Annotated in this window: 50 protein-coding genes (1 of these 50 running past the window's edge); 25 read left to right on the top strand and 25 right to left on the bottom strand. The window is 69.3% G+C overall.

Annotated elements, in window-relative coordinates:
- Positions 1 to 212, top strand: the 3' portion of a protein-coding gene (locus tag E2L08_RS11345) for a LysR substrate-binding domain-containing protein (RefSeq protein ID WP_133397203.1). The gene continues 688 nt to the left of window position 1, outside the view; only the last 212 of its 900 coding nucleotides appear in the window; the start codon falls outside the window, past its left edge; it ends in the stop codon at positions 210 to 212.
- 69 nt (positions 213 to 281) lie between these two features.
- A complete protein-coding gene (locus E2L08_RS11340; protein ID WP_133397202.1) occupies positions 282 to 530 on the top strand; it encodes a peptidase in 249 nt (82 codons plus the stop codon).
- A gap of 12 nt (positions 531 to 542) precedes the next feature.
- Here E2L08_RS11340 and E2L08_RS11335 read toward each other — a convergent pair whose 3' ends face one another.
- Positions 543 to 1097 carry an ActR/PrrA/RegA family redox response regulator transcription factor gene (locus E2L08_RS11335; protein ID WP_133397201.1) on the bottom strand — a complete coding sequence of 185 codons (555 nt, stop codon included), beginning with the start codon at positions 1095 to 1097 and terminating at the stop codon, positions 543 to 545.
- 156 nt (positions 1098 to 1253) lie between these two features.
- On the opposite strand from E2L08_RS11335, the gene regB reads away from it, so the two are divergent.
- The 9 genes from regB (at position 1254) to hslV (ending at position 13809) form a co-directional block, all read left to right on the top strand.
- A complete protein-coding gene (gene regB / locus E2L08_RS11330) occupies positions 1254 to 2651 on the top strand; it encodes a sensor histidine kinase RegB (RefSeq protein ID WP_133397200.1) in 1398 nt (465 codons plus the stop codon).
- Positions 2652 to 2714: 63 nt separating this feature from the next.
- Positions 2715 to 4259 (top strand): PAS domain-containing protein, encoded by a 1545-nt coding sequence (locus E2L08_RS11325; RefSeq protein WP_133397199.1) that lies wholly within the window; start codon positions 2715 to 2717, stop codon positions 4257 to 4259.
- An 85-nt stretch (positions 4260 to 4344) separates the two neighbouring features.
- Entirely contained in the window at positions 4345 to 4827 is a 483-nt protein-coding gene (gene tsaE / locus E2L08_RS11320; protein WP_133397198.1) for a tRNA (adenosine(37)-N6)-threonylcarbamoyltransferase complex ATPase subunit type 1 TsaE, read from the top strand.
- The gene (locus E2L08_RS11315; protein ID WP_133397197.1) at positions 4820 to 5791 is read left to right on the top strand and encodes an aminoglycoside phosphotransferase family protein; all 972 of its coding nucleotides are present in this window, start codon (positions 4820 to 4822) and stop codon (positions 5789 to 5791) included. Before tsaE ends, E2L08_RS11315 begins: the two co-directional genes overlap by 8 nt.
- Positions 5788 to 6489 carry a nucleotidyltransferase family protein gene (locus E2L08_RS11310; RefSeq protein ID WP_133397196.1) on the top strand — a complete coding sequence of 234 codons (702 nt, stop codon included), beginning with the start codon at positions 5788 to 5790 and terminating at the stop codon, positions 6487 to 6489. The genes E2L08_RS11315 and E2L08_RS11310 overlap by 4 nt, the downstream gene beginning before the upstream one ends.
- Positions 6482 to 9421 (top strand): PD-(D/E)XK nuclease family protein, encoded by a 2940-nt coding sequence (locus E2L08_RS11305; protein WP_133397195.1) that lies wholly within the window; start codon positions 6482 to 6484, stop codon positions 9419 to 9421. Before E2L08_RS11310 ends, E2L08_RS11305 begins: the two co-directional genes overlap by 8 nt.
- The gene (gene addA / locus E2L08_RS11300; RefSeq protein ID WP_133397194.1) at positions 9418 to 12741 is read left to right on the top strand and encodes a double-strand break repair helicase AddA; all 3324 of its coding nucleotides are present in this window, start codon (positions 9418 to 9420) and stop codon (positions 12739 to 12741) included. The genes E2L08_RS11305 and addA overlap by 4 nt, the downstream gene beginning before the upstream one ends.
- Before the next feature lie 53 nt (positions 12742 to 12794).
- Positions 12795 to 13115: a thioredoxin gene (trxA, locus tag E2L08_RS11295; RefSeq protein WP_133397193.1), complete on the top strand. Its 321-nt coding sequence runs from the start codon at positions 12795 to 12797 to the stop codon at positions 13113 to 13115.
- Positions 13116 to 13251: 136 nt separating this feature from the next.
- The gene (gene hslV, locus E2L08_RS11290) at positions 13252 to 13809 is read left to right on the top strand and encodes an ATP-dependent protease subunit HslV (protein ID WP_133397192.1); all 558 of its coding nucleotides are present in this window, start codon (positions 13252 to 13254) and stop codon (positions 13807 to 13809) included.
- 77 nt (positions 13810 to 13886) lie between these two features.
- Here hslV and E2L08_RS11285 read toward each other — a convergent pair whose 3' ends face one another.
- The 8 genes from E2L08_RS11285 to E2L08_RS11250 all read right to left on the bottom strand — a co-directional run bounded on the left by E2L08_RS11285 (position 13887) and on the right by E2L08_RS11250 (position 22186).
- Positions 13887 to 15698 carry a hypothetical protein gene (locus E2L08_RS11285; RefSeq protein ID WP_133397191.1) on the bottom strand — a complete coding sequence of 604 codons (1812 nt, stop codon included), beginning with the start codon at positions 15696 to 15698 and terminating at the stop codon, positions 13887 to 13889.
- 150 nt (positions 15699 to 15848) lie between these two features.
- Positions 15849 to 16904 (bottom strand): phosphotriesterase family protein, encoded by a 1056-nt coding sequence (locus E2L08_RS11280; protein WP_206077003.1) that lies wholly within the window; start codon positions 16902 to 16904, stop codon positions 15849 to 15851.
- Positions 16901 to 17545: a TenA family protein gene (locus E2L08_RS11275; protein WP_133397190.1), complete on the bottom strand. Its 645-nt coding sequence runs from the start codon at positions 17543 to 17545 to the stop codon at positions 16901 to 16903. The genes E2L08_RS11280 and E2L08_RS11275 overlap by 4 nt, the downstream gene beginning before the upstream one ends.
- A gap of 3 nt (positions 17546 to 17548) precedes the next feature.
- Positions 17549 to 18391, bottom strand: a complete 843-nt coding sequence (locus E2L08_RS11270; protein ID WP_133397189.1) for a BtpA/SgcQ family protein — start codon at positions 18389 to 18391, stop codon at positions 17549 to 17551.
- A 23-nt stretch (positions 18392 to 18414) separates the two neighbouring features.
- On the bottom strand, positions 18415 to 19416 hold the full coding sequence (locus tag E2L08_RS11265; protein ID WP_133397188.1) for an ABC transporter permease: 1002 nt from the start codon (positions 19414 to 19416) through the stop codon (positions 18415 to 18417).
- On the bottom strand, positions 19413 to 20210 hold the full coding sequence (locus tag E2L08_RS11260; RefSeq protein ID WP_133397187.1) for an ATP-binding cassette domain-containing protein: 798 nt from the start codon (positions 20208 to 20210) through the stop codon (positions 19413 to 19415). Before E2L08_RS11260 ends, E2L08_RS11265 begins: the two co-directional genes overlap by 4 nt.
- Entirely contained in the window at positions 20210 to 21142 is a 933-nt protein-coding gene (locus tag E2L08_RS11255; RefSeq protein ID WP_240758210.1) for an ABC transporter substrate-binding protein, read from the bottom strand. The genes E2L08_RS11260 and E2L08_RS11255 overlap by 1 nt, the downstream gene beginning before the upstream one ends.
- 36 nt (positions 21143 to 21178) lie before the next feature.
- The gene (locus tag E2L08_RS11250) at positions 21179 to 22186 is read right to left on the bottom strand and encodes a LacI family DNA-binding transcriptional regulator (RefSeq protein WP_133397185.1); all 1008 of its coding nucleotides are present in this window, start codon (positions 22184 to 22186) and stop codon (positions 21179 to 21181) included.
- Between the two features lie 166 nt (positions 22187 to 22352).
- Here E2L08_RS11250 and E2L08_RS11245 point away from each other — a divergent pair, with 166 nt between their 5' ends.
- On the top strand, positions 22353 to 23231 hold the full coding sequence (locus E2L08_RS11245) for a PfkB family carbohydrate kinase (RefSeq protein ID WP_240758209.1): 879 nt from the start codon (positions 22353 to 22355) through the stop codon (positions 23229 to 23231).
- A 4-nt stretch (positions 23232 to 23235) separates the two neighbouring features.
- Here the strand turns inward: E2L08_RS11245 and E2L08_RS11240 are convergent, their stop codons facing one another.
- The 4 genes from E2L08_RS11240 to E2L08_RS11225 all read right to left on the bottom strand — a co-directional run bounded on the left by E2L08_RS11240 (position 23236) and on the right by E2L08_RS11225 (position 28439).
- Positions 23236 to 24054: an inositol monophosphatase family protein gene (locus E2L08_RS11240; RefSeq protein WP_133397183.1), complete on the bottom strand. Its 819-nt coding sequence runs from the start codon at positions 24052 to 24054 to the stop codon at positions 23236 to 23238.
- Positions 24051 to 25106: an ABC transporter ATP-binding protein gene (locus E2L08_RS11235; protein ID WP_133397182.1), complete on the bottom strand. Its 1056-nt coding sequence runs from the start codon at positions 25104 to 25106 to the stop codon at positions 24051 to 24053. Before E2L08_RS11235 ends, E2L08_RS11240 begins: the two co-directional genes overlap by 4 nt.
- Positions 25103 to 27331 carry an ABC transporter permease gene (locus tag E2L08_RS11230; protein WP_133397181.1) on the bottom strand — a complete coding sequence of 743 codons (2229 nt, stop codon included), beginning with the start codon at positions 27329 to 27331 and terminating at the stop codon, positions 25103 to 25105. Before E2L08_RS11230 ends, E2L08_RS11235 begins: the two co-directional genes overlap by 4 nt.
- Before the next feature lie 85 nt (positions 27332 to 27416).
- Positions 27417 to 28439: an ABC transporter substrate-binding protein gene (locus E2L08_RS11225; protein WP_133397180.1), complete on the bottom strand. Its 1023-nt coding sequence runs from the start codon at positions 28437 to 28439 to the stop codon at positions 27417 to 27419.
- Positions 28440 to 28561: 122 nt separating this feature from the next.
- Here E2L08_RS11225 and E2L08_RS11220 point away from each other — a divergent pair, with 122 nt between their 5' ends.
- Positions 28562 to 29602 (top strand): LacI family DNA-binding transcriptional regulator, encoded by a 1041-nt coding sequence (locus E2L08_RS11220; RefSeq protein ID WP_133397179.1) that lies wholly within the window; start codon positions 28562 to 28564, stop codon positions 29600 to 29602.
- Here the strand turns inward: E2L08_RS11220 and E2L08_RS11215 are convergent.
- From E2L08_RS11215 to E2L08_RS11200, 4 genes are all read right to left on the bottom strand, one after another.
- Positions 29586 to 29903: a carboxymuconolactone decarboxylase family protein gene (locus tag E2L08_RS11215; protein WP_133397178.1), complete on the bottom strand. Its 318-nt coding sequence runs from the start codon at positions 29901 to 29903 to the stop codon at positions 29586 to 29588. The genes E2L08_RS11220 and E2L08_RS11215 overlap by 17 nt on opposite strands.
- An 88-nt stretch (positions 29904 to 29991) precedes the next feature.
- Positions 29992 to 30522: a DUF2478 domain-containing protein gene (locus E2L08_RS11210; RefSeq protein WP_133397177.1), complete on the bottom strand. Its 531-nt coding sequence runs from the start codon at positions 30520 to 30522 to the stop codon at positions 29992 to 29994.
- Entirely contained in the window at positions 30519 to 31790 is a 1272-nt protein-coding gene (locus E2L08_RS11205) for a molybdopterin molybdotransferase MoeA (RefSeq protein ID WP_133397176.1), read from the bottom strand. The genes E2L08_RS11210 and E2L08_RS11205 overlap by 4 nt, the downstream gene beginning before the upstream one ends.
- Before the next feature lie 75 nt (positions 31791 to 31865).
- Positions 31866 to 34541 carry a molybdopterin-dependent oxidoreductase gene (locus tag E2L08_RS11200; RefSeq protein ID WP_133397175.1) on the bottom strand — a complete coding sequence of 892 codons (2676 nt, stop codon included), beginning with the start codon at positions 34539 to 34541 and terminating at the stop codon, positions 31866 to 31868.
- Positions 34542 to 34654: 113 nt separating this feature from the next.
- Between E2L08_RS11200 and E2L08_RS11195 the strand changes: the two genes are divergently transcribed.
- Positions 34655 to 35362, top strand: coding sequence for a response regulator (locus E2L08_RS11195; protein ID WP_133397174.1), 708 nt, complete (start codon positions 34655 to 34657; stop codon positions 35360 to 35362).
- On the opposite strand, the gene E2L08_RS11190 is transcribed toward E2L08_RS11195, so the two are convergent.
- Entirely contained in the window at positions 35332 to 38067 is a 2736-nt protein-coding gene (locus E2L08_RS11190; RefSeq protein ID WP_240758208.1) for an ATP-binding protein, read from the bottom strand. The two genes, E2L08_RS11195 and E2L08_RS11190, sit on opposite strands and share 31 nt — an antisense overlap.
- 46 nt (positions 38068 to 38113) lie before the next feature.
- Here E2L08_RS11190 and torT point away from each other — a divergent pair, with 46 nt between their 5' ends.
- The 9 genes from torT to E2L08_RS11145 all read left to right on the top strand — a co-directional run bounded on the left by torT (position 38114) and on the right by E2L08_RS11145 (position 48356).
- Positions 38114 to 39079: a TMAO reductase system periplasmic protein TorT gene (gene torT, locus E2L08_RS11185; protein WP_168771124.1), complete on the top strand. Its 966-nt coding sequence runs from the start codon at positions 38114 to 38116 to the stop codon at positions 39077 to 39079.
- A 108-nt stretch (positions 39080 to 39187) separates the two neighbouring features.
- Entirely contained in the window at positions 39188 to 39640 is a 453-nt protein-coding gene (locus E2L08_RS11180) for a c-type cytochrome (protein WP_133397171.1), read from the top strand.
- Between the two features lie 12 nt (positions 39641 to 39652).
- On the top strand, positions 39653 to 41023 hold the full coding sequence (locus tag E2L08_RS11175) for a cbb3-type cytochrome c oxidase subunit I (RefSeq protein ID WP_133397170.1): 1371 nt from the start codon (positions 39653 to 39655) through the stop codon (positions 41021 to 41023).
- A complete protein-coding gene (locus tag E2L08_RS11170; protein WP_168771123.1) occupies positions 41020 to 41823 on the top strand; it encodes a CbbQ/NirQ/NorQ/GpvN family protein in 804 nt (267 codons plus the stop codon). The genes E2L08_RS11175 and E2L08_RS11170 overlap by 4 nt, the downstream gene beginning before the upstream one ends.
- A 3-nt stretch (positions 41824 to 41826) precedes the next feature.
- Complete coding sequence (locus E2L08_RS11165) at positions 41827 to 43701, top strand: nitric oxide reductase activation protein NorD (RefSeq protein WP_133397168.1); 1875 nt, start codon at positions 41827 to 41829, stop codon at positions 43699 to 43701.
- Positions 43702 to 43706: 5 nt separating this feature from the next.
- A complete protein-coding gene (locus tag E2L08_RS11160) occupies positions 43707 to 43898 on the top strand; it encodes a hypothetical protein (protein WP_133397167.1) in 192 nt (63 codons plus the stop codon).
- A complete protein-coding gene (locus E2L08_RS11155) occupies positions 43895 to 44128 on the top strand; it encodes an NnrT protein (RefSeq protein WP_133397166.1) in 234 nt (77 codons plus the stop codon). The genes E2L08_RS11160 and E2L08_RS11155 overlap by 4 nt, the downstream gene beginning before the upstream one ends.
- Before the next feature lie 108 nt (positions 44129 to 44236).
- Entirely contained in the window at positions 44237 to 45298 is a 1062-nt protein-coding gene (locus tag E2L08_RS11150; protein ID WP_133397165.1) for an efflux RND transporter periplasmic adaptor subunit, read from the top strand.
- Between the two features lie 4 nt (positions 45299 to 45302).
- Entirely contained in the window at positions 45303 to 48356 is a 3054-nt protein-coding gene (locus E2L08_RS11145; protein WP_133397164.1) for an efflux RND transporter permease subunit, read from the top strand.
- Positions 48357 to 48383: 27 nt separating this feature from the next.
- Here the strand turns inward: E2L08_RS11145 and E2L08_RS11140 are convergent, their stop codons facing one another.
- From E2L08_RS11140 to E2L08_RS17280, 7 genes are all read right to left on the bottom strand, one after another.
- On the bottom strand, positions 48384 to 49592 hold the full coding sequence (locus E2L08_RS11140) for a M20/M25/M40 family metallo-hydrolase (RefSeq protein WP_133397163.1): 1209 nt from the start codon (positions 49590 to 49592) through the stop codon (positions 48384 to 48386).
- Complete coding sequence (locus E2L08_RS11135; protein ID WP_133397162.1) at positions 49589 to 50485, bottom strand: Gfo/Idh/MocA family protein; 897 nt, start codon at positions 50483 to 50485, stop codon at positions 49589 to 49591. The genes E2L08_RS11140 and E2L08_RS11135 overlap by 4 nt, the downstream gene beginning before the upstream one ends.
- Complete coding sequence (locus tag E2L08_RS11130; RefSeq protein WP_133397161.1) at positions 50482 to 51432, bottom strand: ROK family protein; 951 nt, start codon at positions 51430 to 51432, stop codon at positions 50482 to 50484. The genes E2L08_RS11135 and E2L08_RS11130 overlap by 4 nt, the downstream gene beginning before the upstream one ends.
- Positions 51429 to 52286, bottom strand: a complete 858-nt coding sequence (locus E2L08_RS11125) for an ABC transporter permease (protein WP_133397160.1) — start codon at positions 52284 to 52286, stop codon at positions 51429 to 51431. The genes E2L08_RS11130 and E2L08_RS11125 overlap by 4 nt, the downstream gene beginning before the upstream one ends.
- A complete protein-coding gene (locus E2L08_RS11120) occupies positions 52283 to 53203 on the bottom strand; it encodes an ABC transporter permease (RefSeq protein WP_133397159.1) in 921 nt (306 codons plus the stop codon). The genes E2L08_RS11125 and E2L08_RS11120 overlap by 4 nt, the downstream gene beginning before the upstream one ends.
- A gap of 67 nt (positions 53204 to 53270) precedes the next feature.
- Positions 53271 to 54524, bottom strand: a complete 1254-nt coding sequence (locus tag E2L08_RS11115) for an ABC transporter substrate-binding protein (protein ID WP_240758215.1) — start codon at positions 54522 to 54524, stop codon at positions 53271 to 53273.
- Positions 54446 to 54877 carry a hypothetical protein gene (locus E2L08_RS17280; protein ID WP_240758207.1) on the bottom strand — a complete coding sequence of 144 codons (432 nt, stop codon included), beginning with the start codon at positions 54875 to 54877 and terminating at the stop codon, positions 54446 to 54448. Before E2L08_RS17280 ends, E2L08_RS11115 begins: the two co-directional genes overlap by 79 nt.
- A gap of 66 nt (positions 54878 to 54943) precedes the next feature.
- Here E2L08_RS17280 and E2L08_RS11110 point away from each other — a divergent pair, with 66 nt between their 5' ends.
- Both E2L08_RS11110 and E2L08_RS11105 read left to right on the top strand, forming a co-directional pair.
- A complete protein-coding gene (locus E2L08_RS11110; protein WP_133397158.1) occupies positions 54944 to 56095 on the top strand; it encodes an ROK family transcriptional regulator in 1152 nt (383 codons plus the stop codon).
- Entirely contained in the window at positions 56092 to 57528 is a 1437-nt protein-coding gene (locus E2L08_RS11105) for a M81 family metallopeptidase (protein WP_133397157.1), read from the top strand. The genes E2L08_RS11110 and E2L08_RS11105 overlap by 4 nt, the downstream gene beginning before the upstream one ends.
- Positions 57529 to 57671: the final 143 nt, after the last annotated feature.

The following is a 57671-nucleotide window of genomic DNA, read 5'->3' as shown; positions in this document are numbered from 1 at the left end:
CGCGCCACGGGATCGGCATGGTGCCGCGGATCATCGCCGAGGGCGAGATCGCGCGCGGCACGCTCGAGGTTCTGTTCGAGGAATCGAGTCCCTCGGTCGCCTATCACATGGTCCGCCGCGAGGGCAGCGAGTCGCCCGCGCTCCGCACCTTTCGCGGCTGGCTGCGCCAGCAGGCGCGGCCAAGCTTGCTCGGACGGCCCCCGATGGGGTAGGGTCGCGCCAGATGGCCGGTCGGGCCGTCCTGCAACCCGCACACACGATCAGTAAAGGAACGACGCGCCATGCGCGGATTTCGGCTGTCGGCCTATGAACAGGAACTGAAATGGCTCGCCCTGGTCCTGGGGATCATGTCGACCGTCGCCATCGTGCAGGATTGGGACCCATGGCCCATGATCCTCGGCCTGCCCTTCTGCCTCATCTGGATCTATTGCGGCTGGCTGCATACCGAACGCCAGCTCAAATGGCTGAACGTCCTGTTCGCGGGGCTCTATGTCTACGGCATCGCGCGCTGGCTGACCGTCGGCGCCTGAACGGCGGCCCCCTCAGCGCGGGGACCGCTTTGCCAGGATGCGTTGCAGCGTGCGGCGGTGCATGTTCAGCCGGCGCGCGGTTTCCGAAACATTGCGGTCGCATTGCTCGAAAATCCGCTGGATATGTTCCCATCGGACGCGGTCGGCCGACATCGGGTTCTCGGGCGGCGGCGGCAGGTCCTCGCCGCTCGACAGGAGGGCCGCGGTGATCTGGTTCGCATCGGCCGGCTTGGCGAGATAGTCGACCGCGCCGATCTTGACCGCGGCCACCGCCGTCGCGATGGCGCCGTAGCCGGTCAGCACGACCACCTTGCTGTCCTCGCGCCGCTCGCGAATCGTCTCGACCACGTCGAGGCCGTTCCCGTCGCCCAGCCGCAGGTCGACCACGGCATAGGCCGGCGGGGCGCGACGGACGCTGGCCTGCCCTTCGGCGACGGTTTCGGCTGTGGTCACGGCAAAACCGCGCTTTTCCATGGCGCGGGCAAGCCGCTTGAGAAACGGCTCGTCGTCATCCACCAGCAAAAGCGAGGGATCGGGGCCGAGTTGTCTGCTATCTTGGTCTGGCACAGGAAATTACGCGTCCACGGCTGTTGTCGGTCATGAAATGACTTAGCCATGCCCCGGCCGGATTCAATTGCACCTGCGACACCTGAGCGCAAATAGGTCGCATGGACCGGCCGCCACCGCTGCCCCAAACCCGGTCTCGCCCATGAGGAGCCGTCGATGCCCAACCCCGATCTGCCCCTGCCCGGCCACCACACCGACCCGATCTGGCCCTTTGACCGGCGGACCGACTGGGTGCGGCTGCGCACGCTGATGCTGCTGCGCTGGATCGCCATCACCGGCCAGATCGCCGGGGTCGAGATCGCGCGGCGGGCCTTTTCGCTCGATCTGGCGATGGGGGCGATCTATGCCGTGATCGGGGCGGCCGTGCTGACCAACGTGATGGCCGCGCTGGTCTATCCCGAGACCAAGCGCCTGCGCGAGTTCGAGCTTGTCGCCGCGCTGGTCTTCGACATGGTGCAGCTTTCGTTCCTGCTCAGCCTGACGGGCGGTCTGCACAATCCCTTTGCGCTGCTGATCCTCGCGCAGGTCGCCATCGCGGCCACGGCGCTGCGGCGCTGGGCGACGATCTTCGTCTGCGGCTGCGCGCTGATCCTCGTGACGGGGCTATTGTTCGTCTTTACCCCGCTCGTCACGACGACCGGGGCCGTCATGGCCTTGCCGTCGGTCTTCGTACTGGGGTTCTGGTGTGCGATCTCGGTCGGCATCGTGTTCCAGGCGGCCTATGCGCAAAAGGTCGCCGCCGAGGCGACGACCATGGCCGATGCGCTGGCCGCGACGCAGATGGCGCTAGCCCGCGAGCAATCGCTGACCGATCTGGGCGGTGTCGTCGCCGCCGCCGCGCACGAGCTGGGCACGCCCCTGGCCACCATCGCCGTCGTCGCGAGCGAGCTTGCGCAGGACGCGGCCGAGCCCGAGGTGCGCGAGGATGCGCGCCTGATCCGCGAGCAGGCCGAACGTTGCCGCATGATCCTGCGGTCGATGGGGCGCGCCGGCAAGGAGGACCGCCATATCCGCCACGTACCGATCTCGTCGGTGATCGAGGACGCGGCCGAGCCGCATGCCGACCGGGGGGTCGAGATCCTCTATGACCTCGGCCATGCCGACGGGTCGGGGGCCGGGCAACCCATCGTCGCCCGCCGCCCCGAACTGATTCACGGCATCCGCAACCTCGTGCAGAACGCAGTCGATTTCGCCCGGTCGCAGGTCTGGATCGACGTGCGCTGGGGCGAAGAGGACCTTGTCCTGCGCATCACCGATGACGGTCCGGGCTTTCCGCCCGACCTGCTGCCGGTGATCGGCGATCCGTTCCTGCGGGTGCGCACGTCCGAAACCGCGACGCGGCGGGTGCCGCAATATGACGGGATGGGGCTGGGGCTCTTCATCGCCAAGACATTGCTCGAGCGCAGCGGTGCCGAAGTCACCTTTGCCAATGGCGGCACCCGGCCCGACAGCGGCGCGACCGTCACGCTGGTCTGGCCGATGGCGCGGCTTGCCCCGTCCGGGGGGGATCGCAGCCCGCTGGGCGATAACCAGCCCTTTCCCGCCCGCGCTTAAACGCTCCTTAACCCTGTAACGGCCATGATCGGCGCGGGGCTACGGGACAAAGGACGCAAGCGCATGAGTCTGACCACGTTCATCGCGACGCCCGAGGCATGGCTTGCCCCGGTCGTCCTCAATGCCGCGCTGTCGGCCATGGCCGGCATCGGCGCGGCCGCTTGGCTCGCACGGCGCGCGGGTCCGGGCGCCCCGCCCGCTCACGAGACCCGCGCGGCATTCCTGCTGGACGGGCGGGGGCTGCTGGACGCGACGCCCGCGGGGCGCGCGATGCTCGACGAACAGGGGGCGGGCTGGTCGCGCGACGGGCTGCTCGGCGCGCTCGAACGGATGGTGCCGGGGGTCGGCGCCGCACTCGACGACCTGCCCGAACGCCGCTCGGCCCGGCTGGCGGGGCCCGATGTTGCGCTGGCGCTCGACCTCCGGGCCGAGGGAGAGCGGGTGCGGCTCGTCCTCGACGATAGCGAGGCCGCGGCCGTCGCGCTCGATGGCGGGGCCCATGCCGCGATGACCTGCGAACTTGCGCAGCTTCGCGATCTGGCTCAGGCGATTCCCCACCCGGTCTGGCGCACTGGCGCCGACGGACGGATCGCCTGGGTCAACCGTGCCTATCTCGACCAGGCGGGGCGCGAGGACCGGGTGCAGTCCTGGCCGCCCCGGCCGATCTTCGACGAATTGCCCGACCGCGACGGACCGGCCGAGGCGCGTGACGGCAGCGCATGGACCGTGGCCCGCCGCGCCGCCGCCGACGGCCATGTCTTTACCGCGATTCCCGCCGCCGCGCAGGCCGAGCTGCGCAGTTTTCGCCGCACCGTGTCGCAGGTCTTTGCCACCCTGTCGGTCGGGCTCGCCATCTTTGACCGGCACGGCACGCTCGCGACCTTCAATCCCGCGCTTGCCGAGATGACGGGCGTCCCCTTTACCGACCTCTCGGCGCGGCCGACGCTCGCCACGGTGCTCGACGCGATGCGGATGCGCGGCGCGGCGCCCGATGCCGCGGCCTTCGAGACGTTCCGCAACGGGCTGGACGAGATGATGAAGACGGGGACCGATCGCGGGGTGTCGGACCTGTGGCACCTGCCCGGCGGGCGCACGTGGCGCGTGGGCGGGCGGCTTCAGCCCGACGGGGCGCTGGCGCTGATGCTCGAGAACGTCTCGACCGAGATCGACACGACGCGACGGTTCCGCGCCCAGATCGACACGACCCGCGCCGTGCTCGACCGGATATCGGACGCCATCGCCGTGTTCGACCGCGCCGGCGTGCTGATCCTCGCGAACGAGGCATATGACGCGCAATGGCGGCTGTCGGGCACCGACGGCCCGACCCACCTGACGATCCGCGATGCCAGCCGCGCCTGGTCCGACGCCTGCCTGCCCGCGCCTGTCTGGCCCGATATCGAATCCTTCGTGGCCCAGACCGGCCCGCGCGACGGGTGGAGCGACAGCATTCACCTGCGCGACGGCCGCGTGATGACGGTTTCGGTCGCCACCTTGCCCAACCGCGCCAGCCTCGTGCGTTTCGCCCAGGCCCCGGCCCTGCGCCGAAGCGTCGGGCCGGCCCTGCCGATGGGCGCCGCCGAGCGGATCGAGGATCGGCTCAAGGCGTAGCGGCGCAACACTCGCGCCCCGGTCGACGGGTGTGCGGTGGCCAATCGGCTTGCGGCGGATCGCCTCGGGCTTCATTCTGGCGCGCATGTCCGAACTCGCCGTCCTCAACCTGCCCTCGCCCGACGCGACAGACCGCCTTGCCGGCGCCTTGGCGCGCGTGCTGGGGGCGGGCGACACGCTCTTGCTCGAGGGGGATCTGGGCGCCGGGAAAAGCCATATCGCTCGGGTGATCGTGCAACAGCTACAGGCCCCGCACGGCCCCCCCGAGGACGTGCCCTCGCCGACCTATACGCTGGTGCAGACCTACCGGGCGGGCGATCTGGCGATCCTGCATGCCGATCTCTACCGGCTGGGCGATCCGGGCGAGCTGATCGAGCTGGGCCTGGACGAGGCGCTGGGCCGCGACCTCTGCCTGATCGAGTGGCCCGACCGGCTGGGCGATCTCACCCCCCCGGACGCCCTGCGCCTGACGCTGCGGATGCTGGGCGAGGGGCGCATGGCCACCCTCTCCGGCCCCGCGGCGATGGGCGCGAAACTGGGCGCGCTCTGTGACCGGACCCATGCCTGAACGCGACCCGCAACCGTTCCTCGCCCGCCTCGGGTGGGAGGGCGCGCGGCACCGGACGATGGCCGGCGACGCCTCGTCGCGCCGTTACGAACGCCTGTCGAAAGGCGGGGATACGGCCGTGCTGATGGACGCTCCGCCCGAGGCAGGTGAACGGATCGCGCCGTTCTTGCGCGTGGCCCACCACCTGCGCGCGCAGGGGTTCAGCGCGCCCGCGATCCTCGGCCATGACGCCGCCGAGGGCTGGTGCCTGATGGAGGATCTGGGCGACGCGGTATTCGCCCGGACCATCGCCGACCCCGCGACCGAGGGCGATCTCTACGCCGCCGCGACCGAGGCGCTGGTTCATTTGCAAGCGGCACCCCCGCCCGCATGGACCGAGCCCTACGGACCCGCGCGCATGACGGCCTTTGTCCGGCCCGCATGGACCGACTACCTCGGCCGGACCGCGCCGCCCTCGCCCGCGTGGAACGCCCTCGAAGAGCGGCTTCACGACCTGCTGGAACGGCACGCGGCCGAGCGGACGGTTCTGATCCATCGCGACTATCACGCGGAAAACCTGATCTGGCTGCCCGAACGCACCGGCATCGCCCGCGTCGGCATGCTGGATTTCCAGGACGCGCTGGCGGGCCACCCGGCCTATGACCTCGCCTCCCTCGTCGACGATGTGCGCCGCGACGTGTCGCCCCGCGCTGAGGCGCGGGTGATCCGCACCTATTGCGACCTTACCGGATCGGGCGAGGCCGCGCTGCGCACCGCGTTGGCGGTGCAATCGGTGCAACGCAACCTGCGCATCCTCGGGGTGTTCGCGGGGCTCGCCGCCAGCCGTGGCAAGCCGCGCTACCTGTCGCTGCTGCCGCGGGTGTGGGGCAACCTGCTGCGCCGCCTCGACGAGCCGGGGCTGCACCTGCTGCGCACCGACATCCTGTCGGTGCTGCCCGCGCCGCCGGTCCGGGCCGCGGCATGAGCCGGCCCGCCATGATTTTCGCGGCGGGTTTCGGCACCCGGATGGGCGCGCTCACCGCCGAGACGCCCAAGCCCATGCTGCATGTGGGCGGCAAGGCGCTGGTCGATCACGCCATCGACCTTGCGGCCGAGGCCGGGGCCGCGCCCATCGTCGCCAATGTCCATTACCGCGCCGACCGGATCGCCCCCCATCTGCGGGCGCGGGGCGTGAGCGTTTCACATGAAACCGACAGGCTGCTCGATACCGGCGGGGGGCTGCGCCGGGCCCGGCCGCTGCTGGGCGACGGTGCGGCGGTGTTCACGCTGAATGCCGACACGGTCTTTGTCGGGGCCAACCCGCTGATCGCGCTGGACCGGGCGTGGCGCGACGGCATGGGGGTGCTGCTGTCGGTCGTGCCGCTGTCGCGCGCGCGCGAAAGGCGGGGCGGCGGCGATTTCTCGCTCGGCGCCGACGGGCGGCTGACGCAGGGCGGCGACGGGCGGCTGACGCAGGGCGGCGACTGGGTCTATTCCGGCGCCGAGATCATCGACCCCGCCGTTCTGGACGCCGAGCCGGGCGACGCGTTTTCGCTGGCGCCGGTCTGGTTCCGCCTCGCCCGAGAGGGCCGGCTTTTCGGCGCACCCTATCCCGGCGACTGGGTCGATGTGGGCCACCCCGAGGGCCTCGCCGTGGCGAATGCCATGGTGGCGCATGTTTGAGGGCGACGGCCCCCATATCTACGGCATTCCCCCCGGCGCCGAGTTTCCCCGCGCGCTCGTCGACGGCCTGACCGCGCGGCTGCGCGATGCGCCGCCGGAGGACTGGGCGCGGATCGAGATCCTCGTGAACTCGCGCCTGATGGAGCGCCGGGTGGTCGAGATCCTCGCCGCCGGTCCCGCGCGGCTGCTGCCGCGTCTGCGGCTCGTGACCGAGATCGGCGCCGAGGACGCGCCGGTGCCGCCCATGGCACCCTTGCGCCGGCGGCTCGAGCTCATGCAACTCATCCGCCGCATGGTCGAGGCCGATCCGACTCTCGCCCCGCGCTCGGCTGCCTTCGACTTGGCCGACAGCCTCGCGGCTCTGCTGGACGAGATGCATGGCGAAGGGGTGCCGCTCGAGCGGTTGCGCGATCTCGACGTGAGCGACCTGTCGGGCCACTGGGCGCGGGCGCTGGGCTTTGTCGATATCGTGGCCACCCATGTCGGCGGGGCTTCGGCGAACTCGGTCGAGGGGCGGCAGCGTCATGCCGCGCTTGCCTGTGCCGCGCGCTGGACCGACGATCCGCCCGATCACCCCGTCATCGTCGCCGGATCGACCGGATCGCGCGGGGCGACCGCCATCCTGATGGAGGCCGTGGCCCGCCTGCCCCAAGGCGCGCTGGTGCTGCCTGGCTTCGACGCGCATATGCCCCCGCCGGTCTGGGACACGCTTTGCGACGACCTGACTGGCGAGGATCACCCGCAATACCGATATGCGCGCCTGTTCCGCCGGATCGGGATCGGCCCCGAGGCGGTGCGCCCGTGGTCGGGCGACGACCCGGTGCCCGCGCGCAACCGGCTCGTGTCGCTAGCGCTGCGGCCCGCGCCGGTCACGGATCAATGGCTCGAGGATGGCCCGGCCCTGGGCGATCTGCGCGAGGCCACCGCCGGGCTGAGCCTGATCGAGGCGCCCGACCCTCGGACCGAGGCGCTGGCCATCGCCGCGAGGCTTCGCGCCGCCGTGCAGGAGGGCAAGACGGCCGCGCTCGTCACGCCCGACCGGGTTCTGGGCCGACGCGTTGCCGCCGCGCTCGACCGTTGGGGGATCGTGCCCGACGACAGCGCCGGGCGGCCGCTGTCGCAGACGGCGCCGGGCCGGCTGCTGCGGCAGGTCGCCGACGCGATGGCGGATGGCATGGGGCCCGAGGCGTTCCTCGCCGTGCTGAAACACCCGCTGACCCATAGCGGCGGCGGCCGGGGCGATCACCTGCGCCTAACCCGCGATCTCGAGCTTTTCCTGCGCGGCGAGGGTGCGCCCGAGATCACGCCGGCGCTCGTCTCGGGCTGGGCCGAGGGCGCGGGGGGTGACGCCACCGGCTGGGCCAAGTGGCTCGGCCGCACGGCGCTCGCCCCCCAGCCCGGCGGGCTGACCCCCCTGACCGACCTCGCCGCGCGCCACCTGCGCCTGACCGAGGCATTGGCCGCAGGCGCGGGGGCCGAGGGCAGCGGCGCGCTTTGGGACGCGCCCGCGGGCGAGGCGGCGCGTGCCGCCATGGACGACCTGCTGGCCGAGGCCGAGGCCGGCGGGGCGATGACCCCGCGCGACCATGCCGATCTCGTCGCGGCGATCCTTGGCGCCATCGAACAGCGCGACATCGTCACCTCGCGCCCCGATATCGCCATCCGCGGCCCGCAGGAGGCGCGGGCGCTCGGCGTCGACCTGGTCATCGCCGCGGGCCTTTCCGAAGGCATCTGGCCCGCGCCGCCCCCGCCCGATCCCTGGCTGAACCGCCGGATGCGGGCGGCGGCGGGGCTTCTCCTGCCCGAGCGTCGGGTCGGCCTGTCGGCGCATGATTTCCAGCAGGCCATCGCCGCGCGCGAGGTGGTGCTGAGCCGGTCGGCGCGCGATTCCGACGCCGAAACGGTGATGTCGCGCTGGCTGAACAGGCTGACGAACCTCCTGGGCGGGCTGCCGGGCACCGCCGGCCCCGAGGCGCTGGCCGAGATGCGTGCGCGCGGCACGGTCTGGGTCGAGCTTGCCCGCGCCGCCGAGGCCCGCGTGATCGAGGTGCCGCGCGCCGCACGGCCCTCGCCCGTGCCCCCGCTCGGGGTCCGGCCCCGCAGGCTGTCGGTGACGCAGATCCAGACGCTCGTGCGCGATCCCTACGCGATCTATGCGCGCCACATCCTCGGGCTGCGGCCACTGGGAGGGCTCAGGGTCGATGCGGATGCGCCGCTCAAGGGCACGGTGATCCACGAGATCCTGCATGATTTCGTGTCCGCCGGCACCGATCCCGCCGATCCCGAGGCGCTCGGGGCGATGATGGCGATCGCCGACGATGTGCTGGCCCGCGCGGTGCCCTGGCCCGCGGCCCGTCTTGGCTGGCGGGCGCAGATCGCGCGCATGGCGCCCGCCTTTCTCGCCGACGAGGTGTCGCGCCGTGCGGTCGGGTCGGCGGTCGCGCTGGAGCGGTGGGGCGATTACATGCTGGCGGGCCGCGATTTCCGGCTGGTGGGCAAGGCCGACCGCATCGACCGGCTGACCGACGGCGGCGCGCTGGTCGTTTTCGACTACAAGACCGGCAGGCCGCCGAGTGCGGCGCAGATGACGACCTTTGACCCTCAGCTCATGCTCGAGGCCGTGATGGCCGAGGCCGGGGCGTTCCGGGACCTGGCCCCCGCGCCGGTGGCGGCGGTGGCCCATATCGCCGTGGGTGCATCGCCCGGCGAAAAGCGGCACGACCTGCGCGATGCGTCGGCCGATCCGCCGCTCGACCCCGACGAGGCGCGCGCCCAGCTCGAGGCGCTGATCGAGGCGTTCGAGGCGCCCGATAGCGGCTACACCGCGCGGCGCGCGCTTTACATGGTCGAGTATGGCAGCGATTACGACCATCTCGCGCGCTATGGCGAATGGAGCGAAAGCGATCTGCCGCAGCCGGAGCGTGTCGGATGAACGAGGCCACTCGCCGCCAGTTGAGTGCCGCCCGTCCCGATGTGTCGACCTGGCTTTCCGCCAATGCCGGGTCGGGCAAGACCCGCGTGCTGACCGACCGCGTGGCGCGGCTGCTGCTCAGCGGGGTCTCGCCGCAATCGGTGCTGTGCCTGACCTATACCAAGGCCGCCGCCTCCGAGATGCAGAACCGGCTGTTCCGCACGCTGGGCACATGGGCGATGATGCCCGATGCCGCGCTGGCCGTGGCGCTCAAAGGGTTGGGCGAGCCGGCTACAGACCCCGAGTCCCTGCCCCGCGCGCGCCGGCTGTTCGCGCAGGCCATCGAGACACCCGGCGGGCTGCGGATCCAGACGATCCATTCGTTCTGCGCCTCGGTCCTGCGGCGCTTTCCGCTCGAGGCCGGGGTCAGCCCCGGCTTTGCCGAGATGGACGACCGCGCCGCGGCGCAGATCCTTGCCGACTGCATCGACCGCGCCGCCGAGACCGCGCCCGATATCTTTGCCGCGCTGGTCGATCACGTCCCGGCCGAGCGCCTTCATGGGCTCGTGTCGGAAATCGTCGCGCGGCGCGACCGGCTCGAGGCGCCCGACGAGGCCGCGCTTTTCGCCGCGCTGGACCTGCGCCCCGGCACCACGATGGCGGATATCTGCGCCGCGGCGCAGGGCGATTGCGACGCCACCCTGTTCATCGAGGCGGCCGCGGCGCTGGCCGGCGGGGCCAAGACCGACATCAAGATCGGCGCGATGCTGGAAACGGTGACGCTGCCGCTGGACGAGGCGGGGCTCGCCACGCTCGAATCCTGCCTGCTTTTCGCAGGCGGGGCACGGGCCGGACAGCCCAAGGGCGTGCCGACGAAATCGGGCGGTGTCGTGCTGGCGCGGCAGGACGAACTCGATGCGCTGGCCGAGAGGGTGGCCGCGGCCGCGCCGCAGCGCAAGGCGCTCGCCACGCTCGAGCGGACGCGGCTACTCAACGCATTCGCGGGGGTGCTGCTGCCGCTTTACGCCCGCGCGAAAGAAGGACGCGGCTGGCTCGATTTCGACGACCTGATCCTGCGCACGCGCGACCTGCTGACCCGCAAGGAGGTCGCCGAATGGGTGCTCTACCGTCTCGACGGGGGGATCGCCCATATCCTCGTCGACGAGGCGCAGGACACCTCGCCCCGGCAATGGGACGTGATCGCCGCGCTGGCCGCCGAGATCGCGGCGGGCGACGGCGCGCGGCCCGCGGGGGCGCGCACCGTCTTCGTGGTCGGGGATCGCAAGCAGTCGATCTATTCGTTCCAGGGCGCCGACCCCGACGGGTTCGCCCGGATGCGCGACCATTTCGCCGAGCGCATGGGGACGGATGCGCTGGCCGAGGCCGAGTTGCAGCATTCGTTCCGGTCCTCGCCCGCCGTGCTCACCGCCGTCGACGCGGTGTTCGGCACCGACGACCGGCTTGGCGCGGGCATCCGGCACCTTGCCTTTCACGACAACATTCCGGGCCGCGTCGATCTGTGGCCCGTGACCGAGACCGCCGAAATGCCGCCCGACCGGCCCTGGCACGAGCCGGTCGACACGCCCCGCCCCGAGGACGCGACCGTGCGGCTGGCGCGCGGCATCGCGGGCTGGATCCGCGCCCGGATCGACGCGGGCGAGACGCTGCCCCGCCTCGAGAACGGCACGCTGACGCGGCGCCCGATGCACGAGGGCGATATCCTCATCCTGTTCCGCAAGCGCGGGCAGCTCTTTCACCAGACCGTCACCGCCTGCAAGGCCGCCGGGCTCAAGATCGCGGGTGCCGACCGCATCCGGCTTTCCGACGAACTGGCCGTCAAAGACATTCTCGCCGTCCTGCGGTTTCTCGCCACGCCCGAGGACGACCTGTCCCTTGCCACGGTGCTGCGTTCGCCGCTGTTCGGCTGGTCCGAGGCTGCGCTCTACGACCTTGCCCAGCCGCGCGGCAGGGCCTTTCTATGGCAGGCTTTGCGCCGCCGGCGTGACGATCACCCGGACACACTACGCGTTCTGGACGACCTGCGCGGGCAGGCCGATTTCCTGCGCCCGTTCGAGCTGATCGACCGGCTGCTCCTGCGGCACGGGGGGCGGGCGCGGCTGATCGGGCGGCTGGGGCTCGAGGCGGCCGAGGGGATCGACGCGCTGCTCGACCTCGCGTTGACCTACGAACGGGTCGAGGTGCCGTCGCTGACCGGGTTCCTCGCCTGGTTCGACGCCGATGATGCCGAGATCAAGCGGCAGGTCGAAGGCGCGGGGCAGCGGCTGCGCGTCATGACGGTGCACGGGGCCAAGGGGCTCGAGGCGCCGGTGGTGATCCTGCCCGACACGATGAGCACCCGCACCCCGAACGGCCCGGCCCTGACCGTCGACACAGAGGGCCATGTCTGGTGGGCGCCGCGCAAGCCGGACCTGCCGCCGCCCGTTCTGGCCGCGAGAGAGGCCGCCGAGGCCCGCACCCGCGCCGAGGGCGACCGCCTGCTCTATGTCGCGATGACGCGGGCCGCGCATTGGCTGATCGTGGCCGGCGCGGGCGACCCGGAAAAGACCGGCGGCGCCTGGTACGGGCAGGTCGCCGACGGGTTGGCGGCCTGCAAGACCAAGGCGCTCGAGACCCCGTTCGGTCCGGGGCTGCGGCTGGCCCAGCATAGGTGGTCGACCGGGCATCTCAGGATCGCCGCACAGGCGCGCGGCTCCTCGGTCGAGATCGCGCCCTGGTTCGACAGCCAGCCGCCCCCCGCGCCCGAACCGGTCGAGCCGATCCGCCCCTCCGATCTCGGCGGTGCCAAGGCCCTGCCGGGGGCCGCGGGCGACGAGGACGAGATCGCCCTTTCTCGTGGCACGGGGGTTCACCTGCTGCTCGAACATCTGCCCAACCGCCCCGAGGCCGATTGGCCCGCGCTGGCCGAACGGCTCTTGCCGGCGCTCGACACCGAGGCGCGCGCGCCCCTTCTGGCCGAGGCCCGCGCCGTGCTGACCGACCCCGCGCTGGCCGCGCTTTTCGAGCCGCCCGCGCTGCGCGAGGTGTCGCTGGTCGCCCCCGGCGGCGCCGGCCGGCCGATCCTCGGCACTGTCGATCTGTTGCGGGTCGAGGCCGGGCAGGTGCTGGCGGTCGATTTCAAGTCGAACCGAACGATCCCCGGCACGCCCGATGCCGTGCCCGAGGGGCTCTTGCGCCAGATGGGGGCCTATGACGCGGCGCTGTCGGCGATCTGGCCCGATCACGTCATCGAGACCGCGTTGCTATGGACGGGCGCGCCGCGCCTGATGACGTTGCCTCCGGCACTGGTGCGGGCGCGGTTCGCCGGGGCCATGGTGCCTTGACGGGTTGGGGGGGCGTCCATAGGTTCGCCGCCTGACGCCAGAAGGAGACGATCATGGCAACCGTCGCCGTAACAGATGCTACGTTCGACCAGGAAGTGAAGCAGTCCGATATCCCCGTCGTGGTGGATTTCTGGGCCGAATGGTGCGGGCCGTGCAAGCAGATCGGCCCCGCGCTCGAGGAACTGTCCGAGGAATATGCGGGCAAGGTGAAGATCGCCAAGCTCAACGTCGACGAGAACCCCGACGCGGTGACGCAGATGGGCATCCGCGGCATCCCCGCGCTGTTCCTGTTCAAGGACGGCGAGGTCGTGTCGAACCGCACCGGCGCCGCGCCCAAGGCCTCGCTCGACAGCTGGATCAAGGACTCGATCTGATCCCGGCCGATCGACCGGAAACGGGCGCCTTCGGGCGCCCTTTTTCGTGTCCGGTCCGGGCGGATCGGCCCGCCGCGCGGTTGGCAAGACCCGCCCGGCCCTCCATATGGCGCGAGAGCTAAGCAGGAGACGCACCATGCCCGAACGAGATTTCCCCGGCTGGCACGGCACCACGATCATCGGCGTCAGGAAGGGCGGCCGCGTGGTCATCGCAGGCGACGGGCAGGTGAGCCAGGGCCAGACCGTGATGAAGGGCACCGCCCGCAAGGTGCGCCGCCTGTCGCCCGGCGGGCAGGACGTGATCGCGGGCTTTGCCGGATCGACCGCCGATGCCTTTGCGCTGCTGGAACGGCTCGAGGCCAAGCTCGAGGCGTCGCCGGGCCAGTTGCAGCGCGCCGCGGTCGAGCTGGCCAAGGACTGGCGGACGGACAAGTACCTGCAAAAGCTCGAGGCGATGCTGATCGTGAGCGACGGCGTTGATCTTTACGTCGTCACCGGCGCGGGCGACGTGCTGGAACCCGAACACGGCATCGCCGCCATCGGATCGGGCGGGAACTATGCACTCGCCGCCGGCCGCGCGCTGATCGACAGCGACATGGACGCCGAGGCCATCGCCCGCCGCGCGATGGAGATCGCCGCCGGCATCTGCGTCTACACCAACGGAAACCTCACCGTCGACAGCCTGCCCGATTGAAGCGGGCCGCCGCTTGGCGCCCGGTGCCCCGCACCGGGGCTACAGGCCGAGCCAGCGCATTCCGTCCGGTGCATGATCTATCTTTCACCCCGGCTCTGCCAAGCCATTTCCCGCTGTATCTCGTTCGAAACGGCGTCGAGGCCGGTCGCGACCGTCTTTCCGTCGATCCAGTCCAACGCTCCGAACATGGCGAGATTGGTCGCTCCACTCGTCAAAATACCGAAAACCGCGTCGGTTTCGGCGTCGTAAATCGCAATCAGCCGCAATTCCTTACAGCCGGCCGACCCGCAGGCCGCACCGATATACGTGCTCCCCGCTTGCCGGTTTTCCGGCAAGAACGTGGCTTCAGTGAACTGTTCCTGCAGGAACTCGGTCAAGAGAACACCTTCGGAACTCTCTCCGATTGCTACGCGAACCGAGTCTGCCGCGAGTATGTCGAACAGGTTGCCGCCGGCGATGCGACCGAATGGTTCGGCCGTCCGACGGGCAGCATCCAGCCTTGCGGCCCGCTGCCGTTCCTCTCGAGCCTTGGCTTCCTTACGCGCAAGGGCATCGCGGGCCTCTTCGGCGGCTCGACGCTCGGCCGCTTCGCGCGCTTCGATCGCCTTCCAGTCGTCCTCGGCCATCCACGGAATATCCGCCGCGTCACCGGACACGAGCGATACGTCCAGCGGCTCGCCCATGTCTTTCGATCCGGGGAAATAACGGAACGTGCCCGGCGCGCCCGAGTCCGGCGTGATCGTTGCGAGAATGATCCCGCCTTGCCAGGTCACGTCGACCTTTGCGGTTTCGGCACAGGTGCCGAACGGTGGAGTCATCTGCCCATGATCCGGCCCCGTTACCCAGAGCCAGCGATAAGCCTCGACGCAGTTCTCCGGCAAATCCGGCCCGCCGAACCGGATCAGCGCATAGCCTTTTGTCACGGCGACGATCGTTGCGTGATCGGGCCGGAAGACAGGGACGAGAACACGCCCGCCGATCCGCGGAGATCCGTCTTTGAAATCGACACGAACCGCGTCTGGGCGTTCCCATGCGTCGAAGTCGACCGGTTGTATGATCTGCGTGGACCCGTCACGAGGATAGATCACCGCGGGGCCGTCGTCGTACGCGCTGGCGTGGCCGGCGGGCTCGTCCGGTATCGCGGGCGGGCTGAAGCGCCCCTTAGCGAGATAGAGGACATGCCCCTCGAACCGGTCGCCATCGCGCTTTAGCAACTGCAATCTTCCGTCCGAGATTTGCAGATCAAGGCATTCCCCATGGATACACATATGCCGCGCGCCGTATTCGGCGCTCTCAGTGTTGCGCGGGCCGGTGTCGTTCAATATTGCACCGGTCCCGTCCGGGCGTATCTCGACCCCGTAGATGCCTTGCCCCGGCAGGTCTATGTAGGCCCGCCCCGGAAACGATTCGCGCAGATCGCCCGTGAAAGACGCGGGATCGTGGCTGTATCGGCCCGGCCAGGCCGCGAAGATGCGCGAAGAGCCGTGCGGATCCTCCTGGTAGGGGTGCCATTGCCCGTCAGACTGCGGATAAACGGTGGACCAGCCACTCCCGATGCCATAGGCGCTGCCGCGCTTGCAGGTCTCTTCGCCGCTGTCATCGAAAGCAAAACACAGAACGTTCCGGTCCGCTGCGCGCCAGGTCGCCTCGGCCGTACCGCCGCTAGCATATGTGAACTGCGCGCGCCCGTCGGGTCCGAGGTAAACCGACCAGACCGCATGGCTTTCGACGGTCGCGCCGAAAACGGTGTGCCCGGCAAGCCCAGCGAGATCGGGAAGCGGTTGGGCCTGGGCGACCGGCGCGATCAAAACGCCGACGAGCGACGCGGCAAGGCCGCGAAGCGACGGCAGATGCCCGGAAAGGCGGTATGCGAGGGCGGCAAGATGCACGGCTGCGCGTCCATGGGATCCGAAAATAGACAAGAGGGCGAGTTTCCTTGAGGTAGATTGCGTGCCGCGTCTCTATTCACGATTGTCCCGACCTGCGCAAACCGCCCCGCGCCCTCCCGGGTCAGGGCGTCCCTTCTCACGGGCGCTTTCTCAGCCCACCACGCGGCGGGACAGGGCGCGGCGTGGGTTGTCCTGCATCAGCATCCTGAGGTCGGCGGGGCCGAGGCCGAGCCTTGCGAGGCGGGGAAGGACGTGGCGCGAGACGTGGGCGTAGCCGTTGCCGCCATGCCGGGTGAGCATCATCTTGATGAACACATCCTGCGACAGCAGGATACGGTCGCCGAACCCGTCGGCGACAAGCGCCGCGATGGCCGCGCAGGTCTGTGCGTCCGAGGGGCATTGCACCTGCTGGTCGGCATACCAGAAATCCATTCCCATCATGTCGTATTCGAGAAACGCACCGCGCCGCGCCAGCGTTCTCTGGTAGAGCGGATCGTCGAAGCTGGGGTTCATGTGGCACAGGATGACGCGGTCGGCCGGCTGGCCCTCGGCCTCGATCGTGTCGAGCACCTCGTGGGCCAGACGCTCCCACCCCGGCAGGTGCACCATCAGCGGCAGGCCGGTGCGCCGGGCGGCGCGGGCGGCGCCGCGCAGCACCTTGCGCTCGGCCGGGGTGAAATCGGCCGAGACGCCGATCTCGCCGATCAGGCCAATGCGGATCCCGGTGCCATCGACGCCCTCATGCGCCTCGGTCTCGATCTCGGCGGCGATGGCGTCCTCGTCCATGCCCGCCAGGGGGGCGGGGTGCGACGCCTCGAGGTAATAGCCCGCCCCCATGACGATATGCAGGCCGGTCTGCTCGGCGATCCGGCGCAGCGCCTCGGGGTTGCGCCCGATCCCGCGACAGGTCGGGTCGACCACCGTGCGCCCGCCTTCGGCCGCAAAGAGCCCAAGCTCGGCCACGGCGGCCGCCTCGTCGCTCAGCGCGCAGTTGTCGAGATTGGCGAAAGGATCCTGCCGCAGCATCCACAGCATGTCGGGCGACACCGGCACGTCGCGGATGGGCGAGGTGAATCCCGGCTCGTGCCCGCGCCACCAGCAGCGGCAATCGTTGAGGATATGCTCGTGCATCAGCACCTGGCCCAGGTCGTCCAGCGGAACCGGGCCGCGCACGGTCATCACGTCGTCATGGAACCAGGTCGTCATGCGGAAACCTCGTCGCAGGGTGCATAGGGCGCGTGGTGGAACGCGATCTCGAGCTCGGTCACTTCGACAAAGATCGCGGCAAGGCGCGCCGTGTCGGCCGGGTCGGCATGGGTGTCGATGGCGGATTTGAGCCATTCGGCCTGCGCGACGAAGGTATCGTCGACATGCAGCCCGACCCAGGCGCGCAGGTCCGGGTCGCTTATCGGGCCGGCATGGGCGCGCCGGCTCCAGGCCAGGTACATCCATTCGGCGGCGAACATCGCGGTCACGATATCGACAAAGCTGCCCCGTTCGGCGATCTCGAGCATCCGTTTGTCAAAGGCGCGCGCCTGCGGGGGCAGGGGGGTGTCGGGCGCGATTCCCAGTTGGGCGAACCGGTCCTCAAAATAGGGGATCTGGCTTTCGGCCAGCGCCGATTGCACCCCGATCAGCCAGCGCCGCGCGGCCATGTCGGGGGCGCGGGCCGTGGCATAGGCGAATATCGAGATGGCCGTTTCCACGAACGCGCCCTCATAGGCGAGATAGCGGTGGAACACGTCGCGCGGCAGCCGGTCGGCGCAGATATCCTCGACAAAACGGTGGGCGAGCATCCGGTCGAGCACGGGGGCGGCGCGCGCGAGTATGTCGTCCGAAATCGCCATCGCTCAACCCTCGGTGGCGGGGCGGGCGGCCTCGGTGAACGCGCGCACCCGCGCCGGATCGACCGGGTTCCACCAGACGCCGCCCTCTTTCAGCGAGGACGCGACGATGACCGCATCCGCGATCCCGAGGATGTCGACCACGTTCGCGGCCGTCACCCCCGAGCCGACCAGAACGGGCAGGTCGGTCGCCCGCGCGACCTCGCCGATCTCGTCCAGCGTGGCCGAATCGCCCGTGCGCTGGCCGGTGGCGATGACGGCGTCGGCGTCGAAAAAGGCCAGGTCGCGCGTGAGTTCCGTCACCGAGCGGTCGGCGGTGATCGCGTGGCTGCCGTGTTTCACATGGGCGTCCGCGAATATGCGGATATCCTCGGCGCGCAGGGCCGCGCGATAGCGCATCGCCTCGGCCGCGCGGCCCTCCATGAAGCCTTCGTTCGCGACATAGGCGTTGGCCCATTGGTTGACGCGGATGAACTCGGCCCCCGCCGCTCGGGCAGCGGCCAGCGCCGGGATCGGGGCGTTGGCCAGCACGTTGATGCCCAGCGGCACGTCGAAGCGTTGCTTGATGCGGTCGGCCACCACGGCGAGAAATCCGGTCGTTTCGGGGCCGATATCCTCGGGCTTGGAGAACGGGATGTCGCCGTGGTTCTCGACGACGAGCCCGTGGATTCCATTGGTCAGCAGCGCCTCGGCATCGCGCAGGCAGGCATCGAGGATCATCGCCATGCTGTCGCCGCGATAGCGGGGCGCGCCCGGAAAGGGCGGGCAGTGGATCATGCCGATCAGCGCCTTGGGCCGATGAAAGATCGAGCGGATCGCCGAGGCGTCCTTGCTTGAGATGGGTTGCATTGTCTTGCCTTTGGCCGCTCGGCTCAGCTCTTGCGGCGGAACGAGAAGTTTGCGGTGAAGATCCGGGTGTTGAGCCAGATCGCGATGAGGATGATCGCGCCGGTGACGATCTGCGTGAAGAATGGCGAGATATGCATCAGGATCAGCCCGTTGCCGATCACGGCGATGGTCAGCGCGCCCAGCACCGTGCCCAGAAGCGACCCGCGCCCGCCGAAAAGCGATGTGCCGCCCAGCACCACGGCTGCGATCACCTGAAGCTCGAAGCCGACGGCGGCGTTCGACGACCCCGATCCCAGCCGCGCGGCGATCAGCAGCCCCGCGATGGCCGAGGCGATGCCGGTCAGCATGTAGACCGACGCGATGGTGCCGCGCGCGGGCATGCCGACGCGCCGCGCCGCCTCGGGGTTCGAGCCGACGGCGATGACGCGGCGGCCGTAGATCTGGCGCGACAGGACGAACCCGCCGATCCCCGCGATCACCAGCGCGACGATGGCCGGCACCGGGATCCCGACGATGGTGCCGCGACCGAGGTAGAAGAATCCGGGCACGTCCACGATCGGGATCGAATAGCCCTTGGTCATGTAAAGCGCCGTTCCGCGCAGGATCGACAGCCCCGCCAGCGTCACGATGAAGGCCGGGATGCCCTGGTAGGCGACGAACCAGCCCTGGGCGAGCCCGATCATCGCGCCGAGCGCGAGCATGGCCAGCACCACCAGCGGCCACGGAATCCCCATCGCCAGCGTCAGCGCCGCGGCCGCGTTGATCAGCGCGACCTGGCTGCCCACCGACAGGTCGATCCCGGCGGTCAGGATGACGAATGTCATGGCGGTGGCCACGATCAGGATGGGCGCGGCCTGGCGCAGGATGTTGAGCAGGTTGCCCGAGGTCAGGAAAACCTCGGTGCTGAGCGAGAAAAAGATCACGCACAGCGCGAAAAAGGCCGCGATGGACAGGGTCTGCGCATGCTCGGTCAGGAAATCGGCGATGGGCGAGCCTTGCCCGCGTTCGGTATATGCGACGCTCAAATCTCTTCTCCCTTGCCGACGATCAGCTTGACGAGATCCTCGAGGCTGGTGGTGCCGATATCGCGTTCCGCCACCTTGGTGCCCTCGTACATCACGGCGATCTTGTCGCAGACCTCGAACAGGTCCTGCAGGCGGTGCGTGATGAGGATGACCGAAACGCCGCGCGCCTTGACCCGATTGATGAGCCGCAGCACCGCCTCGACCTCGGCGACGGCCAGCGCCGATGTGGGCTCGTCCATGATGAGGACGCGCGGCTCGAACGAGGCTGCGCGGGCGATGGCGATGGCCTGCCGCTGTCCGCCCGAAAGCTGCGCGACCTTGGCGCCGAGCTTGGGGATGCGGATATCGAGATCGTCCAGCATCTCGCGGGCGCGCTCGCGCATCTTGCCGTTGTTGAGAAAGCTCCACCGCGTTTCCTCGCGGCCGAGGAACAGGTTGCCCATGACGTCGATGTGGTCGCACAGGCTGAGATCCTGGAACACCATCTCGATATGGCGGGCGCGGGCATCCGAGGGGTTGGTGAACCGCACCTGTTCACCGTCGATCGCGATGGTGCCGCCATCGGGAATGTAGGTGCCCGATATGATCTTGGTCAGCGTCGACTTGCCGGCGGCATTGTCGCCGATCAGGCCCACGCATTCGCCGGGGGCCACGTCGAGATCGACCCCGCGCAGCGCCTCGATCGAGCCGAAATTCTTGCGGATACCGCGCAGCGAGATCCGCGGCGGCACGGCGTTGCCGGAGGGCGCAAGGCCCTCCGGCGCCGACCCGGTCCTGAGATCGGGTGCAGCCATTACTCGAACATGCCCCGGAACTCGTCCACGTTCTCGCTCGTGACGATGGTGACGGGAACGGCGATCTGCGCGTCGATCTCGCCGCCCTCGGCCAGCGTGTTGAGCGCGCGGATGGCCTCGGCCCCCATCTGGGACGGATCCTGCTGGATCACCGCGGCGACAAAGCCCGCGTCGATCCCGGCGATGGCCTGCGCGGTCAGATCCCAGCCGAACACCTTGATGCTGTCCTGCTTGCCCTGGCTTTCGACGGCCGCGACCGCTCCCAGCAGCGCCGGCTCGCCGGTGGCATAGATCGCGTCGAGATCGGGGTTCGCGGTGATGAGGTTCTCGGCCGCCGAAAGGGCGGTATCCTGCACGTTCTGCCCGTCGACCACGGTTGCCATTTCGACGCCATCGGCGCCCGAAACCGTGTCGACGAAACCCGCCTGGCGCACGTTCTGGATCGCCGAGTTCAGCGCGCCGACGACGCCGATCTTGGCCTCGCCATCCATGTTGGACGCCATGTAGTCGAGAAAGAACTCGCCCATCATCGCGCCTGCCTCGGCATTGTCGACGCCGACCTGCGAGGAGTGCGGACCATCGGGCAGGACCGCGTCGATGGCGACGACGGGGATGCCGGCCTCGACGGCCTGCTGGACCGCGGGCATGATCCCGTTCACGTCGATGGCGACAACGGCGATGCCGTCAACGCCCTGCTGGATATAGGTTTCGACCGCGCTGTTCTGCTCGGCGGGGTCGTTGTTGGCGTTGAAGATCACCAGCTCGTCGCCCAGCTCGTCGGCCGCGGCCTGCGCGCCTTCGTTCATCTGGTTGAAGAACAGCGCCTGCTGGTTGATCTGCACCAGCGCAAAGGTCTCGGCCAGCGCGGCGGTGCCGGTCAGCCCGGCCATCGCGGTTGCGGCCAGAAGGGTCTTTCCAAGGGTCGTTTTCATTCTCTTTCTCTCCATGTTGAGGGTCTGTTGCTCTTGTTATTGGCCGATGAACCGGACCGAGCCGCGCTCGGTCAGAGTCACCGGCAGGAGTTCCGTCGTCGTGCCGAAGGCGCTGTCGTCCCAGTCGCCTTTGAGCAGGATCTCGACCGCGCGCCGGCCGATGGTCTCGACCGGCTGGGCGACCGCGGTGATCGCGGGCGTCATCAGGTGCAGCGACCGCACGTCGTCGAAGCTGACGATCGAGATCTCGTCGGGGATGCGGATGTCGCGCGCGCGAAACACTTCGAGCACGCCGATGGTCAGCTCGTCCGAGCCGACGAAGATCGCGGTTTCGTCCTGCCGTTCATCCAGGAACCGCCGCGCAAGGTCGCGCCCCGAGGCTGTGGCGTGGTCGTCGCCATAGCTGCGGACCGGCGCGATGCCCATCATGCCGCGGCTGAGCCCGTTCAGGCGCGCGCCGGTGCTCAGCAGATCGGCACGCCCGCCGATATAGGCGATGCGGCGATGCCCGTTGCGATAAAGAAGATCCCCGGCGAGGAACCCGCCCATCTCGTTGTCGCAGAGCAGGCGGGGCATACGCGCGCCGCGCACGTCCTCGTCCACGAGCACCGCGCGCGAGAAACGGTTGATGCGCTGGGCGACCTCGGGCGGGGGCATGTGGTTGGTCATGAAGACCAGACCGTCGACGAGGTTCGTCGCCGCGATCTCGAGCGCGGCAAGCTCGCGATCCGAGCGGTTCATCGTCGCCTGCAGCGTCATCATCTTGCCGTGCTGCGCGGCATGCGACTCCATCGCGGCGGCCAGCCGGGCGAAGAACGGGTTGGCGATATCGGGAATGACCAGCGCGATGGTGTCGGAACGCCCGAGGCTCAGCCGCCGGGCATGGGGGTTGGGATGATAGTCGAGATCGCGGACGGCGCGTTCGATCCGGGTGCGGGTCGTTTCTGGCAGGTCGAGCGAGCCGTTGAGGAATCGCGACACCGTCGCAGCCGATACCTCGGCGCGTCGGGCCACATCCTTGAGGCTGTGCCGTGCCTTCGCCAACCTGTTCCCTCCCCGAACCGATAAACTGCTTTAGTAAACCGTTTTACGCTTGTCGGGCGGCCATCTGTCAACAATAATCTGTCGCAAGCTGGCGCGCTGCGGGATTTTTCCGTCGCGCCGGTCCGAAGAATGGCACGGGACGGGGGCCGGACGGATGCGCGTTTTCGTGATTGGCAACGTCGCCATGGACGAGACCTTTGCGGTCGACCGTCTGCCGGTCGAGGGCGAATCGGTTCTGGGCTCGCGACGGTCGAGCGATCTGGGCGGCAAGGGCGCGAACCAGGCCATCATGATGGCGCGGGCGGGCATGGACGTCACGTTTGTCGCGGGGATCGGCGACGACCTTGCGGCCGACCGGATGCGCCGCCGCCTGACGGCCGAGCCGTTGCGGGCCGAGCTCGTCACCCTGCCCGGCGTCGCCTCGGACCTGTCCATTGTCGTCACCGATGCCGCGGGCGGGAACACGATCCTGACCACCGTGGATTGCAGCCGGAGCCTGACACTCGACCATCTGGGCCGCGCGCTTGCCCCGGCGACAAAAGGCGACATGCTGGTGCTTCAGGGCAACCTGACCGCCGGGCTGACCGGCGCGCTGATCGACCTCGCATGGGCGCGGGGGATGCGGTCGGTGCTGAACCCGTCGCCCGCCGATCCCGCGCAGGGCGGTTTGCTGGGGCGCGTCGACCTGGTGTTTCTCAACGATGGCGAGGCCGAGTATTTCACCGCGATGCGCGGGGTGGCCGCCGTGCGGGACTTGCTGGCGCGCGGGACCGGGCAGGTGGTGCTGACGCTCGGCGCGGCCGGGGCGCTCTTGGGCGATGCCGCGGGGATCGTGCCGGTGCCCGCCACCCGCGCAGAGCTGGTCGACCCGACCGGCGCGGGCGACACGTTCCAGGCCATCGCGCTGGCCCATGCGGGCGCCCGCCGGTTGTCCCCCGCGGACCTCGCCTGTGCGGCGCGGGCCGCGGCGGTGACGGTGTCGCGGGTGGGCACGGTCGCGGCCATGCCCACCCCGGACGAGGCCGCGCGGCTGCTCGCGGGTTAGGCCGCTACCACGGCCCCCATGTTTCGCTGTCGGTCAGGCGGGTCAGGTCGCGAACCTGCTCGTAGCTTTGCGGCGCGGCGCCCAGCACCGGGGCGGGGCGCAGCATCGCCTCGCCCTGCGGAAAGGACAGGACGCGGCCGCCCGCCTCCTGGATCAGGCAATAGGCTGCCATGCAGTCCCATGCGCTCATCCGCGGCTCGACATAACCGACGAGCCGCCCGGCCGCGACCCAGGCCAGCATCAGCGCGCCCGAACCGTAGCGGGTCCAGCTCGATCCCGCCGCCATGAGGGCGGCCAGCATCTCGCCCACGCGCTCGGACGACACGCGGTCATTCGCGCCCACGCCAAGCAGCCCGGTGGTCAGGTCGAGCCGGTCGGTCACGCGGATCGGCGCCCCGTTCAGCCGGGCGCCCTGTCCCCGCGCGGCAACAAAGGTCTCGCCCAGAACGGGGGCATGGATCACGCCGATTACCGGCCCCTGCGCGTCGCAGGCCCCGATCGACACGCACCATCCGGGCAGACCGGCCAGGAACGGCGCGGTGCCGTCGATGGGGTCGATCACCCAGGTCAGCCCCGTGGTGCCGGAGGCGAGCCCGTGTTCCTCGCCCAGTTGGGCATCGTCGGGGAAACCCAGCGTCAGCGCCTCGCGGATCAGGGTCTCGACCTCCTGATCGGCCTCGCTGACCATGTCCTGAAGCGTGCGTTTGGCCGTGATGTGCAGCGTGTCGCGCCGGTTGAAATAGTCGTGGGCCAGGGCCCCGGCGCGCAGCGCCACGTCCTCGGCCAAGGCCGCGCGGGCCGCGATATCCAGTTCCCCGCTCATGCGATCAACGCCAATCCGCGGGCCCGGAACGCAAGCGCGACATCGCTGCCCTGCCCAAAGGCGTTGTCGTCCTCGGGGGCGACGACGAACAATGTCCCCAGATCGGTTTCGACCTCGTATTCCATGTGATCTCCGAGATAGGCAGCGGACAGGATCCGGCCGGTAAGGGGCCCCGGTCCGGGGGTCAGGCGAATGGCATTGGCCCGCGCGGCCAGCTTGGCCGGGCCGGGGGCCGCATCGCGGGCGGGCAGGGTCAGCGTGGCGCCGCCCACCCGGACCGAGGCATCGCCGCCCTCGATCGACAGTACCTCGCAGGGCAGGACGTTCGCCTCGCCGATGAAATCCGCGATGAACTCGGAGGCGGGTGCCTCGTAAAGCTCGCGCGGGCTGCCCTGCTGGGCGATGCGCCCCTCGCGCATGACCACGATGCGGTCGGACACGGCCAGCGCCTCTTCCTGGTCGTGGGTCACGTAGACGGCGGTAAAGCCCAGCCGCTGTTGCAGGTCGCGGATTTCGGTGCGGACGCGGCGGCGCAACCGCGCGTCGAGGTTCGACAACGGCTCGTCCAGCAGCAGAACCTGCGGCTCGAGGACGAGCGCGCGCGCGACGGCGACACGCTGCTGCTGGCCACCCGACAGTTCCGAGGGCAGGCGGTCGGCCATCCCGGTCAGGCCGACAAGGTTGAGCCCCTCGATGGCGGCGGCCCGCGCCTCGCGGGGTTTCATGCCGCCCGATTCCAGACCGTAGGCCACGTTGCGCGCGACGCTCATATGCGGAAACAGCGCGTAGGACTGGAACACCATCGACACGTCGCGCCGGTTGGCGGGCAGGCGCGTGACCTCGGTGCCGCCGATGGCGATCTCACCCGAGGTCGGGGTTTCCAGCCCCGCCAGCATCCTGAGCGTCGTGGTCTTGCCGCAGCCCGAGGGGCCGAGCAGCGTGACCAGCTCGCCCGGCTCGATCTCGAGATCGAGGCCCGGAATGGCCGTGAACGATCCGAATGTCTTGACGACGCCCCGAAAGGACACCGCGCCGCGTCTGGCGTCGGTCATGCCGGCACCTCCTGTGTTCTGCGCGTCGCCGCCCGGCGCGCGCCCCGCGTTCCGGCGCCGCCGGTCTCGCCCCGGCGCAGGCGGCGCTCGCCCACGAGAAGCTGAAAGACCCCGATCACCCCGAGCATCACCACGATGAGCACCGACGAATAGGCGATGGCGACGCCGTATTCGCCGTTCTCGACCAGCCCCACGATATAGGCGGTGGCCATGTTGTATTTCGCGCTGACCAGAAAGATCACCGCCGAGATCGACGTGATCGCACGCACGAAGGAATAGACCAGCGCGGCGAGGATCGCGGGCCGCAGCAGCGGCAGGATCACGCGGAACAGCGTCCGCGGGCTGGATGCGCCCAGCGTCAGCGACGCCTCGTCGAGCGACTTGTCGAGCTGCGACATCGCGGCCACCCCGCCGCGCACGCCGACCGGCATGTTGCGGAAGACAAAGCAGAAGATCAGGATCAGCGCCGTGCCGGTCATCTGGATCGGCGGCAGGTTGAATGCCGCGATATAGCTGATGCCGATGACCGTTCCGGGGATCGCGAAACTCAGCATCAGGGCGAACTCGAACACCGTGCGGCCGGGGAAGTTCTGGCGCACGATGAGCCACGCGGTCAGCAGCCCGACGGCGGCGGTCAGCGGCGCGGCGAGCAGCGCGATCTGCATCGTCGTCCAGAAGCTGTTCCAGGCCACGCCGGTCCAGGCCAGCCCGCCCGCGAAAGACACCGAAAAGGCGCGGGCGTAGTGGTCGAATGTCAGCGAATGGTCGAGCCCCCAGGTCTGCACGAAGCCGCCGAACATGATCATGCCATAGACGAAGATCGTGAAGACCGACCATGCCGCGACGATGGCGATCACCGGCACCGCGACCCGCGTCGGCAGTTTCGCATGCCGCCCGCCATCGCCCTTGCCTGACAGGGTGGCGAAGTTGCGCCGCCCCAGCCAGAGCCGCTGCGCGAGAAACGCCGACAGGGTAAAGCCCAGCAGAACCGTGGCCAGCACCGCGGCCCGCGCCGGATCGTGCTGGGCGCCGACGACGGCAAAGAAGATCTCGGTCGAGAGCACGCCCCCCGATCCGCCCAGCACGAGCGGATTGCCGAAATCGGCCATGGATTCGATGAAGCCGATGAGAAACGCGTTCGCCAGCCCCGGCGCCATCAGCGGCAGCGACACCTCGCGAAAGGTCCGCCAGCGTCCGGCGCGCATGGTCTGGCTCGCCTCCTCCATCGAGGGGCTGACGCCTTCGACGACCCCGATCAGGATCAGGAACGCGATGGGCGTGAAGCTCAGCATCTGGGCGATCCAGATTCCCGTCAGCCCGTAGAGCCAGCGCCCCAGCTCGATCCCGGTCACGTCCTGGATGAACTCGGTGACAAAGCCGGCACGCCCGAACATCAGGATCAGCGACAGCCCGATGACGAAGGGCGGCGTGATGATGGGCAGGACGGTCAGCAGCCGCAGCCCCTTCTTGAAGGGCATCGCCGTTCGCGTGGCCACCAGCGCAAAGGCAAGGCCCAGCGCGGTGGTGCCCGTCGCGGTGCAGAGTGCCAGCAGCAGCGTCCGCCACGCGACCCCGCAGCCCCCCGTGCCGTTGAGGCAGCGCAGGCTCCAGATCTGCGGATCGGCGATGTTGTTGCGCACGCCCTCGGTGGTGAAGGCGCCGCGAAAGTCTTGGAACGCGCCGGCGAACATTGAGGCCAGCGGATAGAGGACGAACACCGTGACCAGCAGCACCAGCAGCGTGATCGCGCCCAGAACGAAGGCATCGCCCTTGAGCGCGCCCCGCTCGGCCAGTCCGAAGGCGATCAGCCCCGCAAAGCAGAGCCCGACGCCCACCGCCCCGGCGCCGAAGGCCGGTTGCCCCTCGACCGGCGAGAACAGCACCAGCCAGCCCGACCAGTTCCAGCCCCGCAACCCGATCGACAGCCCCTCGAGCGTCATCCACGCCAGGCCCAGCGCGCCGATCAGGGCCAGCAACCCGCCGCGTTCGCGCCCCGCGGGCCGCAGGAGACGCAGCGCCAGCGCGCCCAGCAACAGTAGCGGCACCGGCAAGAGCCACCAGCGCGTGATCTGCGCGATGCCCGGCCACAGCCGCGCATCCCCGGCCCAGTCCGCGACCCAGTCGAAGCCGTAGAACCCGCTGCGGATGTGATACCACGGGAGCAGGGCGAAAAAGACGAGGGCCGCGACCAGAAGTAGGTCGAGCCGCCTGTTGTCACGGGTCATGTGTCAGGGCCTTTCGGAAAAGACGCGGCGGAACGCGCCGCCGCGGCAGGCGCGGCCCGGCACGACGGCCGGACCGCGCACGCGCTCAGTTGCCGACGCCGCCGACCTCGGCATCCCAGCGCGACAAGAGCTCCGAACGGCGCTCGGTGCTGCCGTACTCGGCAAAGTCGTAGTCGATCAGCTTGACCTCGCTCAGGTCGGGCGCGGCCTCGGGGGCCTTGGCGTTCTTGTTGGACGGGATCTGGTAGGATCCGGCCTCGGGCATCATCGACTGGATCTCGGCCCCGAGCACCCAGTCATAGAACGTCTTGGCCGCCTCTTCGTTCTGGGCGCCCGCGATCATCGACATCGATCCGATCTCGTAGCCGGTCCCCTCGCAGGGGGCGACGACCTCGACCGGAAAGCCCTCTTCGGCCTGGGCCACCGCGTCGTGCATGAACACGATGCCGACGCCCGTCTCGCCGCGCGCCGCCGCCTTGACAGGGGCCGAGCCCGACTTTGTGTACTGGCTCACATTGGCGTCGAGTTTCTTCTGGAAGTCGAAGGCCTCGTCCTCGCCCATGAGCTGAACCAGCGTGGCGAGCGCGGTATAGGCCGTGCCCGACGAGTTCGGATCGGCGATCTGGATCTCGCCCTCGAGCGCGGGGTCGAGCAGGTCGGCCCAGCATTTCGGCGGCTCGATGCCCTTTTCCGACAGGATCTCGGTGTTGTAGCCCCATCCCAGCGCGCCGGAATAGACGCCGATGGTGCGATAGCCCGAGGTCTCGGCCTGCTCCAGCGCCCAGGGCTGAAGCTCTTCCATCATGGGCGAGCGGTATTCCATCGTCAGGTCGTCGGCGGCCGCCTGAAGGTGCGGATCGCCGGTGCCGCCCCACCACAGGTCGGTCTGCGGGTTGCGGGCCTCGGCGCGGACCTTGGCATAGGCCTCGCCCGAGGACAGGCGCACCATGTTCACGTCGATATCGTGATCGGCCTCGAACTCGGACACGAGCCGTTCGCAGATGGCCTGGTCGGCCGAGCAGATCAGGTTCAGCTCCTGCGCGGCGGCGGCGCCGGCGGTGGCGGCCAAGGCCGAGCTGCCCAGCAGCAAGACGAGCGTTCTGTTCATGGTATCCTCCCTGGTGGCGCAATCGCAACGTTGCACACATGTGCAACAGGGTTCCCAAACTCGCGCGACCTGTCAAGATAAAGGATGTGCCCAATCTCGGGCTGGCTATCCACGGGGACGGAATGACGACCAGACACGACACCGATCCGCCCCGCCCGGCGGTCAGCGCCCGGCATGTCGCCGAAGAGGCCGGCGTCTCGCGCAGCGCGGTGTCGCGGACCTTTACCCCCGGCGCCAGCGTCGCGCCCGCGACCCGCGCCCGCGTCCTCGCGGCGGCCGAGCGGCTGGGCTATCACGTCAATCACCTCGCGCGCGGCCTGACCGGGACATCGACGGGAATCGTCGCGCTGATCGTGTCCGAACTCGAGACCCCGTTCCGCGCCGGCGTGGTCGCCGCCCTGACCGAAGGTCTCCAGGCCGCGGGAAAGGTGGCCATGGTCATCAACACCGACGGGCCGGGCGACGGGGTCGAGCGCGCGCTGAGGCAGGCGATCTCGTACCGGACCGACGCGGCGATCCTGCTCTCGGGGCGCCCCGATCCCGCGCTCGCCACGCTTTGCGCGCGAAACGGGCTGCGGCTGGTGCTCATCAACCGCGACGACGATTTCCCCGACGCGCTGCATATCCGGCTGAACGACACCGACTGCGGCGAAAGGGCTTTTGCCATGCTGCGGGATGCGGGGTGCCGGCGGGTGGCGGTTGCGACCTCGCGCTCGGCCACGGCAAGCCTGCGCCTGCGTGCCGAGGGGTTTCGCGACGCCGCCCGGCGCGCCGGGGTCGCGTCCGATGCGGTGGCGCTGGGCGCCACGTCCTATGCCGCGGGGCGCGAGATCGGGGATCGTCTGCTGGGCGGGCAGGCCCCGCCCGACGGCATATTCTGCACCACCGATCTGATCGCCTGCGGCGTCATCGACGCGGCGCGCGACCGGGGGGGGCTGCGTATCCCACAGGATCTGAGGGTGATCGGGTTCGACGATATCCCGCAGGCCGGGTGGGATGCCTACCGGCTGACCACCTTCGGCCAGCCGATAGAGGGGATCGTCGATGCCTGCGTCGCATGGCTGGACCAAGAGACCGCCGGGCCCCGCACGGTCGAGCTCGAGGCGCGGCGGGTCGTGCGGGCGTCCTGCGCGGGCGGCGGATCGGTTATTCCTTGTCGGTGACGTCCGAGATCCAGGTTCCGGCCGCGACCGCGCTGGGCAGGCCAAGCGGCCCGATGGCCAGCAGCGCGACCTGGTGCAGATCGGCCGCGTCGATGCCTTCGGACAGGCCACGGCGGCTGTGCGAATGCACCGCCCCTTCGGAGGCGGCGCCGATGGCCAGCGCCAGCTTGACCAGCCGCCGCTCGCGCGCGGTCAGCCCGCCCGCCTCGGCCGCGGCCTTGCCCAGATCGGAATAGGCGGCCCAGAGGGTCGGGTGGCGTTGCGCCAGGTCGCCGGCGGCGCCGGGAAGGTCCTTGCTCATCTTCGTGCCTTTCAGCTTGGAGGGGCTTGTCGTCCGGCCCGGTTGTGGAACGCTTTGACGGGTTGGGCAACCGCCCGCGGGGGTGCGGTCAGGCGGCGTCGCGCAGTCCCGACGTGGCCTGCGCCCAGTCCAGCACCGCGTCGCGCCGCATCGGCAGATCGCAGGCAATGCCGCAGCCGAACGCGGCCCATGCCTCGGCATAGGTGGGCCGCACCGAGGTCAGGACCGGCACGCCGAGGCCGATCGCCGTCCCGATCAGGTCGCGGAACCCGCGCCCCTCGCTTTCGCCGCGCCCGAACCGGTTGAGGATCAGCAGATCGGCGCCCGCGCGCAGTTCGGTCTCGAGAAAGGACGAACATTCGGCCAGCGCACCGGGATGCAGGCGGCAGCCGCGCGACCCGTTGCCCAGCGGTTGCGAGATGCGGAAACACCGGCCCGAGCCGAGCGTCGTGAGGTCCATGTCGGCGCAATGGCATTCGCCGCCCACCGCGCCCCGGCTTTGCAGCACGCCGCGGACCCTGAGCCCGTGTCCCGTCAGCGTGGCCGCGATTCCGGCCAGAAGCCCGTCGATATCGCCGGTCTCGAACCGGATCGCGGCAAGGGGGGCGTGTTCGGTCATGATGCGACTCCGGCGGTGCAGAAGGGTTGCCAATGTATCGTGTCGCCCTGCGCGACGTGGTGCGTGGCGGCGGGCACCATCGCCAGCCCGTCGGCCGCGGCCAGAGGCGCCAAGGTCGCCGAGACGCTTTTGCCGAGACGCTCCAGAACGGGGCGGCCGGCGGTGTCGTGGCCCGTGCGGCGTACCGGAAACACCTCGGCCCGGCCGGGCTTGCGCGTCCAGTCGAACCCGGCGACGGCCGGATCGGTCGCGAAATCGGCGGGCGTCGCACCAACGAGGCGGGCAAGCTGCGCCGCGACAAAGAGGTGAAAGCCGACGTGAACGGCAAAGGGATTGCCGGGCAGCCCCGTAAAGGCGGCGGTGCCGAGCCTGCCGAACATCACGGGCTTGCCGGGCTTCAGCGCGACGCGCCACCCGTCGAGATCGCCGCCCGCCGCCCTCAGCGCCGCGCGGACGTGATCCTTGCCGCCCATCGACACGGCACCGCTGGTCACGATGAGGTCGAACCGGTCGTCCAGGGCCGCGAATGCGGCGGCGGTGGCGTCGAGATCGTCGGGCAGGATGCCGCGATCCTCGACCTCGGCGCCGGCCTCGGCCAGCAGCGCGCAGAGCATGGGGCGGTTGGCGTCGGGAATATGGCCGGGGCGGCAGACGCCCTCGGACAGTTCGTCGCCGGTCGAATATACCGCCACGCGGGGGCGGCGCGTGACGGCGATCGCGTTCAGCCCGTTCGCCGCCAAAAGGCCGACGTGATGGGGTCGGATGCGCGTATGCGCCGCGATCAGCACCTCGCCGCTGGACTGGTCGCTGCCCGCGCGGCGGATATTCGCGCCGGGCGTCGGGGCCGCGTCGATATGGACGCGGTCGCCCTTGTCGATGCAGGCCTCGACCATCACGACGCAATCCGCCCCGTCGGGGATCGGCGCGCCGGTATAGATGCGCATCGCCGCGTCCGGGGGAAGGGTGCCGGGCGCATCGCCCGCGGCCACGCAGCCCGCGACGGGCAGGCAGCACCGCCCGTCGAGATCGGCCAGCCGCAGCGCAAAGCCGTCCATCGCGGAATTGTCGAAGGCCGGCATGGCATGGGGGGCGCGGATATCGGTCGTGCAATGGCGCCCGAGCGCCGCGTGCAGCGGCACCGTCTCGATATCGCGCATCGGTCGGACCAGGCCGAGCGCGAGGTTGCGCGCGTCCTCATGGCTCAACAGGGCGTGATGCAGGGCGAGGTCGTCGCAATCGCATCCGGGCCGAAAACTCGCGCCGTCCATGGTCGCCTCCGGTCAAACAGGGGTCTGGGAAAGAGGAAAGGGGCGGCCGGATCGTCCGGCCGCCCCCCTGCGGGCTCACATCGGGGCGTCCGATGCGTTCTCCATCAGGAAGTCCATGACCAGCGCGGCCTCGTTCTCGTCGAGACCGGCACGGGGGAACATCGAGGGGGTGATGCCCTTCCACTGGTTCTGGGTGAAGTGCGAGACTTCGCGCGGGCCGTGGCAGACGGTGCAGCGCTCGTAGAAGATCTTTTCACCCTCGGTCGCATCCGCGAGCAGCGACTCGGTGATGTCATAGACCCGGTCGAGCCCCAGCTTGTCCTCGTCGATCGCGGCCAGCTCGAAATCCTCGATGATCGCGGGCGGCTCGTAGGCCATGTTCGGCCCCTCGGGATCCTCGCATTTGCGCATCTCGCACAGCACCGTGTTGGCCGTGGTGGCCTGGCTCAGCCCCGAGGACCGCTGCGTCGAGGTCAGGAAGTTGACCAGACCCGAGTTGCAGCGCCCCTTGCTGTCGAGCGACGGCCAGCCGCCCTCGTAGACCGAGACCACGCCCGGCATGATGTCGTCGGACAGGATCGCGCCGACGATGATCGTGCCGCGCTCGTTATAGAGCTCGATCAGGTCGCCATCCGCGATCCCGCGCGCCTCGGCATCCTGGCGGTTGATCCGCGCCGGTTCCCGGCCCTGGATCTTGTAGAGGCTGCGCAAGGTCTCGGACTGGTCCATCTGGCTGTGCAGACGGTACCACGGGTGCGGGCTGACGACGTGAAGCTGGCCTTCGCGCGCATTGCCGAGATATTCGTGCTTTTCCATCCATTGCGGCATGCCGGGGCAGTCGTCGATCCCCATCAGCTCGATTTCCTCGCAGAACATCTCGATCTTGCCCGAGGTCGTGTGCAGCGGATTGGCCTCGGGATCGGTGTAGAAATCGCCGTGGCGCACCCAGCTCCGGGCCTCCTCGGGGACGTCCTGGCGGGCATAGCCCTTTTCCCAGAACTCCTCGAAGGGGGTATGCTCGGCCGCGGCCGAACGCTCGTAGGCCGCCCGGATATGGTCCATGAGATCCAGCGCGTCGGTGAACTGCGTCCACAGGCCCATCTTGTCGGCCAGCCCTTCAAAGATGTGATAGTCCGACATGCTTTCGCCGACGGGCTCGATCACCTTCTTCATCGCGTAGATCTTGTCGTTGGAATAGGTGCCGCCGACGCTGATGTCGTCACGCTCGAGCGTCGAGCAGGCGGGCAGCACGATGTCTGCCCAGCGGGTCGCGGCCGTCCACCAGACGTCGACGCTGACGATGGTCTCGACCTTTTCCAGCGCCCGGATCAGGCGGTTGGTGTCCTGTTGGTGGCTCATGAAGTTATTGCCGGCGTTGAAGATCATCTTCACGTCCGGGTAGGTGCCCGTCATGCCGTTATAGATGAAATCCTGGCCGGGCTGCTCGAGCATCTCGGTGATGCGGCTCGCGGGGCAGATGCCCTTGACCCAGTTGCGCCCCTGCGACAGGCCCGTGGGCGTGGACTTGCCCGATTGCGGCATCCCGCCCGAGCCGTAGTGCCACGAGAACCCGACGCCCTGGCCGGGCTTGCCGATATGGCCGCACAGCGCCGAGAAGTTGACGATGGCCCAATGGGTCATCTCGCCGTGCTGGGCGCGTTGCAGCGACCATGCGCCCGCGATCTCGGTGCGCTTGGTGGCCATCATCTCGGCCAGTTCGCGGATCTTGTCGGCGGGGATGCCGGTGATCTTTTCGGCCCATTCGGGGGTCTTGGGCGTGTCGTCGCGCGCGCCCTGGACGTATTCGATCCACTTGTCGGAACCGACGGTGTATTTCGCGAGGTATTCGCGATCCTCCATCCCCTTATCGAGGACGTGCCACGCCATCGCCGTGAACAGGGCGACGTCGGTGTTCGGGACGATCTGGATCCAGTCGGCATCGAGGTATTCATCCGACGCCGTCCGCTGCGGGTTGATCGAGATGAACCTGGTGCCGTTGTCGCGGATCTGCGCCCAGGGGCCGGTCATCTGGTGGTCGGCGACGGTATATTCGATGCGGTTGTTCTTGACCGGGTCGCAGCCCACCAGCACGAACAGCTCGGTGTTGTCGCGGATGACCTCCCAGGCGGTCTGGGCGGAATAGACTTCCATGTCGCCGATGACGCGCGGCAGGCAGATCTGGCTCGCACCCGCCGACCAGTCGCCCTGCGTGTTGGTGCAGCCGCCGATGAGGTTCATCAGACGGCCCTGCATCACGTTGGGGCGGAAGTTGCCGGCATTGGCCCAGCCGCCATAGGACGAGGAAAAGATCGCCTCGTTGCCATGGTTCGACGCGGTGTCGAGCAGCGCCTTGGCCGTCAGACCGAAGGCCGTGTCCCAGTCGACGCGGACATAAGGCTCCTTGCCGCGCAGCTCGGGCTTGATATCGCCCGATTCCCAGTTCTCGAGATAGGACTTGCGCACCATCGGATAGTTGATGCGCGACTTGTCATAGGTCCGGTCCTTGACGCCATACATCAGCATCTCGGTCGGCTTGGCGTCGAGCTCGGGGATCGCGTTGATGTTCACCAGCTCGCCGTCGCGGACCACTGCCTCGAACGGGCCGAAATGCGTCGCGTGAAAGATGCGCCCCTCGCTGAACGAGTTGGGATCGAGCGCGGCAAGCGCGGTGCTGCCCATCAGGCTCGTGGCGCCGAAAGCGGCGGCTCCGCCCTGCAGGAAGGCGCGGCGGGAAGGGTTCTGAAAGGACATATCAACCTCCGGGTATGACGTCGTTGCCCGAAACATAGGGAAACGGCCCCCCGCGAGGTTTGATCTGCCGCAACTCGGCTTGTTCGATGATGTAACGGGATGTAAAAGACGGAATGGCCCGTCATCATATCGTCATCGTCGAGGATGACCGCACCACGCGGATGCGGCTTGCCGCCTACCTGCGCGAACAGGGCTACCGCGTGACCGAGACCGAGGATGCCGAGGACATGCAGGCCGTGATCGACGCGGACCCGCCCGAGCTTTTGCTGGTCGACATCAATCTCGACGGCAAGGACGGTCTGACCATCACCCGCGAACAGCGCGCCGCGTCGCGCGTGGGCATCATCCTGCTGACCGCGCGCGACGACCAGATCGACCGGATCGTCGGGCTCGAGATGGGGGCCGACGACTACGTCACCAAACCCTTCGACAAGCGCGAACTGGCCGCGCGGGTCAAGAACCTGCTCGCCCGGATCGCGGATATCGGCCAGGCCCCGCAGGGCGCGCCGGCGGTCGACACCTTCGGGCCGTGGCGTTTCGACCGGATACGTCACCGGTTGGTGTCGGCCGCGCGGATCGAGACCCTTACCCGGCAGGAGTTCGACGTGCTGTCGGCGCTGGCCGACCATCCGGGCCAGACGCTGAGCCGGGCGCGGATCGCCGAGATGATCGGCCGCGGAACGCTGCGCCCCAATAACCGGATGATCGACGTGGTGGTGGGACGGCTCCGCAAGAAGGTCGAGCGCGACCCGACGTCGCCCGAATGGATCCTGACGGAACACGGTCTCGGCTATCGCTTCGTCGATCCCGGCGAGGGCTGAATCCCGATCTCGGCCGCCGCCCGTTCGAGCCGCTGGGTGGCCTGCTGCGCGAGCCCGGCCACGCGGTCGGGCGACGCGCCTGCCTCGCCCCTTTCGATCGCGGCGAGTTCCGCGCAAAGCGCGTCGAGCCCGAAATTCGATGCCGCCCCCTTGAGCCGGTGCGCGGCCTTGCGCCGCTGCTCGGGCGGGGCGGTGCGGATCGTCTCGACCGCGCGGGGCAGGTCGGCCAGGAACTCGTACAGGATCGCGGCGCTGGCTTCGGGGCCGAGATCGGCAAGGTCGCCGCGCAGCATCTCGAGCACGGGGTCCGCCCCGGCGGCCATATCGGTGCCGGTGTCCGGCCCCGGCAGGTCCAGCACCTCGCGCAGCGCGCGCGGCGATATCGGCTTGCCGAGGATGCGCGCCACGCCCAGCCGCGCCCGGTTGTCGTCGGTATCCTCGATCAGCGCGGCGGTCAGCGCGACCGGCAAAGGCCCTTGCGGCATCTCGGCGATGCGCGCGGCGACCGTCGCGCCGGGCATGTCGGGCAGGTCGAGGTCGATCAGCGCGAGGTCGAACGCCCCGTCCCTTGCCGCCACCAGCCCCGCCGTTCCGCTGGCGGCCTCGGCGACGCGGCATCCCATCCGCTCGAGATAGCCGCGCGCCACCATGCGGTTGACGGCGTGATCGTCGATGACCAGCACCCGGCGTTCGGGGCCGGGCGCGGGGGTCGCGTCATCCTCGCCGGGAACAAGCGCGGCATCGCCGAACTCGAGCGGCACGGTCAGCGTGAACCGGCTGCCCACGCCCGGCTCGCTTTCGACCGTCAGCGCGCCACCCAGCGCCTCGGTGAGGCTGCGCGAAATGGCGAGCCCCAGCCCCAGCCCCTCGATCCCGTCGCGCCGTGCCCCGCTGGCGCGCGCATAGGCGTCGAAGGCACGGCCCACCGCGGCGCGGGTCATGCCGATCCCGGTATCGGCGACGGTGAACCCCAGAACGGGCTGGCCCGTCTCGGGCAGGGTGGAGTGGTCGACCAACAGCGACACCGTGCCCCGCGGCGTGTATTTCACGGCGTTGGAGATCAGGTTCCCGACGATCTGGCGCAGCTTGACCACGTCGCCGAACAGGACGGGCGGCGCGGTTTCCGACAGGTCGATCACCGTCTCGAGCCCCTTGGGCGCGGCCAGCGATTGCAACTGGTGGCCGAGCTGACCGACAAAGTTGCGCAGCAGGAAATGCACGGGCGTGCCGGAATTGGCGCGGTCCTGCGCGCCCGCGTAATCGAGGATGTCGTTCGTGATCTCGAGCAGATCCCGCGCCGAGCGATGCGCCGTGCGCACCCGTTCCAGCCGGTCGTCGTCCTGCATCTCGTCGCGCAGAAGGCCCAGCATCCCGATGATCCCGTTCAGCGGCGTGCGGATCTCGTGGCTCATCCGGGCGAGGAACTCGGTTTTGCTGCGATCGGCGGCCTCGGCCTCGGCGCGGGCGACGTCCGAGGCGCGCATCTCGGCCACCACGTCGCCGGTTCGCGCGCGCACGGCCTCTTCGAGGTTGGCGCGCAGCCGGTCGGCGTCGCGCGCGCGGCGGCGCAGGATGTTGAGCGCCTTTTCCATGCGCCCGATCTCGTCATGGCCGCTGATGGGCATGGGGGCGTCATAGGTGCCGCCCGCTACGGCGACGATGCGCTCGGACACATCGGCGAGCCGCGCGACCAGCCGCCGCCGCGCATAGAGCCAGAGCAACGCCCCCGCCATCACGGAAAGTGCAACCGCGACCAGCAGCGCCGTCGACAAAAGGCGCGCGCGGTCCTGCGCCGCGGCGATGCGGCCGAGCCCCGCGGCCTGCACCGTGTCGCGAATGTCGCGGGCGCGGTCCGAAAGCCCACGGATCGCCTCCTGCAACAGGGCGCTGTCGGCCGCGACCGCCGCCCGCCGGGCCAGTTCGTCGCGGCGCAGGTCGGCCAGCCCGCCCGGTGCCACCGCCTCGCGGAAAGGGGACAGCAGCACCGCCGTCTCGTCGCGCGCGCGGGCCGAGGGCAGGAACCCGGCGCGCCGTTCGGCAAGCGCGATACGGTCGGCCATGTCGGCGCGGGCCGTGGCCACCGCCTCGGGGTCGGTCAGGCCGGGAACCCGTTCGGCCGCAAGGCGCAGCGTCTCGACCGTTCGGGCGAGCTCGGCCACCCGTTCAAAGGCAAAGAGGTAATCGTCGGCGAGGCGGTCCAGCGCCGCGCCGCGATCCGGGGCGTCGCCCGCCCCGAGGCCGGCGATGCCCGCGGTGATGCGCAGCCGGGCAAGGTCGGTCTGCCCGGCGACCAGCGCCGTCAGCGACGCGCCCGCGCGGTCCAGCCGGTCGCTTTCGGTCGCGATGGTCTGGCCGAGGCGCAACGCGGCGCGGGCGTTCTCCGTCATCCGCTCGACCAGCGACAGCGGCGCGGGGGCGGGGGGCGGCAGGGTCTGTTGCGGCGCCAGGTCGCCCAGCGTGGCGGCCCCCCGCTCGATCCGCGTCACCGCCCGGTCGAGCGCGGCGGCGATGGCGTCGAGATCCTCGGGCGTATCGGCCTGCGCAAAGGCCTGCGCGAGGCTGCCGATCACCTCGGCCGAGGCGCCGATCCCGCTGGCAAGCTCGATGGCCGGCAGGCTGGCCCGGATCGTTTCGGTGTGGTTGCGCACCAGATAGCGGTTGACGCCTATACCGACGACTCCCACGATCACCGCCAGACCCGCCATGGCCGAGAGTATCTGGATTAATCGCGTGTCAAATCCCGACCGTCGCATGACCGGACATTACGGGGCGGCCCGTGCCGGTTCAATCGCCGCCCTGTGGCTCTGCGCGGTGCTGGCGGCCGGGCTGGCCACGGCCGCGGACAGGCCGCTGGTCTGCGTGCTGGTGCCCCATTTCAAGGACGAATACTGGCTGAGCGTGGGCTACGGGATCGAGCGCGAGGCCGCGCGCGCCGATGCGCAGGTGGTGTTTCACGAGGCGGGCGGCTATCGCGCGCTCGACCGGCAGGTGGCGCAGGTCGCGGAATGCGAGGCCCGCGGCGCGGATGCCATCCTGATCGGCGCCGTCGATTCCGATTACCCCGCCATGACCGACGCCATCGCGCGGGCCGCGCGCGAAACGCCGGTCTTCGGCCTCGTGAACGCGCTGGACTCCGACGCGCTGAGCGCGCGGATCGGCGTGGACTGGCGCGACATGGGGCGGGCCGTCGGGCGATACCTCGCCGCGCGCCACCCCGCCGGCACGCCGCCCCGGACGGCCGTCGTCGTCTCAGGCCCGCCCGAGGCGGCGTGGAGCGTGCTTCTCGAGGCGGGGCTGCGCGAGGGGCTGGCCGAAAGCGCGGTGGCGATCGCCGACAGCTTCGGCGCGGATACCGGGCTGCGCCAGCAGCTCGGCGCGGTCGAGGATGCGCTGGCACGTCATCCCGAGGCCGATTACCTGATCGGCAGCGCCCCCGCGATCGAGGCCGCGATGGGCCTCTTCGCCGCCCGGCCCGAGGATGACCGCCCCGGCCTGCTCGCCACCTATATCAGCCACGCGGTGCTGCGCGGGCTGGGCAACGGGCGCGTGCTTGCCGCCCCGTTCGACGACCCGATCCGGCAGGGCGTCGTGGCGATGCGCCGCGCGCTGGGCAAGGACGGCGAGCCCGGCCCCGGTATCGTTCTGCTCGAGGCGGGCGATGCCGGCCGGGGCCCGCGGCGACTGGCGCCGGCGGAGTATTTCCCCACGCTCGACTGACGCGCCGTCGGCCGGCAGGAAATCCGAAAACTTGCGCTGTCGCAAATACGCATTCCACATTCGCCATTAGAACGGCCCCAGTCGTCAACTGTCGAAGGGGGCCCGAGCATGGCCGAGATCCTGACCAAGGCACGGGCGCGCAACATTTTTTACGGAGGGTCGATCTTCTTCGTCCTGATCTTCGTTGCGCTTACCGTCCAGAGTCACAACTACATCGTGACAAAATCAACCGCCGGAATGCCGCTGAGCGATGCCGTTCTGCATGGCAAGCATGTCTGGGAACGAAACAGCTGCATCAACTGCCACACGTTGCACGGCGAGGGCGCCTATTTCGCCCCCGAGCTCGGCAACGTGATGACCCGATGGGGGGTGCAGGACGATCCCGAGGCCGCCTTCGAGATCATGGACGGCTGGATCGAGGCCCAGCCCTCGGGCATCGAGGGCCGCCGTCAGATGCCGCATTTCGACCTGACCGAGGAGGACAAGCGCGGCCTGGCCGAGTTCCTTCGCTGGGCAGACCAGACCGACACCCAGAACTGGCCCCCGAACGACGCCGGCTGAGGAGCTGAGAGAATGAAATATCAAACGCAAAAGATCGCCTACGCGTATTTCGTATGCGCGATGGCATTGTTCGCCGTGCAGGTGCTGGGCGGCCTGACCGCGGGCTGGGTCTATGTCCAGCCCAACTTCCTGGCCGAGGTCTTTCCCTTCCACATCATCCGCATGATCCACACCAACGCGCTGATCGTCTGGCTCCTGCTGGGCTTTTTCGGGGCCGCCTATTTCCTCATCCCCGAGGAGTCCGAGCGCGAGATCTGGTCGTCCAAGCTGGCCTACCTGCAACTCGTGATCCTCATGGTGGGGACGCTGGGCGCGGTAATCGGCTACGGCTTCAAGGTCCATGGCGGGCGCGAGTTCCTCGAGCAGCCGCTCTGGGTGCGCCTCGGCATTCTCGTCGCCGCGGTGATCTTCCTCGTCAACATCTCGATGACGGTGCTCAAGGGCCGCAAGACCGCGATCACCAACGTCCTGCTGATGGGGCTGTGGCTTCTGTCGCTGCTGTGGATCTTTTCCTTCATCAATCCGGGCAACCTGTCGCTCGACAAGATGTACTGGTGGTTCGTCGTGCACCTCTGGGTCGAGGCGACCTGGGAGCTCGTGATGGCCTCGATCCTCGCCTTCATCCTGCTCAAGCTGACCGGGGTCGACCGCGAGATCGTCGAGAAATGGCTCTATGTCATCGTCGCCACGGCGCTGTTCTCGGGGATTCTGGGGACCGGGCACCACTTCTACTGGATCGGCACGCCGCCCTACTGGCAGTGGCTGGGCAGCATCTTCTCGACCTTCGAGGTCGTGCCGTTCTTCCTCATGATGTCCTTTGCCTTCATCATGGTCTGGAAGGGCCGGCGCAATCACCCCAACAAGGCCGCGCTCCTGTGGTCGCTGGGGGCCAGCACCGTCGCCTTCTTCGGCGCCGGGGTGTGGGGGTTCCTGCACACGCTGCACGGGGTGAACTACTACAGCCACGGCACGCAGATCACCGCCGCCCACGGGCACCTGTCCTTCTACGGCGCCTATGTGGCCCTGAACCTCGCGATGTTCACCTACGCGATGCCGATCCTGCGCAATCGCCAGCCCTATAACCAGGTGCTGAACATGGTGTCGTTCTGGCTGATGACGGGCGGCATGGCGTTCATGACCTTCGTGCTGACCTTTGCGGGCACGATCCAGACGCATATGCAGCGCGTGCTGGGCGAGTACTACATGACGGTTCAGGACGACCTCGTGCTGTTCTACATCATGCGCTGGGGCTCGGGTGTCGCGGTGGTTCTCGGGGCGCTTCTCTTCATCTACGCCACGCTCGTCGTGCGCCGCGAGGAAGTGATCGAACCGGGTCGCGCCAACCCCGCGCCCGCCACCTCCGACGCGATCGCGGGAGAATGACCATGACCGCCATGACACCACCCCGCGGACTGCCGCACTATCAGCCCACGGGCGACGAGTGCACGCTGTTCGAGACGGCCCACAAAAACGGTTTGCCCCTTCTTCTGAAGGGGCCGACCGGCTGCGGCAAGACGCGCTTTGTCGAGCACATGGCCGCCGCGACGGGCCGCAAGCTCTATACCGTCGCCTGCCATGACGACCTGTCCGCCGCCGACCTGATCGGGCGTTACCTGCTGCGCGGCGGCGGCACCGAATGGGTCGACGGGCCGCTGACCCGCGCCGTGCGCGAAGGCGCGATCTGCTATCTCGACGAGGTGGTCGAGGCGCGCAAGGACGTGACGGTCGTGCTGCACCCGCTGACCGACGACCGCCGCACGCTGATGATCGACCGCACCGGCGAAGAGCTCAAGGCGCCGCCGGGCTTCATGCTGGTGGCCAGCTACAACCCCGGCTACCAGAACGTGCTCAAGCGGCTCAAGCCGTCGACGCGGCAGCGTTTCCTGTCGATCTCATTCGACTTCCCCGATCCCGTCACGGAAACGGCCGTGGTCGCGCATGAAAGCGGCCTCGACCCCGAGCGGGTCAAGCCGTTGATCCGGCTCGCGGGGCGCATCCGGGCGCTGTCGGGAATGGATCTCGAAGAGGGCGTCTCGACCCGCCTGCTGATCTATGCGGCCACGCTGATCGCGGGCGGAATGGCGGTCGAGCGGGCGCTCGACGCGGCCGTGGTCGAACCGCTCACCGACGATGACGACGTGCGCATCGCGCTGCGCGACCTCGTCGCCACGACCTGGGGCTGAACCATGGCACTGCACCCTCTCGACCTGATGGAGCCCGAGGAAACCGTCGGCAAGATCTGGCACGGCCTGGCCGAAGGGCTGGGCGCCGCGGCGGTCTATCCCGAGGCGGCGGTGACGCTGGCCTCGGTGCGCCCGTCGCTTGCCGTGCTCTACCGCGCGCTGGGCGGGGCCGAGGGGGTGGACCTGCGCGAGGCGGTTCCCGTCCCCGCGCTGCACCGCCGCACGCTGCGGCGCCGTTTCGGCACGGGGCGCGAAACGATCCTGCGCGCGGGCTTCGACGGCACCGCGCTCGCGCTGCCCCCGCGGCTCGAGGTCTTTCCCGAAACCGGGCTGAACCGTGCCGCCTATCTGTGGCTGACCGCGCTGGCAGCCTTCTGCACCGAGGACGATCTGCCCGAGACCGAAGGCGACGCGGCCCAGATCGCCGCCAACATGGTACTGGCCGAACGCGCCTTTGACGAATGCCCCGGCCTGCGCCCGGCCTATGCCGCGATGTGTGCGCTGGTGCTCGACGCGCGGCCCTCGGTCGCGCTGCCGGGTCGCGAGGCCGCGGTCGAACGGGCGCTGCGCGCGGCCCTGACGGCCGGCACGGCGCCCGATCCCGATGCGCTCCCCTCGGGCGACATGCCCTTTGCGCCTGTGCCGATCTGGTTGCACCTGACGCGGCTCGGCACGGGCCGCGCGGCGGGCGACACCCCCTCCGAGACGACGCCGCCCCCCGGCGCGATCGCGACCAAGACCCGTAAGCTGGGCCTTCGCAAGGATCTCGACCAGGCCGACCGCAAGGACAGCCTCATCGTGCACCGGTTCGAGTCGATCCTGTCGTGGGTCGAGTCGATGAACCTCAACCGGTCGGTGGATGACGACGACGACGAGAACGCGCAGAAGGCCGCCGAGGACCAGGACGAGATCACCCTGACCCGCAACGAAAAGCGGGCCGCGACGCGGCTGCGCCTGCATCTCGACCTGTCACCCGCCGATGCCGATCACGAAAAGCTCGCCGGGACGCATACCTATCCCGAATGGAATTGCCGCACCCGCACCTACATGCCCGACCATTGCCGGGTGCTGGACGCGCCCGCGGTGCCCGATCCCGACCGGCCGTTCACGCCGGACCCGGCCCGCGCGCGTGCCGTGCGCCGCCAGTTCGAGACGCTCTTGCCGCGGCGCGTCCTGCGGCCGCGCCAGATCGACGGCGCCGAACTCGATCTCAACGCGGTCGTGACCGCGCGGGCCGAGCTCGCCGCCACGGGCCGCGGCAGCGACCGCATCTGGCAATCGGCGCGCAAGGTCGAACGGGATCTGTCGGTGGCGATCCTGATGGATTGCTCGCGCTCGACCGAGGCCGCGGTAGGCGAGACCTGCGTGATCGACGTGGCGCGCGACACGCTGGCCGCGCTGGCCGGCGGCATCGACGCCGCGGGCGACCGGTTGGGCATCTGGGGGTTCTCGTCGCTGAAACGCGACCGGGTGTTCCTGACCCGCTGCAAGTCCTTCGACGATCCGTTCGGCCCGCCCGTCATCGACGCCATCGGCGCGATGAAGCCCGGCCATTATACCCGGCTGGGCGCCGCGATCCGCCACAGCTCCGCGCAGCTTGCGAAAGAGGGCGCGTCGCGGCGGCTCTTGCTGGTGCTCACCGACGGCAAGCCCAACGATCTCGACCATTACGAGGGCCGCCACGGGATCGAGGACAGCCGCATGGCCGTGCTCGAGGCGCGGCGCACCGGCCAGCATGTCCACGGCGTCATCGTCGACGAGGACGGGCAGGACTGGTTCGCCCGCATCTTCGGACGCGGCGGCTTTCACCTCATCCCCCATCCCGAACGGCTGGCCCAGGCCCTGCCCGACATCTACAGAACCCTGACGACGGAGTGATCCCCATGCGACTTTCCGCATTGCCGAACCTTGTTTTCCTCGCCGCGACGACCGTGCCCGGCCTTGCGCTGGCCGAGGGGTTCGAGCGCCCCGTGCCCGCCGCGCAAAGCGCCACGGCCGAGATTTCCTATGCGCTGGCGACGCTGAGCTTTCTCGTCGCGCTCTGGCTCGTCCACCGGCTCGTGCAGCGCAAATGACCCGCGTCACGCGCATAACGCTGATGCTCTGGCCCTTCGGGGCCGGGGCGGTGGCGGTCAACCTGTTCTTTGCCACGCTGATCGGGTCGTGGCTGGGGTTGCCGGTGATCCCGCCGGCATGGGCCGTCGTGGGCGGCGCCGCCCTGGGGTGGAGCGCGACGCGCCCGTTCGCCCGCCATATCGACCGGCTGATCGACATCGCCGACGGGGCCGACAAGGCCGAAGGCTGATCGGGCCGGGCGCATGCCGCGCCTGCACGATGGCTTGATCCGCCGGGGCTGGCGGTCTGGCGGCGTTCCGCCTATCTCGACCCTCTCCGAGCAGAGATCGAGATCGCCATGACCCTCAAGCCCCTTGTCGTCGCCCTGCTGGCCTGCCTCGCCTTTCCCGCCCTCGCGCAGGACGACGCGGCGCCCGAGCCAAAGCCGCGGCCGGTCAAGCTCGAGACGCTCGAGCCGGGGGGCGGCGCGCTCGAGCGCGAGTTCTTCGGCCGGGTCCGCGCCCGCGAGACGGTCGACCTGGCGTTCCAGGTCGCCGGACAGATCACCGAGTTTCCCGTGACCGAGGGCACGCGCCTGACCAGCGGCGATCTGGTCGCGCAGCTTGACCTGACGCCGTTCCAGCGCGCCGTCGACCGCGCCGAGGTCGATCTGGCCAAGGCCGAACGCGATCTCGCCCGGCTTCAGGAACTCCAGGGGTCGGCCATCTCGGCGGTGCAGGTGCGCGACGCCCAGACAACGGTCGACCTGGCGCGCATCGCCGCCGAAGAGGCGCGCGACCGGCTCGAGGACGCGACGCTGAAGACCGCGTTCGACGCGCTGGTCGCCCGGCGCGAGCTTGCCAATTACAGCACGGTCGCTGCGGGAACGCCGGTGGTGCGGCTGCACGACATGTCCGAGCTGCGCGTCGATATCGAGGTGCCCGAGGTCCTGTTCCGCAGCGCGTCGGGCGGGCGCGAGGTGACGTTCGACGCCACCTTCCCCGGCGATCCCCAGGCCTACCCGCTCGAGCTGCGCGAATACGAGGCCGAGACCGCCGAGATCGCGCAGACCTATTCCATGACGCTCGGCTTTACCGGCGAGGTGCCGTCATGGGTGCTTCCGGGGGCGTCGGTGACGGTCACGGCCCGCGCCGAACGCCCCGAGGGCGAGACGATCCTGCTGCCCGAAACGGCGCTGGTCTTCGACGCCGACCGGCAACCCGGCGTGATGGTGTTCCTTCCCGGCGACGGCGGGGACGTCGGATCGGTCGAGTGGCGCCCGGTCGAGATCGACATGCGCGACGACGCCCGGATCGGGCTGGTCGAGGGGCCGCCCGCCGGAACCAAGATCGTCGTGAGCGGCGGATCGCAACTGCGCGACGGGCAAAAGGTCCGCCGCTTCACGGCAATCGGGGAATAGGCCCATGTCCATCGCGCGCGCCGCCATCGACAGGTCGCTTCTGACCTGGCTGCTCATGCTGATCTGTCTTCTGGGCGGGGTCTGGGGATTCGCCACGATCGGCCGGCTCGAGGATCCGGCATTCACCATCAAGAACGCCATCGTCCTCACCTCCTATCCCGGCGCCACGGCCGAAGAGGTCGCGCGCGAGGTTTCGGAACCGCTCGAGACCGCGATCCAGCAGATGCGCGAGCTGGATGTCATCACCTCGTCCAACAAGCCGGGGTTAAGCCGGATCAGCGTCGAGATCGCGAACACCTATGACGGCTCCGAGCTTCCGCAGATATGGGACAAGCTGCGCGCCCGTGTGAGCGACGCGCAATCGGTGCTGCCCGCGGATGCCGGCACCTCGATCGTCAACGACTCGTTCGGGGACGTCTACGGGATCTTCTACGCGATCACCGCGCCGGGATTCTCCGATGCCGAGATCCACGACATCGCGGATTTCCTGCGGCGCGAGATCCTGACGGTCGACGGGGTCGCCGATGTCTCGATCATGGGCCTGCCCGAAGAGGCGATCTTCGTCGAGCCCGAGCCCGCCATCGTGGCCAATCTCGGGGTCGCGCCCGGTGCGATCGTGGGCGCCATAGCCGACGCTACCTCGGTCGTGCCCGCGGGCTCGGTCGAGCAGGCGGGGCAACGCATCCGCATCGACGCGCCCTCGGGCTCGACCTCGGTCGACCAGATCCGCAACCTCACGATCGGGGTCGGCGGCGAGATCGTCGATCTGACCGATTTCGCCACCGTGTCGCGCGGCCGCACCGAAGAGCCCGCGATGATCATCCGCTATGACGGGCAGGAGGCGTTCACCCTGGGCGTCTCGGGCAAGGCGGGGCTGAACATCGTCGACGTGGGCAACCGGGTGGATGAACGGATCGCGCAGTTGCAGCCCGACATTCCCGTGGGGGTCGATCTCAACCCGATTTACCAGCAGCATGTCGTCGTCGACGAGGCGTCGAACGCCTTTCTGCTGAACCTCGCCATGTCGGTCGTCATCGTCATCGTGGTGCTGGCGCTGTTCATGGGATGGCGGTCGGCGCTGGTGGTGGGCACGACGCTGCTTTTGACCGTCGTGGGCACGGTGTTCTTCATGGCGATCTTCGGCATCGAGATGGAGCGTATCTCGCTCGGGGCGCTCATCATCGCGATGGGGATGCTGGTCGATAACGCCATCGTCGTGGCCGAGGGGATGCAAAGCGACATGGCGCACGGCAAATCCTCGCGCGAGGCGGCCGAGGACACCGCCCGCAAGACGCAGATCCCCCTGTTGGGGGCGACGGTGATCGGGATCATGGCCTTTGCCGGGATCGGCCTGTCGCCCGATGCCACTGGCGAGTTCCTGTTCTCGCTTTTCGCGGTGATCGGGATTTCGCTGCTGCTGTCCTGGGTTCTGGCGATCACGGTTTCGCCGCTGCTGGCGCATTACTTCTTCGTCACGGGCTCGGGCGACGATGGCGGCGCCTATGACGGGCCGGTGTTCCGGGCCTATGCGGCGACGTTGCGCGTGGCGCTCAGGCTCAGGTGGCTCGTGGTCGCGGGCCTGCTGGGGCTGACGGTCGCCTGCTACTGGGGTTTCGGGCAGGTCAAGCAGCAGTTCTTTCCCGACTCGAACACGCCGCTGTTCTACGTCCATTACAAGCTTCCGCAGGGCGGCAGCATCAAGGCGACCGCCGCGGACATGGCCGTGGTCGAGGAATGGCTGTCGGACCGCCCCGAGGTCACGGCGTTCTCGACCTTCATCGGTGGCGGGGCCTCGCGCTTCATGCTGACCTATGCCCCCGAGGAAGGCCTGCCCACCTATGGCCACCTCATCATCCGCACCGATACGCTCGAACAGATCCCCGATCTGCGGGCCGATCTCGAGACCTTCGGGCGCAATGCCCTGCCGCAGGGCGAGTTCCGCACCGAGCGCCTTGCCTTCGGGCCGGGGGGTGGCGCGCCCATCGCCGTGCGCTTCTCGGGGCCGGACCCGGACGTTCTGCGCCGCCTCGCCCGCGAGGCCGAAGAGCGGATGCTGGCGGCGTCGGACCAGCTTCAGGATCTGCGCACCGATTGGCGCGAGCGCGAACTGGCGATCCTGCCGATCTACGACGAGGGCCGGTCCAAGACGGCCGGCGTGACGCGCAGCGACGTGGCGCAGGCGCTGCAATACGCCACCGACGGCGTGCGCGCGGGCACCTATCGCGAGGACAGCCGGCTGATCCCGATCCTCGTGCGCATGCCCGGCGCCTCGACCGAAGGGGGCGAGCACCTGATCGGCCAGCCGGTCTATTCCGAGGCGGCGCAGACCTCGATCCCGCTGGAGCAGTTGCTCGACGGGTTCGAATACGAGGCGCAGGACACCCTGATCCAGCGGCGCAACCGATTGCCGACGATCACGGTCGAGGCGGGCGTGCCCGCAGGCGTCAACGCGGCCGGTGTCTTTACCGAGATACGCGGCACCGTCGAAGAGATCGCCCTGCCCGAAGGCTACAAGCTGGAATGGGGCGGCGAGTTCGAAAGCTCGTCCGATGCGCAGGAATCGCTGGGTCGCCAGCTCCCCATTTCGCTGCTCATCATGGTGCTGATCTCCATCCTTCTGTTCCAGAAGCTGCGCCAGCCGCTTGTCGTGTGGCTGCTGGTGCCCATGGCGGTGAACGGCGTGGCCATCGGGTTGCTGGCCACGGGGCTGCCCTTCAGCTTTACCGCGCTGCTGGGTCTGCTGTCGCTGTCGGGGATGCTGCTCAAGAACGGGATCGTCCTCGTCGAAGAGATCGACCTGACCCGCGCCGACGGCGTGCCCTTCACCCGCGCCGTGGTCGAGGCGTCGACATCGCGTTTGCGGCCGGTGCTGCTGGCGGCGATCACGACGATCCTCGGCATGGTGCCGTTGTTGTCGGACGCGTTCTTTGCGTCGATGGCCGTGACCATCATGGGGGGCCTGGGCTTTGCCACGATCCTGACGATGATCGCCGCGCCGGTGTTCTATTACCTCGTGTTTCCCGGCGAACGCCGCGCCGAGAAAAGGGCCGCGGCCTGACGCGGGCGCCGGGCCGCACGGCGCGGCTCAGGCGGCGTCGTCGATCCCGGCGGCGGCGAGAACGGCCAGCAGCACGGCCTCGACACCGCGCAGCGACAGTTCGGGCGCGGTGTCGATCCATTCGTCGAGCGTATGCGCCCGACCGCCCGTCCCGCCCGAGCCGATCCCGACCGCGGGGATGCCGAGGCTCATGGGGATGTTGGCATCGGTCGAGGACGCGCCCAGCCGCGGCGTGAACCCCAGCGCGCCGAGTGCCGCGACCGTGTCGGCGACGATGGACGCGTCGGGCGGCGTGCGGCCGGCGGGGCGGTTGCCGATCTTGTCCAGATGCACCGCGACCTGCCCGTTGCCGTTGCGCGCGTTCTCGGCCGCGACCGCGGTCTCGGCCAGGGCACGCATCTCGGCGTCGAGCCGGTCCAGCGCCTCGGCCGAGACCGAGCGCAGATCGAGATCGACCCAGACCTCTTCGGGGATGGTATTGACCGAGGTGCCGCCGCCCATCCGCGTCATGGAACAGGTGGTCGGAGGCGTCTGCGGCAGGGACAGCTCTGCCAGCCCGGCGGCAAAGGCGCCGAGCGCATTGGCCGGGTTCACCGTGCCGAAATCGAGCCAGCTATGCCCGCCCGGACCGGTGAACCGGACGCGGTAGCGCAGCGAGCCCACCGCCTCGGTCACGAGGTTCCCGCTGTCCAGCCCGTCGACGGTAAAAAAAGCGCCGACGCGCCCGGCATGAGGGCCTTCGGTCAGCAGATGGCGGATGCCGCGCAGATCGCCCGCGCCCTCTTCGCCGACATCGCCGACGAACAGAATGTCGCGGCGGGGTACGATCCCCGCGGCCGTGATCGCGCGCATGATCGCGAGATTGACGGCAAGGCCGCGCGTATCGTCGCCCACGCCGGGCGCGAAAAGCCGCGTGCCCTCGCGGCGGACGGTCACGTCGGTCCCTGCCGGAAAGACGGTGTCGAGATGGGCGGCGACCACGACCGCCGCTTCGCGTTTCGCGCCGCGGACAAGACCCGTCGCGTTGCCGATCCCGTCCAGCGTGCAATCGGCGAGCCCGGCATCGCGCATCATGTCGAGATAGGCCGCCGCGCGCGCCGCCTCGGCGAAGGGCGGGGCGGGGATCTCGGTCAGGGTGACGATTTCCTCGACCATCCGGTTATGCCCCGCGCGCAGATGGACGCGGGCGGCGGCGACGCGGGGATGGGCGAGAAGGCGGTCGATGGTGTCGCTCATAAGCTGTCCTCACCGGGCGCGGCGTCGATGGCCCGTTCCAGAAGGGTGACATAACGCAGCGCGGTCTCGATCCGGGCGCCGGTCTCGTCCGGGTGCCGGACCAGCAGCGCGTCGAGCGCACGCCCATAGGCCGCGGCGGTATCGACCTCGGGCCGGATCCATTCGGGCGGACGGTCCCGCCGGTCGACGCGCAGCCGCGCGCCATCGGGGGCGGTGGCAAGGTCGATGGCGACCTCGGACAGAGCGCCGCCCTCATGTGTCAGCCGCAGCTCGGCACGGGCATGGCGAAGGGTGCGGCAGGCGATGCCGGTCACGCGGCCCAGCAACGGCTCGAGCATCGACAGCGCATGCGGGCCGATATCGAACAGCGCGCCGGCCCGTGTCTGCCGCCATGCCGACGACGCGAAGGGCCCCGTTACCAGCGCGTCCGAGCGGTAATCGTATCGCGCCGCCACGACGTCGCCGCCATCGCGCAGGGCGCCGAGCCGCGCGACCAGCGCCGGGAGGAAGGTCAGCGTGTGAAAGGACACCGCGCGAACGCCCGCCTCGCGGATCGCGTCGGCGACGATCCGCCCCTCGGCCGCCGTCGGGGCGAGGGGCTTTTCCAGCAGCAGGTGACAACCCGCCCGCGCGGCGGCGGGGGCGATCACGGCCTGCGCCGCGGGCGATACGGCGAGGGCGACCATGTCGCAGGCCGCGAACAGTGCTTCGGCATTGTCGAAAACGGGCACGGCAAGCTGTGCTGCAAGGGTTTCGGCCTTGCCCCTGTCCCGCCCCCAGACCCCGGCAAGGCGCAGGCCCGGATGGGCCGCGATGGCCGGGGCGTGGACGGTTTCGGCCCATGGCCCCGTTCCGATCAGTCCCATGGCGGGGCGGGTGTCGGCCCCGGTCACAGGCTTTGCCGCATCTGCTGGCCGAGGATGGCGCCGCCGGTCAGCGCCGCCTGCTCGATCCGGCCGGGATGCAGGATCGGCCCCTCGTGGCGCGACAGGATCCGCAGGCGTAGCGCGCGGTCGAGCGTGGCCATCAACGCCTCGTCGCGGCCCAGCCCCCCGCCGGTCGCCACGATGGAGGCGCCGGTGATGTTGACGGCAAGCGCCAGCGGCTCGGACAGCATCTCGGCCCAGAGCGCGATGGTGCGGGCGGCCTCGGGGTCGCCGTCGCGCCACCGGACAGTGATCTCGCGGCTCGTGGCCGGGGGATGGCCCGTCATCGCATGCAGCCGTTCGAGCCCCCGCGCGCCGCCGAACGTGTCGGCGCAACCGTATTGCCCGCATCCGCAGCGGATTCGTTCCAGCGGGCGGCCCAGCGTCTCGGGGATCCGGTTGGCCACCGGCCCGTGCCCCCATTCGCCCACTAGCCCGCCATGTCCGCGCACGGGCCGGCCGTCGACGACCAACCCGCCGCCGATGCCGGTGCCGATGATCGCGCCGAACACCACGCGATGTCCCCGCCCCGCGCCCTGCACGGCCTCGGCCAGCGCGAAGGCGTCGGCATCGTTCAGCACGCCGACGGGCCGCCCCAGCCGCTGCGACAACAGCCGCGCAACCGGCTGGCCGGCAAGACAGGGAATGTTCGCCGCCTGGATCGTCCCGGCGGCGGCGTCGCACAGCCCCGCGGTCGCCAGGATCAGCGGCGCGGTCGGCTCGACCCCGGCGGACAGCCCCCGCGCGAGATCCGAAAGCGCGTCGAGAAACGCCGCGAAATCGTCGGTCGGGGTCGGGCGGCTTTGCACCGCGCCGATATCGCCGGGGCCGGTGCCGGTCGCGGCCATGCGGACGAAGGAGCCGCCAATATCGGCGACGAGGATCCGCTGCGCGGCGGAAGGGGCGTGCTTCATCCTCGGCTCCTGGGGTCGAGCAGATCGTTAAGGCCGTCGCCCAGGATGTTGAAGCCCAGAACCGTGACCGTCACGGCCAGCCCCGGAAACAGCGAGACCCATAGCGCGACGCCCAGGTAGTTGCGCCCGTTGCTCATCATCGCGCCCCATTCGGGGATCGGTGGCTGCGCGCCCAGTCCAAGGAACGACAGGCTGGCCGCGGTCAAAACCACCGTGCCCGCGGTCAGGGTCGACTGTACGATAATCGGCCCCATGGCGTTGCGCAGGATATGGTCGAACATGATCCGCAGGTTCGATGCCCCGAGGGCGCGCGCGGCCTGGACGTATTCCATCTCGCGCAGGCCGAGCGTGACGTTGCGCACGAGGCGGGCATAGACCGGGACCGAAAAGATCGCGATGGCGAGCAGCATGTTCATCAGCCCCGGCCCGAGGATCGACACGATCAGGATGGCGAGCACGATGCCGGGAAAGGCAAAGACGATATCCGTCACCCACATGATGACCCCGTCGATCCGCCCGCCATAGAGCCCCGCGACAAGCCCCTGCGGCACGCCGACGACGACGGCGATCCCGACGCCCAGAACGACCTCGAGCAGAGACAGCCGGGCGCCGTAGACGATCCGCGAAAAGATATCGCGGCCGAAGGAATCGGTGCCGAACAGGTGCTCGGACGAGGGCGGCCTGAGCGTGTTCAGAAGGCTCTGGTCATAGGGCGAGACCGGTGCGATCAACGGCGCGAAGATCGCGGCCAGCACGATCAGCCCGATCAAGCCGCCGCCGATGAAAAGCGCGGGCCTGCGGCCGAGCCATCGGCTCCAGTCCATCAGGCGGGGCAGGGCGGCGCTATAGGTCATCCGAACCTCACGCGCGGATCGAGCGCCGAGATCAGCAGCTCGGCCATGAAATTGACCAGCACGACGCTGACCACCGCCAGAAGCGTGACCCCCTGGATGATCGGGTAATCGCGGTAGCGCACCGCATCGACCAGCATCTGGCCGATGCCGGGCCAGTTGAACACCGTCTCGGTCACGACGGTCGAGCCGATGACCGCGCCGAAGTTCAGCCCGATGATCGTCACGATGGGGATGAGCGCGTTGCGCAGGGCGTGGCGGCGATAGACCCGCGCCGCGCTCAGGCCCTTGGCGCGGGCGGTGCGGATATAGTCCTGGCCCAGTGTCTCGATCATCGAGGAGCGCGTCATGCGCGCCACCAGCGCCATCGGCAGAAGGCCAAGCGCGATGGCGGGCATGACGTAATGCGCCGCCGAACCCGATCCGAGCAGCGGGAGCCATCCCTTTTGCACGGCGAAATAATCCATCATTACCAGCGCCAGCCAGAAATTGGCGACCGACGCCCCGAGAATGGCGATCAGCATCACCGCCTGGTCGATGGCCCGCCCCCGCCAGACCGCGCCCGCCATCCCCAGCGGCACGCCGATCAGCGTGGCGAAGAGGTAGGCGACTGAGGCCAGCTTGAGCGTCGCGACGAAGCGGGGCGCCAGTTCCTCGGCCACGGGTTGGCCCGAACGGATCGAGGTTCCGAAATCGCCCGTTGCGGCATTGGCGAGGAACCGGGCGTATTGGAACAGAAGCGGCTGGTCGAGCCCCAGCCGCGTGCGCATGTTGTCGACGGCCGCCTGCGTCGCCTCGGGGCCGGCCATCAGCCGGGCCGGATCGCCGGGCAGCATCCTGACCGACAGAAAGATGATGAAGGACACGCCCAGCAGAACGAGCGGCAGCATCATCGTCTTTCGCAGGAAATAGCGTTTCATCGCGGGCGGCCCCATGCGCGCGGGGGCGGGGCCATCGTCGCGGCCCCGCCCCCCGGTTTCGCGGGATTTATTCCGAGATCGAGGCGTCTTCGACCATCAGGACGCCGCCGGGCTTCATCCACAGCCCTTCGACATTGGCCTTGGCGGCCGCGAGATCGCGCGTCGAGTAGAGCAGCACATGCGGCGCGTCCTGGTTCACCAGCTTTTGCGCATCGACATAGAGCGCGTTGCGCGCGTCCTCGTCCATGGTCGCGGCCGCCTCGCTCACCAGCCGGTCGAGCTCGTCCGACGAGTAGAAGCCGAGATTGGCGCCCGTGGGAGCCCAGCTTTCGGTGGTGTAGAGCGGGCGGAACTGGAGATCGGCATTGCTCGATCCGCTCGACCACGAGGCGATGACCGCACCGAGATTGTCGGCCGCCTTGGCCTCGGGATCGTTGAAGGCCGCCTCGGACCAGACGCCGCTTTCGAGGCGCCGCACCTCGAGATCGACGCCGATCTCGGACCACATCGCCTGAAGCGCCTCGGCGATCTGCGCCTCGGGTTCCTGAACGGCGACGGACATCGAGAACCCGTCGGACAGGCCCGCCTCTTCGAGCAGGGACCGCGCCTTTTCGGGATCGTAGGGATAGGGGTTCAGGCTTTCGTCCCAGGCCGGGTTGGTCGGGGCCAGCGGGGAATTGGCCGGCGTGCCATAGCCGCGCAGCAGCGCCTCGACCAGCGCCTCGCGGTCGGTGGCGAAGTTCAGCGCCTGGCGCACCTTCTGCTGGTCCAGCGGCTCGAGCTGGACGTTCAGCGACACCCAGAACACGAAGGCGCCGGGCTGGTCGATCAGCGTCAGCTCGGGATTGGCGGCGACCGTCTGGGCAAAGATCGGCGGCAGCGGATTGACGACATCGGCCTCGTCGGCCTGCACCGCCATGGCGAGAACCGAGCTTTCGGGCGACCAGCGGAACTCGATTTCCTCGAGCGCGGGCGCGTCGCCCCAATAGCCGTCGAAGGCCTGCATCCTGACGTAATCGCCGGACTTGTACTCGACGAACTCGAAAGGCCCGGTGCCGACGGCATGGGTGCCGAGATCCTCGGCGGCGGGGCTCACCACCCAACCGACCGAGGTCGACATGAGATCGGCGAAGCCCGAATAGGGCTTGGTCAGGGTAAAGCGCACGGTCATCGGGTCGACCGCCTCGACACCTTCGAGAAGGCCGGTGATCTTGCCGGCGGCGGCGAGACCCAGATCGGGGTTCAGAAGGCGCTGGAACGAGGCCGCGACCGCCTCGGCATCGAGCGCGGTGCCGTCGTGAAAGCTGACGCCCTCGCGCAGCGTGAAGGTCCATTCCAGCCCGTCATCGCTGGTCGTCCATTCGGTGGCGAGCGCGGGGCGATCTCCATGTCCTTGTTGCGCTCGATCAGGCCGTCATACATCGGGGCCAGCACCACCTGCGTGAAGGACGCCGTCTGGTCGGCGGGGTCCATCGAACGCGGCGCCTCGCTTTGCATGACCGACAGGCTTTGCGCCTGGGCCTGCGCGGCGGTCAGCATGACCAGCGCGGCCGCGCCGGCCTGCGCATAGCGTCGCAAGCTCTTTCCGTTCGTCTTCATATCCATCTCCCTGTCAGCACAGTTTGTCGTCGCCGGAACGAGAAGCCGGACCTCTTTATTCCCCAACTTCTCCATATTCCTTGTTTTGGTTTACGGCGTGAACTAAAGTCAACGTAATTCATCCGAAGCGGAAATTTCCATGTGATCCAGACCGGCGATCATCACCGAAGATTGCTCTGGGCGCTGTCCGAGGCCGGGCAGGCCAGCCGGACCGAGCTTGCCATCGCCGCCGGGCTGTCCAAGGCGGCCGTCACCACCGCCACGCGCGAGCTCATGGATTTCGGCCTTATCGCCGAGGTCGAGACGGTGCGCCGTACCGGGCGGCCCTCGACCCTGCTTGCCCTGCGCGAGGGGGCGGTGTGGTTCGCCGGGCTGTCGCTGCGGCCGGGGCGGGGGCGCATGGTGCTGTGCGATATCACCGGGCGGATCGCGGCGCGGCGCGACCTTCCGGGGCGGACGGACCCCGACGAGATCTGCGCGGCGATGGCCGGCGATCTCGACGCGCTGCTGGCCGGTTCGGGTATCGACCGCGCCGCAGTCTATGGCATGGGCATCTCGATCTCGGGCGTCGTCAATGCCGAGCAGGACACCTGCATCCGCTCGACCCTCATGGGGTGGAGCGACGTGCCGCTCGGGCGCATGGCCTCGGCCGCGCTGGGCCTGCCGGTGCTGGTCGAGAACGATGCCAACGCGCTCGCCATCCATGAAAAGCTGTTCGGCGGGTTCGGTGCCCGGTCATTCGCGCTGGTCGACGTGGCCGACGGGATCGGCGGCGCGCTCTTGATCGGGCGGCAATTGTTCCGCGGGGCCGAGGGTGGCGCGGGCGAGATCGCCCATATCACCGTCGCTCCCGGCGGCGAACCCTGCATCTGCGGCAAGCGCGGCTGCCTCGATACAGTGGCGAGCCTGCGCGCGATGGCCGCAGCCGCGCGCGGGCTCGGGCTGGACGGCACCACGCCGGCCGATCTCGAACGTGCCGCGGCGCAGGGCGACGAGCGCGCGGTCGCCATCCTGCACGGCGCGGGCGAGGCGCTGGGCCTTGCGCTGGCCCACCTGATCCAGATCGTGAACCCCGAACGTGTCGTCCTGCGGATGGAGGCCGAGACCACCGAGGGGCTGTTCGCCATGGCGATGATGCAATCCATCGACGCCAACGTGCTGCCGCAGATGCGCCGGCGCACGCAGATCGACATCGGCCCCAAGCGCGACGGCGCACATGCCGCCGGGGCCGCGTCGGTCGCGGCGCATCGGCTGCTGCTCACGCCCGATACCACCGAAAGGAAGTCCGCATGAAACGTGTTGCCGTCGGCGGCCTGCACACCGAATGCTCGACCTACAACCCCGTCCTGATGACCGAGGGCGATTTCACCGTCTGGCGCGGCGCGGAGATGCTGGAAAAGCCCTATTTCGACGTGCTCAAACGGTACGCGGCTGAGTATCGGCCGACCTTCTACGCCCGCAACATCGCCGGCGGCCCGATCTCGCGCGAGACCTATGACGGCTTCAAGGCCGAGTTTCTCGCCGCGCTCGAGGCGGCGCTGCCGCTCGACGGGCTTTACCTCGCGATGCACGGGGCCGTGTTCGTCGAGGGGATGGAGGATGCCGAGGGCGACTGGATCGCCGCGGCCCGCGACACCGTCGGGCCCGATTGCGTGATCGCGGCAAGCTATGACCTGCACGGCAACCTGTCGCAGCGGATCATCGACGCGCTCGACATCTACTCGACCTATCGCACCGCGCCCCATATCGACATCCCCGAGACGCAGGCGCGGGCGGTCGACATGCTGTTTCGCGCATTGACCGGCCCGCGCCCCGTGATCGTCTGGGCGCCGGTGCCGGTGGTCCTGCCCGGCGAACGGACCTCGACCGAGGACGAGCCGGCGCACTCGCTCTATGCCGGCCTTCCCGATATCGACGCAGCCGAGGGCATCTGGGACGCGTCGCTGAACGTGGGCTATGTCTGGGCGGACGAGCCGCGCGCCACGGCCGCGGCGGTGATGACCGGCACCGACATTCCCGCGCTTGAGGCGGCGGCGGAAAGCCTCGCGCAGGCCTGGTGGGACGCGCGGAACGATTTCGCCTTCGGCACCGAGACGGGCGATATCGAGACCTGTATCGCGCGGGCCATCGCCAGCCCGACCAACCCCGTGATACTCGCCGAAAGCGGCGATAACCCGACCGGCGGCGGCGTGGGCGACAGGGCCGAGGTTCTGGCCGAATTGCTGCGCCAGAAGGCCAGCGGCGTGATTTTCGCGGGCATCTGCGACCGGCCAGCGGTCGAGGCCTGCTTTGCCGCGGGCGAGGGGGCCGAGCTGTCGCTCGGGATCGGCGCGACGCTCGATCCCGGCTCGACCCCGTGGCGGGGCAGCGTCCGGGTCGTTACCCTGTCCGACGACCCGTCTCCCGCGCTGCGTCAGGCGGTGGTGCAGATCGAGGGGGTGACGCTGGTTCTGTCGGCTCGACGCCGGCCCTATCACAACATTGCCGATTTCACGGCGCTGGGCCTCGACCCGGCGGCGGCGGAAATACTCGTGGTCAAGTCCGGCTACCTGTCGCCCGAGCTGGCGCCGCTGGCCGATCCGGCGCTGATGATGCTGTCGCCCGGCGTCGTGGATCAATATGTCGAACGGCTGGAGCGTCGCCGCAAGGCGGTGCCGACCTTTCCCTTCGACCGCGATTTCGACTATGCGCCGCGGGCGCGGCTCTCGGCGCGGGGCGCGGCGTGAGCGAGCCGCCGATCCTCAGGGTCGGAAGTTCGACACTTCCGGGGGTGATTTTCGGCTGCTGCGCATCGGCCAAGACGAAGAATCAATGAGTTAGGCTGAGCGCAAGGTGCAATCCGCGCGGATTTTGTCGTCACACGTCATAA

It is taken from the genome of Palleronia sediminis, assembly GCF_004358695.1.
GTDB classification, from domain to species: domain Bacteria; phylum Pseudomonadota; class Alphaproteobacteria; order Rhodobacterales; family Rhodobacteraceae; genus Palleronia; species Palleronia sediminis.
This window is presented reverse-complemented; position numbering and strand designations above follow the sequence as displayed.

Coding starts and splice junctions, on each gene's coding strand:
- E2L08_RS11340 (WP_133397202.1), top strand. CDS start 282: ATGCGCGGATTTCGGCTGTCGGCCTATGAACAGGAACTGAAATGGCTC.
- regB (WP_133397200.1), top strand. CDS start 1,254: ATGCCCAACCCCGATCTGCCCCTGCCCGGCCACCACACCGACCCGATC.
- E2L08_RS11325 (WP_133397199.1), top strand. CDS start 2,715: ATGAGTCTGACCACGTTCATCGCGACGCCCGAGGCATGGCTTGCCCCG.
- tsaE (WP_133397198.1), top strand. CDS start 4,345: ATGTCCGAACTCGCCGTCCTCAACCTGCCCTCGCCCGACGCGACAGAC.
- E2L08_RS11315 (WP_133397197.1), top strand. CDS start 4,820: ATGCCTGAACGCGACCCGCAACCGTTCCTCGCCCGCCTCGGGTGGGAG.
- E2L08_RS11310 (WP_133397196.1), top strand. CDS start 5,788: ATGAGCCGGCCCGCCATGATTTTCGCGGCGGGTTTCGGCACCCGGATG.
- E2L08_RS11305 (WP_133397195.1), top strand. CDS start 6,482: ATGTTTGAGGGCGACGGCCCCCATATCTACGGCATTCCCCCCGGCGCC.
- addA (WP_133397194.1), top strand. CDS start 9,418: ATGAACGAGGCCACTCGCCGCCAGTTGAGTGCCGCCCGTCCCGATGTG.
- trxA (WP_133397193.1), top strand. CDS start 12,795: ATGGCAACCGTCGCCGTAACAGATGCTACGTTCGACCAGGAAGTGAAG.
- hslV (WP_133397192.1), top strand. CDS start 13,252: ATGCCCGAACGAGATTTCCCCGGCTGGCACGGCACCACGATCATCGGC.
- E2L08_RS11280 (WP_206077003.1), bottom strand. CDS start 16,904: ATGACGACCTGGTTCCATGACGACGTGATGACCGTGCGCGGCCCGGTT.
- E2L08_RS11275 (WP_133397190.1), bottom strand. CDS start 17,545: ATGGCGATTTCGGACGACATACTCGCGCGCGCCGCCCCCGTGCTCGAC.
- E2L08_RS11270 (WP_133397189.1), bottom strand. CDS start 18,391: ATGCAACCCATCTCAAGCAAGGACGCCTCGGCGATCCGCTCGATCTTT.
- E2L08_RS11260 (WP_133397187.1), bottom strand. CDS start 20,210: ATGGCTGCACCCGATCTCAGGACCGGGTCGGCGCCGGAGGGCCTTGCG.
- E2L08_RS11255 (WP_240758210.1), bottom strand. CDS start 21,142: ATGAAAACGACCCTTGGAAAGACCCTTCTGGCCGCAACCGCGATGGCC.
- E2L08_RS11240 (WP_133397183.1), bottom strand. CDS start 24,054: ATGAGCGGGGAACTGGATATCGCGGCCCGCGCGGCCTTGGCCGAGGAC.
- E2L08_RS11235 (WP_133397182.1), bottom strand. CDS start 25,106: ATGACCGACGCCAGACGCGGCGCGGTGTCCTTTCGGGGCGTCGTCAAG.
- E2L08_RS11230 (WP_133397181.1), bottom strand. CDS start 27,331: ATGACCCGTGACAACAGGCGGCTCGACCTACTTCTGGTCGCGGCCCTC.
- E2L08_RS11225 (WP_133397180.1), bottom strand. CDS start 28,439: ATGAACAGAACGCTCGTCTTGCTGCTGGGCAGCTCGGCCTTGGCCGCC.
- E2L08_RS11220 (WP_133397179.1), top strand. CDS start 28,562: ATGACGACCAGACACGACACCGATCCGCCCCGCCCGGCGGTCAGCGCC.
- E2L08_RS11215 (WP_133397178.1), bottom strand. CDS start 29,903: ATGAGCAAGGACCTTCCCGGCGCCGCCGGCGACCTGGCGCAACGCCAC.
- E2L08_RS11210 (WP_133397177.1), bottom strand. CDS start 30,522: ATGACCGAACACGCCCCCCTTGCCGCGATCCGGTTCGAGACCGGCGAT.
- E2L08_RS11205 (WP_133397176.1), bottom strand. CDS start 31,790: ATGGACGGCGCGAGTTTTCGGCCCGGATGCGATTGCGACGACCTCGCC.
- E2L08_RS11200 (WP_133397175.1), bottom strand. CDS start 34,541: ATGTCCTTTCAGAACCCTTCCCGCCGCGCCTTCCTGCAGGGCGGAGCC.
- E2L08_RS11195 (WP_133397174.1), top strand. CDS start 34,655: ATGGCCCGTCATCATATCGTCATCGTCGAGGATGACCGCACCACGCGG.
- E2L08_RS11190 (WP_240758208.1), bottom strand. CDS start 38,067: ATGGCGGGTCTGGCGGTGATCGTGGGAGTCGTCGGTATAGGCGTCAAC.
- torT (WP_168771124.1), top strand. CDS start 38,114: ATGACCGGACATTACGGGGCGGCCCGTGCCGGTTCAATCGCCGCCCTG.
- E2L08_RS11180 (WP_133397171.1), top strand. CDS start 39,188: ATGGCCGAGATCCTGACCAAGGCACGGGCGCGCAACATTTTTTACGGA.
- E2L08_RS11175 (WP_133397170.1), top strand. CDS start 39,653: ATGAAATATCAAACGCAAAAGATCGCCTACGCGTATTTCGTATGCGCG.
- E2L08_RS11170 (WP_168771123.1), top strand. CDS start 41,020: ATGACCATGACCGCCATGACACCACCCCGCGGACTGCCGCACTATCAG.
- E2L08_RS11165 (WP_133397168.1), top strand. CDS start 41,827: ATGGCACTGCACCCTCTCGACCTGATGGAGCCCGAGGAAACCGTCGGC.
- E2L08_RS11160 (WP_133397167.1), top strand. CDS start 43,707: ATGCGACTTTCCGCATTGCCGAACCTTGTTTTCCTCGCCGCGACGACC.
- E2L08_RS11155 (WP_133397166.1), top strand. CDS start 43,895: ATGACCCGCGTCACGCGCATAACGCTGATGCTCTGGCCCTTCGGGGCC.
- E2L08_RS11150 (WP_133397165.1), top strand. CDS start 44,237: ATGACCCTCAAGCCCCTTGTCGTCGCCCTGCTGGCCTGCCTCGCCTTT.
- E2L08_RS11145 (WP_133397164.1), top strand. CDS start 45,303: ATGTCCATCGCGCGCGCCGCCATCGACAGGTCGCTTCTGACCTGGCTG.
- E2L08_RS11140 (WP_133397163.1), bottom strand. CDS start 49,592: ATGAGCGACACCATCGACCGCCTTCTCGCCCATCCCCGCGTCGCCGCC.
- E2L08_RS11130 (WP_133397161.1), bottom strand. CDS start 51,432: ATGAAGCACGCCCCTTCCGCCGCGCAGCGGATCCTCGTCGCCGATATT.
- E2L08_RS11125 (WP_133397160.1), bottom strand. CDS start 52,286: ATGACCTATAGCGCCGCCCTGCCCCGCCTGATGGACTGGAGCCGATGG.
- E2L08_RS11120 (WP_133397159.1), bottom strand. CDS start 53,203: ATGAAACGCTATTTCCTGCGAAAGACGATGATGCTGCCGCTCGTTCTG.
- E2L08_RS17280 (WP_240758207.1), bottom strand. CDS start 54,877: ATGGAGAAGTTGGGGAATAAAGAGGTCCGGCTTCTCGTTCCGGCGACG.
- E2L08_RS11105 (WP_133397157.1), top strand. CDS start 56,092: ATGAAACGTGTTGCCGTCGGCGGCCTGCACACCGAATGCTCGACCTAC.